This window comes from Pseudomonas sp. TMB3-21 (assembly GCF_054898145.1).
In genome coordinates this window covers 5540045-5597715 of record NZ_CM142718.1, presented here as the reverse complement: position 1 = coordinate 5597715, position 57671 = coordinate 5540045, and the positions used below count along the sequence as shown (strand labels likewise).

Annotated in this window: 56 protein-coding genes (2 of these 56 running past the window's edge); 39 read left to right on the top strand and 17 right to left on the bottom strand. The window is 58.8% G+C overall.

What is annotated here, in order from left to right; all coding sequences use genetic code 11:
• The 4 genes from recQ to ACYZTS_RS25640 form a co-directional block, all read left to right on the top strand.
• Window positions 1-316 carry the 3' end of a DNA helicase RecQ gene (gene recQ, locus ACYZTS_RS25655; RefSeq protein WP_461992987.1) on the top strand. It extends 1811 nt beyond the left edge of the window, so 316 of the gene's 2127 nt are visible here — the last part of the coding sequence; its start codon lies off the left edge, out of view; it ends in the stop codon at window positions 314-316.
• Between the two features lie 129 nt (window positions 317-445).
• A complete protein-coding gene (locus tag ACYZTS_RS25650; protein WP_028621791.1) occupies window positions 446-880 on the top strand; it encodes a MarR family transcriptional regulator in 435 nt (144 codons plus the stop codon).
• Window positions 881-1006: 126 nt separating this feature from the next.
• Complete coding sequence (locus ACYZTS_RS25645; protein WP_461992985.1) at window positions 1007-2824, top strand: FimV/HubP family polar landmark protein; 1818 nt, start codon at window positions 1007-1009, stop codon at window positions 2822-2824.
• Window positions 2825-2863: 39 nt separating this feature from the next.
• Complete coding sequence (locus ACYZTS_RS25640; RefSeq protein ID WP_461992983.1) at window positions 2864-3151, top strand: Rdx family protein; 288 nt, start codon at window positions 2864-2866, stop codon at window positions 3149-3151.
• A gap of 8 nt (window positions 3152-3159) precedes the next feature.
• On the opposite strand, the gene ACYZTS_RS25635 is transcribed toward ACYZTS_RS25640, so the two are convergent.
• Window positions 3160-4038: a DMT family transporter gene (locus ACYZTS_RS25635; RefSeq protein ID WP_461992982.1), complete on the bottom strand. Its 879-nt coding sequence runs from the start codon at window positions 4036-4038 to the stop codon at window positions 3160-3162.
• 149 nt (window positions 4039-4187) lie between these two features.
• Entirely contained in the window at window positions 4188-4952 is a 765-nt protein-coding gene (locus ACYZTS_RS25630; protein ID WP_461992980.1) for a helix-turn-helix transcriptional regulator, read from the bottom strand.
• Window positions 4953-5090: 138 nt separating this feature from the next.
• Between ACYZTS_RS25630 and ACYZTS_RS25625 the strand changes: the two genes are divergently transcribed.
• Window positions 5091-5906, top strand: coding sequence for a UDP-2,3-diacylglucosamine diphosphatase (locus tag ACYZTS_RS25625; protein ID WP_028621796.1), 816 nt, complete (start codon window positions 5091-5093; stop codon window positions 5904-5906).
• A 136-nt stretch (window positions 5907-6042) separates the two neighbouring features.
• On the opposite strand, the gene ACYZTS_RS25620 is transcribed toward ACYZTS_RS25625, so the two are convergent.
• The gene (locus ACYZTS_RS25620) at window positions 6043-6633 is read right to left on the bottom strand and encodes an HD domain-containing protein (protein ID WP_028621797.1); all 591 of its coding nucleotides are present in this window, start codon (window positions 6631-6633) and stop codon (window positions 6043-6045) included.
• Window positions 6634-6658: 25 nt separating this feature from the next.
• A complete protein-coding gene (locus ACYZTS_RS25615; RefSeq protein ID WP_028621798.1) occupies window positions 6659-6970 on the bottom strand; it encodes an Mpo1-like protein in 312 nt (103 codons plus the stop codon).
• A 161-nt stretch (window positions 6971-7131) separates the two neighbouring features.
• On the opposite strand from ACYZTS_RS25615, the gene ACYZTS_RS25610 reads away from it, so the two are divergent.
• Window positions 7132-8193 (top strand): AraC family transcriptional regulator, encoded by a 1062-nt coding sequence (locus tag ACYZTS_RS25610; RefSeq protein WP_461992977.1) that lies wholly within the window; start codon window positions 7132-7134, stop codon window positions 8191-8193.
• Here ACYZTS_RS25610 and ACYZTS_RS25605 read toward each other — a convergent pair.
• The gene (locus ACYZTS_RS25605) at window positions 8150-9604 is read right to left on the bottom strand and encodes a TrkH family potassium uptake protein (protein WP_461992975.1); all 1455 of its coding nucleotides are present in this window, start codon (window positions 9602-9604) and stop codon (window positions 8150-8152) included. The two genes, ACYZTS_RS25610 and ACYZTS_RS25605, sit on opposite strands and share 44 nt — an antisense overlap.
• A 122-nt stretch (window positions 9605-9726) precedes the next feature.
• Between ACYZTS_RS25605 and ACYZTS_RS25600 the strand changes: the two genes are divergently transcribed.
• Window positions 9727-10293 carry a nitroreductase family protein gene (locus ACYZTS_RS25600; protein WP_461992973.1) on the top strand — a complete coding sequence of 189 codons (567 nt, stop codon included), beginning with the start codon at window positions 9727-9729 and terminating at the stop codon, window positions 10291-10293.
• An 80-nt stretch (window positions 10294-10373) separates the two neighbouring features.
• Here the strand turns inward: ACYZTS_RS25600 and ACYZTS_RS25595 are convergent, their stop codons facing one another.
• The 6 genes from ACYZTS_RS25595 to ACYZTS_RS25570 form a co-directional block, all read right to left on the bottom strand.
• Window positions 10374-11717: a sensor histidine kinase gene (locus tag ACYZTS_RS25595; RefSeq protein WP_461992971.1), complete on the bottom strand. Its 1344-nt coding sequence runs from the start codon at window positions 11715-11717 to the stop codon at window positions 10374-10376.
• 173 nt (window positions 11718-11890) lie between these two features.
• Window positions 11891-12328 (bottom strand): Spy/CpxP family protein refolding chaperone, encoded by a 438-nt coding sequence (locus ACYZTS_RS25590; RefSeq protein WP_461992969.1) that lies wholly within the window; start codon window positions 12326-12328, stop codon window positions 11891-11893.
• 295 nt (window positions 12329-12623) lie between these two features.
• Window positions 12624-13301: a response regulator transcription factor gene (locus ACYZTS_RS25585; RefSeq protein WP_028621804.1), complete on the bottom strand. Its 678-nt coding sequence runs from the start codon at window positions 13299-13301 to the stop codon at window positions 12624-12626.
• 7 nt (window positions 13302-13308) lie between these two features.
• Window positions 13309-13722 (bottom strand): translation initiation factor 2, encoded by a 414-nt coding sequence (locus tag ACYZTS_RS25580; RefSeq protein ID WP_461992967.1) that lies wholly within the window; start codon window positions 13720-13722, stop codon window positions 13309-13311.
• A 108-nt stretch (window positions 13723-13830) separates the two neighbouring features.
• Window positions 13831-14130 carry a YciI family protein gene (locus ACYZTS_RS25575; protein ID WP_008156126.1) on the bottom strand — a complete coding sequence of 100 codons (300 nt, stop codon included), beginning with the start codon at window positions 14128-14130 and terminating at the stop codon, window positions 13831-13833.
• A 1-nt stretch (window position 14131) separates the two neighbouring features.
• Window positions 14132-14728, bottom strand: coding sequence for a septation protein A (locus tag ACYZTS_RS25570; protein WP_028621806.1), 597 nt, complete (start codon window positions 14726-14728; stop codon window positions 14132-14134).
• 87 nt (window positions 14729-14815) lie between these two features.
• Here ACYZTS_RS25570 and ACYZTS_RS25565 point away from each other — a divergent pair, with 87 nt between their 5' ends.
• From ACYZTS_RS25565 to arfB, 10 genes are all read left to right on the top strand, one after another.
• The gene (locus tag ACYZTS_RS25565; RefSeq protein ID WP_028621807.1) at window positions 14816-15679 is read left to right on the top strand and encodes a PHP domain-containing protein; all 864 of its coding nucleotides are present in this window, start codon (window positions 14816-14818) and stop codon (window positions 15677-15679) included.
• Window positions 15680-15692: 13 nt separating this feature from the next.
• Complete coding sequence (locus ACYZTS_RS25560) at window positions 15693-16322, top strand: L-threonylcarbamoyladenylate synthase (RefSeq protein WP_028621808.1); 630 nt, start codon at window positions 15693-15695, stop codon at window positions 16320-16322.
• Between the two features lie 60 nt (window positions 16323-16382).
• The gene (locus tag ACYZTS_RS25555; RefSeq protein WP_177326953.1) at window positions 16383-17141 is read left to right on the top strand and encodes a segregation and condensation protein A; all 759 of its coding nucleotides are present in this window, start codon (window positions 16383-16385) and stop codon (window positions 17139-17141) included.
• 11 nt (window positions 17142-17152) lie between these two features.
• On the top strand, window positions 17153-18145 hold the full coding sequence (scpB, locus tag ACYZTS_RS25550; protein WP_461992963.1) for an SMC-Scp complex subunit ScpB: 993 nt from the start codon (window positions 17153-17155) through the stop codon (window positions 18143-18145).
• A gap of 144 nt (window positions 18146-18289) precedes the next feature.
• Window positions 18290-18481, top strand: a complete 192-nt coding sequence (locus tag ACYZTS_RS25545) for a DUF1289 domain-containing protein (RefSeq protein ID WP_461992961.1) — start codon at window positions 18290-18292, stop codon at window positions 18479-18481.
• Between the two features lie 169 nt (window positions 18482-18650).
• A complete protein-coding gene (gene rluB, locus ACYZTS_RS25540) occupies window positions 18651-19916 on the top strand; it encodes a 23S rRNA pseudouridine(2605) synthase RluB (protein WP_028621812.1) in 1266 nt (421 codons plus the stop codon).
• A gap of 938 nt (window positions 19917-20854) precedes the next feature.
• The gene (locus tag ACYZTS_RS25535) at window positions 20855-22267 is read left to right on the top strand and encodes an amino acid permease (protein WP_461992959.1); all 1413 of its coding nucleotides are present in this window, start codon (window positions 20855-20857) and stop codon (window positions 22265-22267) included.
• Window positions 22268-22490: 223 nt separating this feature from the next.
• Window positions 22491-22991 carry an Hcp family type VI secretion system effector gene (locus tag ACYZTS_RS25530; protein WP_461992957.1) on the top strand — a complete coding sequence of 167 codons (501 nt, stop codon included), beginning with the start codon at window positions 22491-22493 and terminating at the stop codon, window positions 22989-22991.
• Window positions 22984-23487 carry a DUF4225 domain-containing protein gene (locus tag ACYZTS_RS25525; RefSeq protein WP_461992955.1) on the top strand — a complete coding sequence of 168 codons (504 nt, stop codon included), beginning with the start codon at window positions 22984-22986 and terminating at the stop codon, window positions 23485-23487. Before ACYZTS_RS25530 ends, ACYZTS_RS25525 begins: the two co-directional genes overlap by 8 nt.
• Before the next feature lie 622 nt (window positions 23488-24109).
• Window positions 24110-24523 (top strand): alternative ribosome rescue aminoacyl-tRNA hydrolase ArfB, encoded by a 414-nt coding sequence (gene arfB, locus ACYZTS_RS25520; RefSeq protein ID WP_461992953.1) that lies wholly within the window; start codon window positions 24110-24112, stop codon window positions 24521-24523.
• Here the strand turns inward: arfB and ACYZTS_RS25515 are convergent.
• The 6 genes from ACYZTS_RS25515 to phhA all read right to left on the bottom strand — a co-directional run bounded on the left by ACYZTS_RS25515 (window position 24520) and on the right by phhA (window position 28912).
• On the bottom strand, window positions 24520-25734 hold the full coding sequence (locus ACYZTS_RS25515) for an MFS transporter (RefSeq protein WP_461992951.1): 1215 nt from the start codon (window positions 25732-25734) through the stop codon (window positions 24520-24522). The two genes, arfB and ACYZTS_RS25515, sit on opposite strands and share 4 nt — an antisense overlap.
• 104 nt (window positions 25735-25838) lie before the next feature.
• On the bottom strand, window positions 25839-26036 hold the full coding sequence (locus ACYZTS_RS25510; protein WP_461992950.1) for a hypothetical protein: 198 nt from the start codon (window positions 26034-26036) through the stop codon (window positions 25839-25841).
• Between the two features lie 74 nt (window positions 26037-26110).
• Entirely contained in the window at window positions 26111-26242 is a 132-nt protein-coding gene (locus ACYZTS_RS25505; protein WP_461992948.1) for a hypothetical protein, read from the bottom strand.
• A 258-nt stretch (window positions 26243-26500) separates the two neighbouring features.
• Window positions 26501-27694, bottom strand: coding sequence for an amino acid aminotransferase (locus tag ACYZTS_RS25500; RefSeq protein WP_461992946.1), 1194 nt, complete (start codon window positions 27692-27694; stop codon window positions 26501-26503).
• Window positions 27694-28050, bottom strand: coding sequence for a 4a-hydroxytetrahydrobiopterin dehydratase (locus tag ACYZTS_RS25495; protein WP_461992944.1), 357 nt, complete (start codon window positions 28048-28050; stop codon window positions 27694-27696). Before ACYZTS_RS25495 ends, ACYZTS_RS25500 begins: the two co-directional genes overlap by 1 nt.
• Before the next feature lie 70 nt (window positions 28051-28120).
• Window positions 28121-28912 (bottom strand): phenylalanine 4-monooxygenase, encoded by a 792-nt coding sequence (gene phhA / locus ACYZTS_RS25490; protein WP_461992942.1) that lies wholly within the window; start codon window positions 28910-28912, stop codon window positions 28121-28123.
• Between the two features lie 375 nt (window positions 28913-29287).
• Between phhA and ACYZTS_RS25485 the strand changes: the two genes are divergently transcribed.
• From ACYZTS_RS25485 to fliS, 22 genes are all read left to right on the top strand, one after another.
• Window positions 29288-30847, top strand: a complete 1560-nt coding sequence (locus ACYZTS_RS25485) for a sigma-54-dependent transcriptional regulator (protein WP_461992940.1) — start codon at window positions 29288-29290, stop codon at window positions 30845-30847.
• Between the two features lie 367 nt (window positions 30848-31214).
• Window positions 31215-31952, top strand: coding sequence for a flagellar basal body rod protein FlgF (locus tag ACYZTS_RS25480; protein ID WP_028621829.1), 738 nt, complete (start codon window positions 31215-31217; stop codon window positions 31950-31952).
• Window positions 31953-32000: 48 nt separating this feature from the next.
• Window positions 32001-32786, top strand: coding sequence for a flagellar basal-body rod protein FlgG (flgG, locus tag ACYZTS_RS25475; protein WP_028621830.1), 786 nt, complete (start codon window positions 32001-32003; stop codon window positions 32784-32786).
• Window positions 32787-32836: 50 nt separating this feature from the next.
• Window positions 32837-33532, top strand: a complete 696-nt coding sequence (gene flgH / locus ACYZTS_RS25470) for a flagellar basal body L-ring protein FlgH (RefSeq protein WP_028621831.1) — start codon at window positions 32837-32839, stop codon at window positions 33530-33532.
• Between the two features lie 42 nt (window positions 33533-33574).
• Window positions 33575-34648: a flagellar basal body P-ring protein FlgI gene (locus ACYZTS_RS25465; RefSeq protein WP_461996548.1), complete on the top strand. Its 1074-nt coding sequence runs from the start codon at window positions 33575-33577 to the stop codon at window positions 34646-34648.
• An 11-nt stretch (window positions 34649-34659) separates the two neighbouring features.
• Entirely contained in the window at window positions 34660-35949 is a 1290-nt protein-coding gene (gene flgJ / locus ACYZTS_RS25460) for a flagellar assembly peptidoglycan hydrolase FlgJ (RefSeq protein ID WP_461992937.1), read from the top strand.
• Window positions 35950-35972: 23 nt separating this feature from the next.
• The gene (flgK, locus tag ACYZTS_RS25455) at window positions 35973-38033 is read left to right on the top strand and encodes a flagellar hook-associated protein FlgK (protein ID WP_461992935.1); all 2061 of its coding nucleotides are present in this window, start codon (window positions 35973-35975) and stop codon (window positions 38031-38033) included.
• Window positions 38034-38046: 13 nt separating this feature from the next.
• Window positions 38047-39612 carry a flagellar hook-associated protein 3 gene (locus tag ACYZTS_RS25450; RefSeq protein ID WP_461992933.1) on the top strand — a complete coding sequence of 522 codons (1566 nt, stop codon included), beginning with the start codon at window positions 38047-38049 and terminating at the stop codon, window positions 39610-39612.
• Window positions 39613-39708: 96 nt separating this feature from the next.
• The gene (locus ACYZTS_RS25445; RefSeq protein WP_461992931.1) at window positions 39709-43281 is read left to right on the top strand and encodes a glycosyltransferase; all 3573 of its coding nucleotides are present in this window, start codon (window positions 39709-39711) and stop codon (window positions 43279-43281) included.
• Between the two features lie 227 nt (window positions 43282-43508).
• Window positions 43509-44282 (top strand): glucose-1-phosphate cytidylyltransferase, encoded by a 774-nt coding sequence (rfbF, locus tag ACYZTS_RS25440; RefSeq protein WP_461992929.1) that lies wholly within the window; start codon window positions 43509-43511, stop codon window positions 44280-44282.
• Complete coding sequence (gene rfbG / locus ACYZTS_RS25435) at window positions 44264-45346, top strand: CDP-glucose 4,6-dehydratase (protein WP_461992927.1); 1083 nt, start codon at window positions 44264-44266, stop codon at window positions 45344-45346. Before rfbF ends, rfbG begins: the two co-directional genes overlap by 19 nt.
• Window positions 45343-45903, top strand: coding sequence for a dTDP-4-dehydrorhamnose 3,5-epimerase family protein (locus tag ACYZTS_RS25430; protein WP_461992925.1), 561 nt, complete (start codon window positions 45343-45345; stop codon window positions 45901-45903). The genes rfbG and ACYZTS_RS25430 overlap by 4 nt, the downstream gene beginning before the upstream one ends.
• Window positions 45900-47126, top strand: a complete 1227-nt coding sequence (locus tag ACYZTS_RS25425; RefSeq protein ID WP_461992923.1) for a methyltransferase domain-containing protein — start codon at window positions 45900-45902, stop codon at window positions 47124-47126. The genes ACYZTS_RS25430 and ACYZTS_RS25425 overlap by 4 nt, the downstream gene beginning before the upstream one ends.
• Window positions 47123-47980, top strand: a complete 858-nt coding sequence (locus tag ACYZTS_RS25420) for an NAD-dependent epimerase/dehydratase family protein (protein WP_461992921.1) — start codon at window positions 47123-47125, stop codon at window positions 47978-47980. Before ACYZTS_RS25425 ends, ACYZTS_RS25420 begins: the two co-directional genes overlap by 4 nt.
• Window positions 47970-49040 (top strand): class I SAM-dependent methyltransferase, encoded by a 1071-nt coding sequence (locus tag ACYZTS_RS25415; RefSeq protein ID WP_461992919.1) that lies wholly within the window; start codon window positions 47970-47972, stop codon window positions 49038-49040. Before ACYZTS_RS25420 ends, ACYZTS_RS25415 begins: the two co-directional genes overlap by 11 nt.
• A 17-nt stretch (window positions 49041-49057) precedes the next feature.
• The gene (locus ACYZTS_RS25410; protein WP_461992917.1) at window positions 49058-49795 is read left to right on the top strand and encodes a cephalosporin hydroxylase family protein; all 738 of its coding nucleotides are present in this window, start codon (window positions 49058-49060) and stop codon (window positions 49793-49795) included.
• Between the two features lie 50 nt (window positions 49796-49845).
• Complete coding sequence (locus ACYZTS_RS25405) at window positions 49846-52779, top strand: TIGR00180 family glycosyltransferase (RefSeq protein WP_461992915.1); 2934 nt, start codon at window positions 49846-49848, stop codon at window positions 52777-52779.
• A 380-nt stretch (window positions 52780-53159) separates the two neighbouring features.
• Window positions 53160-54086: a ketoacyl-ACP synthase III gene (locus ACYZTS_RS25400; RefSeq protein WP_461996546.1), complete on the top strand. Its 927-nt coding sequence runs from the start codon at window positions 53160-53162 to the stop codon at window positions 54084-54086.
• Between the two features lie 302 nt (window positions 54087-54388).
• Window positions 54389-55240, top strand: coding sequence for a flagellin domain-containing protein (locus ACYZTS_RS25395; protein WP_461992913.1), 852 nt, complete (start codon window positions 54389-54391; stop codon window positions 55238-55240).
• Window positions 55241-55314: 74 nt separating this feature from the next.
• Complete coding sequence (locus ACYZTS_RS25390; RefSeq protein ID WP_461992911.1) at window positions 55315-55680, top strand: flagellar protein FlaG; 366 nt, start codon at window positions 55315-55317, stop codon at window positions 55678-55680.
• Window positions 55681-55762: 82 nt separating this feature from the next.
• Complete coding sequence (gene fliD, locus ACYZTS_RS25385) at window positions 55763-57190, top strand: flagellar filament capping protein FliD (protein ID WP_461992909.1); 1428 nt, start codon at window positions 55763-55765, stop codon at window positions 57188-57190.
• A gap of 131 nt (window positions 57191-57321) precedes the next feature.
• A protein-coding gene (gene fliS, locus ACYZTS_RS25380) for a flagellar export chaperone FliS (protein WP_461992907.1) crosses the window boundary here: on the top strand, window positions 57322-57671 show its 5' portion. It continues 46 nt past the right edge of the window; only the first 350 of its 396 coding nucleotides appear in the window; it begins with the start codon at window positions 57322-57324; the stop codon falls past the right edge of the window.

Genomic DNA, 57671 nt, shown 5'->3' with positions numbered 1-57671 from the left:
GGTGGCCGACGTGCGCCACGAGCTGATAACCCTTGCCCGCGCCGGTATGACGCCATTGCAGATTGCCGGTCAGTTGCAGTGCTCAGAGAAAAACGTCTACACCATGCTTGCCGAAGCCATTGGCAAACAGCAGCTGTCACTGGATCAGGCGCTGGATCTGCCCGAAGATTTGATGGGTGAAGTTCAGGACGCGTTCCTCGACGGTGAAGGCGAATTGCCGCCCGTGGCAGAGATCGCTGCATTGTTCGCCGGGCGCGTGCCGGAAGGCGTTCTCTATTGCGTCCGCGCTGCGCTGCAATCTGAATTTGAGATGTGAATCAGTTATTTGCGCGCGGTGCGAGTGATGTAACGATTCAGTACGGTGCGAGCCTTGCCTCAAGCCAAAGGTCATGCTTAGCTGACTAATAATTAGTTTTTTCTATTTCAGTCTGATCATGAGTGTTTTATGCCGCTGACCGATCAACACCGTTTTGGCATGCAACTGGCCCATATGTCGCGCGGATGGCGCGCCGAACTCGACCGCCGGCTGGCCGGTCTTGGTCTTTCTCAGGCGCGCTGGCTGGTGCTGTTGCATCTGGCACGATTCGACGATGCACCGACCCAGCGTGAGTTAGCGCAAAGCGTTGGCGTGGAAGGGCCGACACTGGCCCGGTTGCTCGACAGCCTCGAAGGCCAGGGGCTGGTGCAGCGTCAATCGGTGGTAGAAGATCGCCGGGCCAAGAAAATCGTACTTTGTGCACCGGCCCGTCCATTGATTGAACAAATTGAAACCATTGCCACGCAACTCCGACATGAATTGTTTGAAGGCGTCGATGAGGCGGATTTGAAAGTGTGCATGCGGGTTCATGGGCTGATTCTGGCCAATCTCGAAAAGTCTTGAGGCAGAACATCGCAGCGGTCTTTTGAGATACGCCATTCAGCAGGCTATAAAGAACTTTCAAGTGGAACGTATTTGTACCGATGTGCGAGCGCCTACAGCTCGGTCGCGGTTATTTAAGGGATGCTCATGCTCGAAAGTTGGCACGTAGTAATGCGGTGTTGCAGCCAATGGTTGCTGGCAGGTGGGCTCGTCACTTATTCGGTCGCGGCATCCGCATTGGGTCTTGGTGAGCTCACCATACATTCGGCATTGAATCAGCCGCTGCGCGCTGACATTGCTCTAGTGGATGCCGCAGGCCTGGAGGAGGGCGATCTGTCAGTCAGCCTGGCCACCGCGGAGGAGTTCGGGCGCGCCGGGGTCGAGCGAGTATTTTTTCTTAATGACCTGAAATTCACGCCGATTTTGCGCGGCAATCGCGCCGTGATCAGAGTCAGCTCCGGCAAACCGGTCAACGAACCTTTTCTGAATTTTCTCGTGCAACTCAATCAGCCCAATGGTCGGCTGCTACGGGAATACACGGTGTTGATTGATCCGCCGGGTGCTCCCGGTATCGTCGCTGTTGCCGACGAGCCGGAGGCCAGTGCGCCGAACTCGCCCTTCCCGAAAGTCACGCCTGCCGCTGTGCCACCTGCATCGGCAAAAAAACCTGCTGCGAAACCTGGCGCACAACAACCTGCGCCGCCGGTGATCGACCCTGTCGCCGAGCAGTTGGCCGCCAGCGTCCTGCAGAACCAGCAGCTGCAAAAAAATCTCGACGAGCTGAATGCGAAGCTTCTGGCACAGGATGAGCAGATTGCCGGCCAGAAAAAGCAGGTCGTCGAGTTGCAAACCCGACTGGCCGAAGTACAACAGGCGCCGCCAGTCGCGGTGCCGGCCGCGCCCGTTTCGTCCGCTCCAGACCCGGTTGTCGTTGAAGAATCAGAGCCTGCAGACTGGCCCATGATCATCGGCTTGCTGGCACTGGCGGGATTGCTGTTGCTAGGTTTTTTGATTCGCCGCCGCAGGCAACAGGCTCAGGCGTCGCCACTACAGGGCGCAGTCCTGGCAGAGCAACTTGAACCGGTCCTTGACCGGGAGGAAGAGCCCGCCGCACAGGCTTCCGCACTCAAGCACGCCCCTCTGCATCACGAAGAAACGCCTTCTGGCGATGTGCTGGAAGGCGTCGGCATCTACATCGCCTATGGCCGGTTCTCCGAAGCATCGGCGTTGCTGCGAGAAGCGCTGGTCAAGGAGCCACAACGCACGGACCTGGCGTTACGGTTGCTCGAGGTATTGGGCAAACAGGGCGATGTGCCGGCCTACGATGCTCAGGAACAAAGCCTGATCGATAGCGGTTTTGACCCACATCAACTTCAGGAGATTCGCGAGCGCTACCCTAAAATGACCAGCGCGCCGACTCCTGTAACACCGGCGGCGCCGATTATCGCCCCGACCATCGCGCCCATCGTCGCGCCGGTGCAAACCGCCGACGCACCGCCAGACGAATTTGAGTTGAATCTTGACGACCTGTCCATGGATTCAAACTGGGATTTGATCAGTCCATTCGATGAAACTGCGTCTGCCAGTCAACCCGCCAGGCCGGACGAGTCGGTTTTCTCTTCAAACCTGCAAGTGATGCCCGTTGAGTTCGACATGTCTGACGAACCAACGCTGGATGAGACGGAACTGGAGTGGGTGGCCGAGCCGGATTCAAAGTCTCTGGATGACGCTTTTCTGGATGAATTCAGCGACCCGCTGCAGTCATTCGAGCTGGAACCTCTAAGCACCGAATCGATCGAGCTGGAACCCGCCGTACCTGCTCATGCCGACAAGCTTGAGCAAGCCCAGACCTGTATTGATGACGGCGATCTCGACAGTGCGATCGAGTTGCTCAACGAGTTGCTCGAGGACGGCGATGAACCTCTCAAGCAAACAGCCCGGACGCTGTTGGCCGGCATCCGGTGACCCTTTATCATGCCTGCGTCCACAGTCCAGGAGCCCGGCATGGCCGCGCATAAACCGGAAATCGTCATCACCTACTGCACGCAATGCCAATGGCTGTTGCGAGCGGCGTGGCTGGCTCAGGAACTGCTCAGCACGTTCGGCGATGACCTCGGCAAAGTGTCGCTCGTGCCCGGCACCGGCGGGGTGTTCCATATCTTCTGTGACGACGTGCAGATCTGGGAGCGTAAGGCCGAAGGCGGCTTCCCCGAGGCCAAGGCGCTCAAGCAGCGGGTCCGCGATCAGATCGATCCGGACCGCGACCTCGGGCATAACGACCGCAGTCAGTGAGAGGCCGCCTAAGCCGTAACAGTTTTCCTGCTGGCGCTGCCCGATAGCCGGCTCGACACCACGATCGCAACGATGATCAGCGCACCGCCGATCAACATGCGCACTGTTGGGGTCTCATTGAACAGCAGCCACGCCAGAGTGATGCCATAAACCGGCTCCATGGCGAACACCACGGCGGCGGTTCGCGCTTTGATCACGGCCAGGCTGGCGACGAACAGACTGTGCGCAACCCCGGTGCAGAAAACGCCGAGCAGGCCGATCCATAGCCAGTCGATGGGGCGCACTTGCGCCAATTGCGGCGCCGCCACCGGCAGCAGGCACAGTGCAACCACCACGTTCTGGCACAACGCAGCCTGCACCGGCGGAATTCGCCCGGAGCTGACGCGATTGGTCAGCGACAGCAACGCAAACAGCAGACCCGAACCCACCGCCCAGAGCAGCCCGGTGGTTGCGTCGCTGGCGAAATTGAAATCCGGAGTAACCAGCACCAGGCCAATGCTGACGAGCACCACCAGCAGAATCTCATTGGCGCGAATCCGCTCACGGAAGATCAGCCCTTCGAGTATCACGGTAAACGCCGGGAAACTTGCAAACCCCAGGGTCGCAATCGCTACGCCCGCGACTTTAACTGCTATGAAAAAACTTACCCAGTGTCCGGCCAGCAGTACACCGCTGAGCAGCAGTCGACGCCAATCCACAGCTTCAAGTTTGCGCCAAGGCGTCTGACTGGCGAATCTGGCGAAAACCGCCAGCGCCAAAACGGCGAACGCCGCACGGCCGAACACGATGACAGCGGGGGACGCGGCAGCCAGTTTGCCGAACACGCCGGTCAGGCCAAACATTAATGCGCCAATATGCAGGGCGCCGAGAGCGGTACGGGGAGTCATTGCGATCCTTAACAGTGTGCAGACAAAGCGTAGGAGCTGGCGCAGCCTGCGATCTTTTGATGTTGATGTTCAACAGAAGAATCAAAAGATCGCAGGCTTTGCCAGCGCCTACATTTAATCGCGTGCGCCTCGACAAGTCTGTCGGGCTACTACTGTCTTTTGTCGCCAGCCTCGCGTCGCAACTTCCCGGGCGGAACACCAAATTCACGCAATACCGCTGCAGCAAAGGCGCTTTGCGAGCTGTAACCCACCCGACTGGCGATCTCGCCAATAGGCAGCGCCGAGTCGCGCAAGAGGTTCACGGCGATGTGCAGACGGCGGCTGCGAATGTAGTTCATCGGCGTCTGCCCGCATTCCGCAACAAAACGCGCGTGCAGACGCGCACTCGACAACCCGGCGATACGCGCCAGGTCGGCGACCTGCAGCGGATATGCCGCATGTTGATCAATGTGCCTGTTCAGCGCGGCATAGGGCAAACGGCGGCCACCCACGGTTTCGGGCCGGGCGTTGTTCAGGCTGGCCAGCAGCAACACCGCGCCTTGTTGCGCGATCAGCGGATCGCTGACCTGACTGCCCGCCAACCAGTGGACCAGCTGGCTTTGCCCAGCGTCCAGCGACAGCCGCCCGGCGTTGTCGAGCAAGCGGCGGCTGGCGTCGGCGTGATCGCCCAGAGACTGTGAAAGCCACTGGTCGCCGGGCACGTCCAGCACCAGGCAACGACTGCCATTACTGCTGCCACAGGCGTGATGGAAACCGGACGGCACCACCACAAAACTTTGTTGCACCACCTGACTGCCGCGGCCGTCGACTTCGAAATCCAGTGCGCCTGAAAGCCCGAACACCAACTGCGCATGGTCATGGCTGTGGACGATCAGGTCGTGTGTGTAATGGCGGAGCGTGAGGATCGGTCTCATCGCAGGTCTCTCAATAACAGTCGCCGCCAGTCTACACCGAGGGCACACGTGGACGCTGTCACACGCCTGACTTATGCCTGTCATGGGTGATTAATCACAGCGGCGCAAGCTTGCCCAAACCATCGTAGAGGTTCGCCCATGACCAGCGCCGAGCTCGCCAACCCCAGTCGTAAGCAACGAGTGCGTACCCTGTGGATTTCCGATGTGCACCTGGGCACGCGCGATTGCCAGGCCGAACACTTGTCGGCCTTCCTCAAGGGCCACCACGCCGACACGATCTACCTGGTCGGCGACATCATCGATGGCTGGAAACTGCGCGGCGGCATGTACTGGCCGCAGGCACACACTAACGTGATCCGTCGTCTGTTAACCATGAGCAAGCGCGGCACCAAAGTGATTTATGTCACCGGCAATCACGATGAGTTTCTGCGGCGTTATTCAAAACTGGTCCTGGGCAACATCCAGTTGGTTGACGAAGCCATACACGTGACCGCCGACGGCCGCCACCTGTTGGTGATTCACGGCGATCAATTCGATGTCATCACACGCTATCACCGCTGGTTGGCATTCCTGGGTGATTCGGCTTACGAGTTCACCTTGACGCTCAACCGCTGGCTCAATCATTGGCGCGCCCGCTACGGTTATGGCTATTGGTCGCTGTCGGCGTACCTCAAGCACAAAGTGAAAACCGCGGTCAGTTTCATCAGCGATTTCGAAGAAGCCATCGCCCATGAATGCGTCAAGCGTGAATTGCACGGCGTGGTGTGCGGGCACATTCACCACGCCGAAATTCGCAAGGTCGGAGGGGTGGACTACCTTAATTGCGGGGATTGGGTGGAGTCGTGCACGGCACTGATCGAGCATTGGGACGGATCCATCGAGCTGTATCGCCTGGCGGACGCGCAGGCCCGGGAGGCTGGGCTGCGGGCGATCAAGGTTGCTGAGCCGGCTTGAAAAAAATTGGCTGCCCCATCTGGCCCCATCTGGCCCCATCGCGAGCAGGCTCGCTCCTGCATTTCAGCTGCGTATACGGTTCAAATGTGGGAGCGAGCCTGCTCGCGATGGGGCCGCTGTAAACACATCAAAGGTATCAGGCAGTCGAACGCTCCTCCATCGCCGCCTTGTAAATCGAGTTCTTCGGCTGCGCAAACAACCGCGCCAGCATCGGTTCAAAGAAGCTCAGCGGCAGCGTCTCATAAGCAGGATCAAACGCTGCCGCATCGTATTTGGCGCAGAATTCGATGGTCGCCTGATACTGCGGATGCCCGCTGAATTGCTCGCGCAAATGCCGATCCATGCCCAGGTGGTGGAAGAAATAGTAGCCTTGGAAAATCCCGTGCTTCTCGACCATCCACAGATTCTCGGCACTGACAAACGGCTTGAGGATCGCTGCCGCAATGTCCGGGTGATTGTAGGAACCGAGCGTGTCGCCGATGTCATGCAGCAGCGCGCAGACGACGTATTCCTCATCGCGACCGTCGCGCCAGGCGCGGCTGGCGGTTTGCAGGGAATGGGTCAGGCGATCCACCGGGAAGCCGCCAAAGTCGCCCTCGAGCAATTTCAGGTGCGCCACGATCCGGGTCGGCAATTGGCGGGCATAGGCGCTGAAATCCGCGGCGATGATCGCCCAGTCTTCCTGGGTGCCGTCCTGCATGTGGGTGAAACGAGCGTTGGCATTCATCGGCTGTCCTCTTTGATGCTGTGCGCTAGAACGGCACGCGCCGCAGAAGCATGTCGCGGTACATGGCGAAATCGCCAAGCAGGCTGTAAAGCGGGTGCTGAAAGGTCGCAGGACGATTTTTTTCGAAAAAGAAATGCCCGATCCAGGCAAAGCTGTAACCGGCCAGCGGCAACGCCAATAGCATCAACCAGGCGCCTTTGCTGATCGTGATGGCGAGAATCAAAATCACCAGCGTGGTGCCGATGAAGTGCAGTCGTCGGCAAGTACTGTCACTGTGCTCACTGAGGTAATAAGGGTAGAACTCAGCGAAGCTGTTGAAACGTTTGATGTTTTCCACGACTGCGATCTCTGTGGTGTTGGCTCTGGCTGCAAGTTGTTCTGCGGGTACCTTATTTGAGTCTAGAGTCATCATTGGCATCAGCCAGTGACAATGGGCGCCACTTTAGTATCCTTCGCAAATTCTCCGCGATATGCGGCTCACCCTTGCAAGTAACCGCCATGAGTGAACGAACGACTTCTTCGAGTTGGGCGATGGGAATTGTCAAAGCACTGGAGATGGACGGCCTGGATTGCCGGGTTCTGTTCAAGCAACTGGGGCTCGACTTCGCGGCGCTGAATGATCCGGATGCGCGCTTCCCGCAAGATTCCATGACACGGCTGTGGCAGCGTGCGGTAGAGCTGTCCGGCAACCCCGCGATCGGCCTGAACATGGGCAAAGTGGCGCGTCCGGCGTCGTTTCACGTGGCTGGCTATGCGTTGATGTCCAGTCAGACACTGGCTGAAGGTTTTCAACGTCTGGTGCGTTATCAGCGCATCATTGCCGAAAGCGCCGACCTGAGTTTCCGCCTGCTCGACGAAGGCTACGGACTGATTCTGACGGTGCATGGCGATCATTTGCCACCAACCCGGCAAAGCGCCGAGGCGTCACTGGCCTGCGCGCTGGCGCTGTGTGGCTGGTTGACCGGGCGGACCCTGCAGCCGCGCAAGGTTCTGCTGCAAGGCGACCAACCCGTCAACCTCGAACCGTATAATCAAACTTTCCACGCCCCCATGGTCTTCAACGCGCCGTATGACGCGCTGATTTTCGAGCGCGCCGACATGGAAGCGCCGCTGCCCACGGCAAACGAGGCCATGGCGCTGCTGCATGATCGATTTGCCGGTGAGTACCTGGCGCGCTTTTCCGAGAGTCGCGTGACGCACAAGGCGCGGCAGGTGTTATGCCGCCTGTTGCCTCAGGGCGAACCCAAGCGCGATACGGTGGCCCAGACGCTGCACCTGTCGCAACGGACGTTGCAGCGGCGTTTGCAGGAGGAGGGTACGAGTTTTCAGACGTTGCTGGATGACACCCGGCGCGAACTGGCCGAGCAGTATCTGGCGCAACCGAGGATGACTCTGCTGGAAATTGCCTACTTGCTGGGGTTCGCCGACCCGAGCAATTTCTTCCGCGCCTTCCGCCGCTGGTTCGACGCCACGCCCGGCGAATACCGGACGCGACTGGCGCAGATGGAGAAACCGGTCAGTGACGCCAAAACGCGGGAATACACAGCACAAACACGGTGATGATTTCCAGTCGACCCAACAGCATGCCGAACGAGAGGATCCACTTGGCGGCATCCGGCAAGGTGGCGAAGTTACCAGCGGGGCCGATGACTTCGCCCAGCCCCGGACCTACACCGGAAACGGTACTGGCCGCGCCGGTAAGGGCCGTCATCCAGTCGACACCCAGCAGTGACAGCAACAGCGCGATCACGCAGATGGTGATCGCGAAGAAAAACGAGAAGGTCAGAATCGAGCGCACGATCTCTTCGTCGAGGCGGTGGCCGTTGTACTTCTGCTTGATCACCGCGCGTGGGTGAATCAGCTGGTTAAGGTTGGCCTTGAGCAGGATGTAGGCAACCTGGAAGCGGAAAATCTTGATCCCGCCGGACGTCGACCCCGAGCAGCCGCCAATGAAGCCCAGATAAAAGAACAGCATCAGCGAAAAATTGCCCCACAGGCTGTAGTCCCCGAGCGCAAAACCAGTGGTCGTGACAATCGAGGTGACGTTCAGCGCCACATGGCGCAAAGCGTCCAGCCAATGCAACTGAGTCGTCCACCAATACCAGGTGCTGAGCACCAGCCACGTCAGCAGCAACAGCCCCAGCAAACCCTGCACCTGCTGATCCTTGATCAATGCCCGGCGATTGCCGCGCAAGGTAGCGACGTACAAAGTGAACGGCAGGCTACCGAGGATCATGACGACCACAGCCACCCAGTGCACTGCCGGTTGCGCCCAGTTGGCCAGGGACTTGTCGGAGGTGGAGAAACCGCCGGTGGAAATCGCCGACATCGCGTGGTTGATCGCATCGAACAGGCTCATGCCCGCCCACCAGAACGCCAGGCTGCCGAGAATGGTGATGCCGACGTAGGCCGCCACGATCAATCGCGCCACCATGTGCGAACGGGGCATGACTTTTTCGGAGCGGTCCGACGACTCGGTCTGAAAAAGGCGCATGCCACCAATGCGCAGCAACGGCAAGATCGCAACCGCCATGCCGATGAAGCCGATGCCGCCGATCCAGTGCAGCATCGAACGCCACATCAGGATGCCGGGTGACATCTTGTCCAGATTGTTGAGCACCGTCGAACCCGTGGCGGTAATCCCGGACATGCTTTCAAAGAATGAGTCGGTGTAACTGATGTGCTGCGTCAGCAGAAACGGTAGCGCGGCGAAAATGCATACCACCAGCCAGCTGCTGACGGTCAGCAGGTACATGTCGCGCGGGCGCAGGTGGACGTGCTCGGGACGCCCGGGAATCACCAGTGCCAGGCCGGCGACGAAGGTGATCATGCTCGCCCACAGGAACGAGGGCAGATCGCCGGTGCGCTCGAAAATCACCAGAGTGGCCATGGGCACGACCATGGCGATCGCCAGGGTGATCAGGAAGATGCCGATGATGAAACCAATTGTCCGTAAGGTCGGCAACGCCATGAAGTCCGCTCGGGCTGTGATTGAGGAAGGGCGCCATTCTACCCGTGGGGCGGGGCATGTAAACCGGCATGCTGGCGATGGATACCGCTAGAATAGCCGGACATTTTTTCTGGAGGTGGCCGATGCAGGCTCTCGACGCTTTGCTCAACCGTGTTTCCGTTCCCCGACTGCTCGACCCGCCGCCCACCGCAGCGCAGCGCGAAGTGCTGTTCGGCGCCGCGATGCGTGCGCCGGACCATGGCCATTTGCAGCCGTGGCGCTTCCTGACAGTCGAAGGATCAGCGCGCGAGCAGATGGGCGAGTTGCTGGCTGAAGCCGCGAAGCTGCACGATGGCGATGTGTCCGAGGCCGCAGTGGACAAGGCGCGCAATGGCCCGCTGCGTGCGCCGTTGGTGGTGGTGGTGATCGCTCGCTTGCAGGCTCACGTCAAATACCCCAAGTCCGAGCAGTTGCTGGCGGCGGGCTGTGCAGCGCACGGGATTTTGCTGGCGGCTTACGCGCAAGGGATTGGTGCTGTGTGGCGCACCGGGGAGCTGGCCTATTCGCCGCACGTGGCCAAAGGCCTGGGCCTGGCCGCAGGGGAGGAGGTGATCGGGTTTCTTTATCTGGGCACGCCGCAGAAAGAGCCGCGGGTGGCGGAGAAGGTTGATCTGAGCGAGTTCGTCAGCGCCTGGGTCGCAAAGGCCTGACGACAGCGATCTAATGTAGGAGCGGGCTTGCGGGGTTGACTGATACGACGCCTTCGCGAGCAAGCCCGCTCCCACAGGGATTACGGTTGAACAACAACCCCCGGCACCAACGGTAATTCCAGACTGGCCACAAACCCGCCCTCCGGGTGATTGGCCAGCACCAGACTGCCGCCATGTCGCTCCGCCGCGCGCCGTGCGATTGCCAATCCCAGGCCGTGCCCCGCGGCCGTCTGCCCCGGCGCGCGGTAGAACGGCTCGCCCAATTGACTCAAGTGTTCTGCCTCAACCCCCGGCCCGTGATCGCGAACGCTGATGACAATCCGCTCACCCTGCCGCAGTGCCAGCATCTCGATGGGTAATCCACCGGGCTGATTGAAGCGCTGGGCATTGCGCAGCAGATTGTCCACGGCGCGCTCGATCATGGTCGGCCAGCCCTTGAGGCTCAATTGCGGCTCGGCTTGCAGATGAACGCTTTGCTCGGGCGATCCCAGTTCAGCATCTTTTTGCAACGTACTTAGCAGCGCGTTCAAGTCGACATCCTCGGCACTGGCGTTGTCGGCATCCACCCGTGCCAACACCAGAATCTCGCTGATCAGCGCTTCAAGACGGTCACACTCACGGGTCAGGCGCGGCCATAGTTTTTCCCTTTCTTCCGGATTGGCGCGCTCCGCCAGCGCCAAGGCGATGCGCAATCGGGCGAGGGGCGAACGCAATTCGTGAGATACATCACGCAACAGCTGTCGCTGGCTGCCGATCAGGCTTTGCAGGCGAGCGCCCATGCGGTTGAAATCGTTGGCCAGTACGCCAAATTCATCGCGCCGGTTGGCCAGTTTCACCAGGCTATTCTGCTGATAAGTGGTCTGCCCCAGATCATGCACGGCACCGCGCAGGCGACTCAGCGGCCGGGTGATCGACAAGGTGACGAATAGACTGAACAAGGTCAGCACCACCAGCGCAATCCCCAGGGCACTCAGGGGCCAGAGCAGACTTTCGCGGTGCCACGAATCCAGTTCCGGATGCGGGATGCGGTAGATCAGCAGGTAGGTGTCGCCGGTTTTTGCGCTGGTGTATTCGTCCGTCAAACGCCGCCACGGCAGGCGGCGATCATCGTTGTTCTGGCGGGCTTCAAAGGCGGCGGCGCGACGTGGAAAAGTGCCGCGCACCACCGGGTCACCGCTTTCGTTGAGCACCTGAACGTCAATGTGGTACTGACGTTTGCGCTGTTTGAGAATGTCCTGCGCCGCCTCTTCACCCTGAGCTTCGAAAGTTTGCGTCCACTGTTCGGCCAGCGTGTTGAGCCCCGGATGGCGGCTGAGAATCCACGCATCCTGGTTGAGCATGTGCCCCAACAGAATGGAAAGACCCGCTACCAGGGCAATGGCCAACCAGAAGCTGGCCAGAATTCGCCAGAACAATGAGCGCACAGAAAATCCTCAAACAAATGTCGGTCAATGTGGGAGCGAGCCTGCTCGCGATAGCGGTGTGCCAGTCAACATTGCGTGATCTGATACACCGCTATCGCGAGCAGGCTCGCTCCCACATGGAACCGCATGGAAACAGGCCCGACGGGGTCAGCCGTCGGACCTGGGTCAGCGCATTATTGCGCTTTTTGCGGTTGTTGCGCTTTCCAGGCTTTGAACTCTGCCCATTCGGCGCGACGTTCAGCTTTCTTCTTCTGCATGTCATCGAATTGCTTCTGTTGATCCGGTTTCAGCAGGGCGCGTACGTCAGATTCAGCTTTTTTGCGGTTGGCAGCCATTTCGTCTTTCATGGCTTTCTGGTCGGCTGGCGACAGCTTCTCCAGGTATTTGTCGACCACTTGCTTACGGTCGTGCATTTGCTCGCCCATGATCTTGCGAATCTGCTCGCGCTGTTCGCGGCTCAGGTCCAGTTGGCTGTACGGGCCCTTGCCGTGCATGCCGTGCATCTGACCACCGTGACGCGGGCCGTCCATCGGGCCGCCACCTTCAGGCATGGCCATGGCAACGGTTGGCAGAGCGGCAGCGAACATCAGAGCGATAAGAGTCTTGCGCATGGTGTATCTCCTTGTCTCGTTTCCGGTACGTTCCGGATGAGTTCAGATTACGCAGATCAAGGTCAGCGGCGGTCAGGGAAGCGTAAAGCTTCGGTAAAGAGGATTTTGTACCCGCCTGACAACCCGACAGTCACCCAGGCCCCTGTAGCAGCTGTCGAGCCTGCGAGGCTGCGTCCGGCGGCGCAGCTGTCGCAAAACCTGAAAACGCGGTGTAACTGAAAAAATCACATCGAGGACTGACGACGGCTATGCCGCCGGACGCAGGCTCGGCAGCTGTTACAAAGTTGCGGTGCTTTTACAGGCTGTAGTAATAACCGCGGCTGCGCAGCGCCACGATGCGGGGGCGGCCGTCGGGGTGCGGGCCGATTTTTTTGCGCAGGTTGCTGACGTGCATGTCCAGGCTGCGGTCATACAGGGTCAGCTTGCGGCCGAGGGCGATTTGAGCCAGTTCCTGCTTGTCCAGTGGCTCGCCGGGTTGTTTGAGCAGGGCTTCGAGCAGGCGACTTTCGGAGACAGTGAGGGTGAATTCCTGATCATCGATGCTGACCACCCCGCGCATCGGGCTGAAACACAGGTCGCCCAGTTCGAGCTGGCTGGACACGGCCGCCGGATGGCTACGGCGCAGCACCGCGCGCAAGCGGGCGGTCAGTTCCCGTGGGTCACAGGGTTTGGCCAGGTAATCATCGGCGCCCAGCTCCAGGCCGAGGATACGGTCCAGCGGTTCGCCGCGAGCCGAGAGCATCAGCACCGGCAAGTCCGGGTGATCGCTGCGCAATTGCTTGAGCAATTCCAGGCCACTGCCGTCCGGCAGCATCACGTCCAGCACCACTGCTGCCGGCGACGTTTCGGCCAGCGCACGACGGGCACTCTGGCCGTCGTGACAGGCACGCACCTGAAAGCCTTCCTGGCTCAGCCAGCTGACCAGCAGCTCACACAGCTCCTGATCATCATCAATTAATAACAGCTCGCTCATGACTCACTCAATTTAGCCATTGTCGACGTTTTCTATACGCACCGCTGGCGAAGATACCGCAGAGCAGAGCCAATAGCGCTACTCCTGCGCCGACCACGAACCATTGCTGTTGATCCGTCAGAAAGCGCCGCAACGGGCTGCCTGACTCGTTTTCCTTGAGCTGCTGCTTCAGGCGCTGATTGTCCTGACGCAACCGGCTCAGTTGCACGCTTTCACGTTCGGCATGGGTGCTTTGCAGTTGCTTGCTCAGTTCTTCCCTTTGCTGCTCGCTCACTTTCAAGCGCTGCTGCAATTCGGCGATCTGACTACCAGCGCTCAACGACAGCGGAGTCGCCTGACTGCCCTCGGCAGATTCTTCCCCGTGGGCGGGTGCCCCGATCGCTAACGTCACCAACATCAGATACAACGGACCTTTGCGCATAGGAGCTCCTGATTCCAATTATTATTGGGCAGGCTATCGGCAGGTAAACGGGAATAATGAGCGATTGATAGCGCGATGAACCGGGAAGGTTCATCGCGACACATGAGACTAGGGCAGGACTTGCTTGAACGGCTTGACCGACACATTGGCGTAGACGCCGGCCGCGATGTACGGATCGGCGTCGGCCCAGGCCTGTGCGGCGCTCAGGGAATCGAATTCGGCAACGATCAGGCTGCCGGTGAAACCCGCAGCGCCGGGATCATTGCTGTCCACCGCCGGGTGCGGGCCGGCCAGTACGATGCGGCCTTCGCCTTTGAGCACTTGCAGGCGCTCAAGGTGGGCAGGCCGTGCGGCCAGGCGGGCTTCCAGGGAATTGGCGACGTCTGTGGCAATGATTGCGTAAAGCATGTCAGTCCTCGGTTTTGGGCGTTGTGGTATCAGCGTCGTGCATATGACGGGACAGGTAGATGCCCTGTGCGATCAGGAACAGCAACGTCAGGCCCAGGCTGCCGAAGACTTTGAAGTCGACCCAGTATTCCTGGAACGTGAACGCGACGAACAGGTTGGCGGCACCGCAAAACAGGAAAAACGCGATCCAGGCAATGTTCAGGCGGGTCCAGACCGGGTCTGGCAACGTCAGCGCATGGCCCATGATGCGTTTGATCAGCAACTGTTCACCGATGAAGTGACTGCCAAGGAATGCCAGGGCAAACAGCCAGTTGACCACCGGCGCTTTCCATTTCAGGAAAGTCTCGCTGTGGAACGCCAGGGTCAGGCTGCCGAAGACCAGACAGGCAATCAGCGTCAGCCATTGGCTCTTTTCCAGCTTGCGCTGCTTGAAGTAGAGCGCGCCGTAGACGACCAGGGAACTGATGATCAGCATCGCCGTGGCGCTGTAAATTCCGCCGACAGTCACCTGATGGCCGGCAATGTCGACAACCCGTGGGTCAATTTTGAAAACGATGAAAAAAAGCAGGAGCGGGATGAAATCGATGAATTGTTTCACAGTGGCAGCCAGAAGCAGGATGTGGCGGCATAATAACAAACATATGGGCGCGCGATAGCGCCAGCTGATTTGAGGTTACACATCCCTGTGAATGTTGATTTGCACTGCCACAGCACAGCCTCCGATGGCGCCCTCGCGCCTGCGGTCCTGGTTGCGCGAGCGTTCGAGAAAGGCGTGCGAGTCCTTGCCTTGACCGATCACGACACCCTCGAAGGCCTCGAAGAGGCGCGTAGCGCAGCGACGGCGCTGGGGATGCAACTGGTCAACGGTGTCGAATTGTCCTGCACGTGGGGCGGTGCGACCATTCATGTACTGGGTTACGGTTTCGATGTGACGGCGCCGTCGCTGGTCGAGGCCATTGCCCGACTGCACGATGGCCGCTGGCTGCGGTCCGAGGAAATAAGCCGCAAACTGGCGTTGAAAGGCATGCCCGGTGCGCTCGAAGGCGCTCGGGCGATCCAGCAGGAACTCGGCGACAGTGGCAACGCGCCGGCCCGTCCGCATTTCGCCGACTGGATGGTCCGTGAAGGTTTCGTCAAGGATCGCGCCGAAGCGTTTCGCAAATGGCTGGGGGCCGGCAAGCTGGGCGACGTCAAGCAACACTGGCCGACCCTTGAAGAAACCGTCGAAACCCTGCGTGCGGCGAACGCCTGGGTCAGCCTGGCGCATCCCTGGCATTACGATTTCACGCGCAGTAAACGCCGGCGCCTGATTGCCGACTATATTCAAGCAGGGGGCCACGCCATCGAAGTGGTCAACGGTCATCAGCCCGCCGAACAAGTGGGCAGCCTGGCCATTCTCGCCCGTGAGTTCGGTCTGCTGGTCAGCGCCGGCAGTGATTTTCATGGCCCTGGAGGCTGGTCCGAGATCGGTGAATATCGCCCGCTCCCGGAGGACCTGCCGCCGCTGTGGTGTCGGTTCAAACATGACCCAATTATTGCCGCCGTCTGAACAGGTAGAGAACGTGAGTCAATTTTTCCAGATTCATCCGGAAAACCCGCAAGCGCGCCTGATCAAACAGGCTGTTGAAATCATCCGCAGCGGCGGGGTGGTGATTTATCCCACTGACTCGTCCTACGCTATTGGTTGCCAGATCGGCGACAAGAATGCCGTGGAACGCGTGCGCCGCTTGCGTCAACTGGATGACAAGCACAACTTCGCACTGATCTGCAGCGACCTGTCGCAACTGGGCATCTTTGCCAAGATCGACACTGGCACCTTTCGCATTCTCAAGGCGCACCTGCCTGGGCCTTACACTTTCATTCTCAACGCCACCCGCGAAGTGCCAAGACTGTTGCTGCATCCGAAAAAACGCACCATCGGCCTGCGCGTGCCGAGCCATCCGATTGCTCTGGCGCTGCTTGCAGAGCTGGGCGAACCGTTGATGAGCGTGACGCTGATCATGCCTGGCGACACGGATCCGCTGACCGACCCCTACGAAATGCGGCAATTGCTCGAGCATCAGGTTGACCTGATCATCGACGGCGGCTACGGCGGGATCAAGGCGTCGACGGTGATCAGCCTCGCCGACGGTGAACCGGAAGTGATCCGCGTCGGTTGCGGCGACCCTGCGCCGTTCATGGCCGAGGCCTAGATGTCTGCAGTGGAACCCGTCGACAGCCAGGCCGGCGCCCAGCAGGAACTGCCGTTCGCCATGGTTTATGGCCAGGCCGTCCTGGAAATGCCGCTGGACCTGTACATTCCGCCCGACGCGCTCGAAGTGTTTCTCGAAGCCTTCGAAGGCCCGCTCGATCTGCTGCTGTACCTGATCCGCAAACAGAACATCAACATCCTCGACATCCCGGTGGCGGAAATCACCCGCCAATACATGGGTTACGTCGAGTTGATGCAGTCGGTGCGCCTGGAGCTGGCGGCCGAATATCTGGTGATGGCGGCGATGCTGGCCGAGATCAAATCGCGGATGCTGCTGCCGCGCGCCGAAACCATCGAAGATGAAGAAGACGATCCGCGTGCCGAGCTGATCCGGCGTCTGCAGGAGTACGAACGCTTCAAGGCCGCCGCCGAGGGCATTGATGGCCTCAGCCGGGTCGGCCGCGATGTCGTGGTGCCCAAGCTCGACGCCCCGGAAGCGCGGGCGCGCAAGCTTTTGCCGGACGTCAGCCTGGAAGAGCTGCTGATGTCCATGGCCGAAGTCCTGCGCCGCGGTGATATGTTCGAAAGCCACCAGGTCAGCCGCGAGGCGCTGTCCACGCGCGAACGCATGAGCGATGTGCTGGAGAGGCTCAAGGGCGGCGGATTTGTGCCGTTCGTCGAGCTGTTTACCGCGCAAGAAGGGCGCTTGGGCGTTGTCGTGACCTTTATGGCAGTCCTCGAACTGGTCAAGGAATCCTTGGTCGAGCTGGTGCAGAATGAGCCCTTCGCGGCGATCCATGTCCGAGCCCGAGCCGAATAACGAGTCGAATCATGAACCTGACTGAACCCCGCGAGCTGGCGCCACTGCTTGAAGCTTTTCTGTTGGCCTCGGGAAAACCGCAATCGCTTGAGCGCCTGTTCGAACTGTTCGAGGAGGGTGAGCGCCCGGAGCCGCCGGTTTTCAAAAAAGCGCTGACGCTGTTGGCCAAATCCTGCGACGGTCGCGCCTTTGAGCTGAAGGAAGTCGCCTCGGGGTATCGCCTGCAGATCCGCGAAAAATTTTCACCCTGGGTCGGCCGTCTGTGGGAAGAACGCCCGCAGCGCTATTCCCGCGCCATGCTCGAAACCATGGCGTTGATCGCCTATCGCCAGCCGATCACCCGGGGCGAAATCGAAGACGTGCGTGGTGTGGCGGTCAACAGCCACATCGTCAAAACGCTCATGGAGCGCGAGTGGATTCGCATCGTCGGTTACCGCGATGTGCCCGGCAAACCGGCGATGTTCGCGACGACCAAGGTGTTTCTCGATCACTTCAACCTGAAAAATCTCGACGACCTGCCGCCACTGGCCGACCTGCGCGAGCTGGAACCCGATCCGGTACTGGACTTCGACGATGCGCCGGTGCCGGCAAGCCTGCAGGAGTTGGCCGACGCCAGTGCCGAGCCGGAAGAGCCGAAGGAAGAAACCAGTTTCCACACGTTGTTGCTTGAGCTGGACACGATGGAGGAGGGGATCAAGACGGACTTTGATGATTTGTTGCGTGATGGCGTGGAAACTTCAACCGAAGCGATCGTGGATCAGCCTGAGACCGAGCCAGCCCCGGAGCCTGAAATTGAAGTTGAACTTCAGCTCAAGCCAGACGCCCCAGTCGAAGCAGCGCTTGAAGATGACGTGCTGGGTGTTGTCGAAGCCCGCGAGAAACTTCTGGCCGCCATTGCCGCGCTTCAACCGTCTGCACCCGAGCCGGAGTTGACCGACGAGGAAGCCGAGGCCCGGGCTCTAGCTGAAGCCATCGAAGCCGAACGCCGCGAATTCGACGACTGAACCGGTTATCGAGAACGACAGATATCCCTGTGGGAGCGGGCTTGCTCGCGAAAGCGGTGGGTCAGGTTACGCAGATGTCGACAGACCCCCCGCATTTGCGAGCAAGCCCGCTCCCACATGTTTTTTGCGCATACGGAGAATTGGATGAGCTCAACCAAAGACCCCTGCATCAGCGTCTGCAAATTCACCGAGGAGCAAATCTGCATCGGGTGCGGACGCAGCAAGCGCGAGATCAAGGCCTGGAAGAAGCTCGACAAGTCCGACAAACGCACTGTGCTCGCAGAGGCGGCCATGCGCTTGATCAAACTCGGCGCCACCGGTCGGCGGAAAAAATAACCTGGCGCCCATCAGCTAGTCTCTGATGCGCAAACGCGTGCATGAGCGTATGATTCGCGACCCTTCGGCGATCGCTTCGCCCAGGTTCTGCAAAAAGTACCCAGATTTACATCGCTTCAGGACGCTCAATTCAGCGCCGCCTGAACAGACCACACCGGGAGGTGCCCAGATGAGTATCAAAGACCAGAAAGACGGCTCTAAAGACGATCAGGAAATCGGCCCAGCAGGCGAAAAACTGCAGAAAGTCCTCGCCCGCATCGGCGTCGGCTCCCGCCGTGACGTAGAAGCCTGGATCAGCCACGGCCGCATCAAGGTCAATGGCAAAGACGCCACCCTCGGTCTGCGCGTCGACCTGCATGACGCCATCACCATTGATGGCAAGGTGATCAAGCGCGAAGAAGCCGCCGAGTCGGTTCGCCGCGTGATCATGTACAACAAACCTGACGGTGAAATCTGCACCCGTGACGACCCTGAAGGGCGTCCGACCGTGTTTGACAAGATGCCCAAGCCGAAAGAAGGCCGCTGGATCAACATCGGTCGTCTGGATATCAACACCACCGGTCTGCTGATGTTCACCACTGATGGTGAGCTGGCCAACCGTCTGATGCACCCTTCCTACGAGATGGACCGTGAATACGCGGTACGTGTGCGCGGCGAAGTCGATGACGAAATGATCGAGCGTCTGAAGGCAGGCGTTGTCCTTGAAGACGGCCCGGCCAAATTCACCGACATCAAGCAGGCGCCGGGCGGCGAAGGCTTCAACCACTGGTACCACTGCGTGGTGATGGAAGGTCGCAACCGCGAAGTCCGTCGTCTGTGGGAATCCCAGGGCCTGGTGGTCAGCCGTCTGAAGCGTGTGCGTTTCGGTCCGGTGTTCCTGAACTCCGATCTGCCGATGGGTCGCTGGCGCGAAATGAGCCAGTACGAAGTCGACATTCTGAGCGCTGAAGTCGGCCTCACGCCTGTGGCCATGCCGCAGATGAACGCCAAGAGCAAAGACAAGCTCGACCGTATGCAGCGCAAGTCGTCGCGGCCAATGGGCAAGACCGAACGCGTTCGCACATTGCGGCCAGCTGCGGGTACTCCGGCTGCCGGCCGTGAGTCCCGCGAGCCGCAGATCGAAGGCGAGCGTCCATCGCGCAAGCCAGTCGCGCCTCGTGCTGACGGTGAGCGTGGCCCACGTACTCCGCGGCCGGCCAACGGTCGCGGTGCACCAAGTGGTGGTCGCAGTGATCGCGGCGCGCCAGCAGGCCGTGGTGATTCCGCTCGTGGTACGCCGGTGGCTGACCGTCCTGCCGACACCAAGCGCCCGGCCAAGCCAGCGCCGAAACGTCCGGGGATCAAACTGGTCGACGACAAGCCATCGGGCAAACGCCGCGGTGCACCCGCCGGTTCGGGTCAGCGCCCGGGCTTTGGTCGTCGCAAGCCTGAGTGATCGGGTGAGCGATAAATGAAAAACGCCAGCCTTCGGGCTGGCGTTTTTGTTTGCGTATGCGTTTGGTTGGCGGATGAATCCAAGGGCCTCATCGCGGGCAAGCCCGGCTCCCACAGGTTTCGCATAAGCACACATCTCCCGCGCATCCCAGAAATCCTGTGGGAGCGTGCGGTGCGGCGATCCGACTTGTCCGCGAAAGGCGTCGCCGCGGATCTTGTGGGAGCGTGGCTTGCCCGCGAAGGCGTAATTAGCACCACCGCAGATCACCTCGACACCCTATCTCACCTGGCAAATATTCTTTACGCAATGTCAGAAAATCCTGACGGGATTTCCCCTTAGATACTCGACATTCACGCTTAAGCGAGAGATGTAAGGAAATCCTGCCGGGAACCCGCCGATTAGCATCCAAGTAACGCTCTGGCGCGCTTGTTTCACAGACGCTGTGAGGGTGAGATGCGCTCCATACCTGCCGTGCAGGTGCATAACAACAAGGAGGCGCAATGAACGCCGTATTCCCTATCCATTTCCTCCCGTGGGACCGTTTTTTCAGCGTCCCCGCCCACGACCCGCAAAGGTCTGACTCAGTATTTGCAGCCGCCCGAGACCCTCAGGGCGGACACAGGCAATCCCGGCATCCGACCCACTGATCCAGCGGTGTCTGGCAGCAGGGGGTTAGCGGTGTACAATGCGCCGCGTTTTACCTGTGACCTCCTGCGCAAATGCGCAACTTTCGAGGCTATCCGCCTTGTTCACTCCGCCACGCCACAAGCGTTTCGGGTTCGATTTCGTCACAGATAAAAACAAACAGGTGGCGCATGACCGTTGTAAATACGCTGAACTCCTGGTGCCTGCGCTGGGGTTTGATCGGCGCTGCTTGAAATCGCAACCGAGCAGCAACGTCTAGTGAACATCATCAAACCTTGCGTGAGACCCTTTTCATGAGTGGACAAAACTCGCATTCAGGCGAGCTGAAACGCGGCCTGAAGAATCGTCATATTCAACTGATCGCCCTCGGTGGCGCGATCGGTACCGGCCTGTTTCTCGGCTCGGCCGGCGTGCTGAAATCCGCCGGCCCGTCGATGATCCTCGGCTACGCCATCTGCGGCTTCATCGCGTTCATGATTATGCGCCAGCTTGGCGAAATGATCGTTGAAGAGCCAGTCGCCGGTTCCTTCAGCCACTTTGCGCACAAGTACTGGGGCGGATTCGCCGGGTTCCTGTCGGGCTGGAACTGCTGGATTCTGTACATTCTGGTAGGCATGTCAGAGCTGACCGCGGTCGGCAAATACATTCACTACTGGGCGCCGGACATCCCGACCTGGGTGTCGGCCGCCGGGTTCTTCGTGCTGATCAACCTGATCAATCTGGCCAACGTCAAAGTCTTCGGTGAGGCCGAGTTCTGGTTCGCGATCATCAAGGTGGTGGCGATCGTTGGCATGATTGCCCTCGGCAGCTATTTGCTGGTCAGCGGCAACGGCGGCCCGCAAGCCTCGGTGAGCAACCTGTGGTCGCACGGCGGTTTCTTCCCGAACGGGGTCAGCGGACTGGTGATGGCCATGGCGATCATCATGTTCTCCTTCGGCGGTCTGGAAATGCTCGGTTTCACTGCAGCGGAAGCGGACAAACCGAGGACCGTGATCCCGAAAGCCATCAACCAGGTGATCTACCGGATCCTGATTTTCTACATCGGCGCGCTGGTCATCTTGCTGTCACTGACGCCTTGGGACAGCCTGCTCGCGACCTTGAATGCCTCTGGTGATTCCTACAGCGGCAGCCCGTTCGTGCAGGTGTTCTCGATGCTCGGCAGCAACACCGCTGCGCACATCCTCAACTTCGTGGTGCTTACCGCGGCATTGTCGGTGTACAACAGCGGCACTTACTGCAACAGCCGCATGCTGTTGGGCATGGCCGAGCAAGGCGATGCGCCGAAAGCACTGGCAAAAATCGACAAGCGCGGTGTACCGGTTCGTTCACTGCTGGTTTCGGCGGCGGTAACGCTTATCGCGGTATTGCTGAACTACTTGATCCCGCAAAGCGCGCTTGAGTTACTGATGTCGCTGGTAGTCGCCACCTTGGTGATCAACTGGGCGATGATCAGCTACTCGCATTTCAAGTTCCGTCAGCACATGAACAAGACCAATCAGACGCCGTTGTTCAAAGCGTTTTGGTATCCGTATGGTAACTACGTCTGCCTGGCGTTTGTGGTGTTCATTCTTGGTGTAATGTTGCTGATTCCAGGGATCCAGATCTCGGTGTACGCGATCCCGGTGTGGGTTGCATTCATATGGGTGTGCTACGGCATCAAGAACAAGCGCAGTGCGCAGCATGCGTTGCAGCCTGCGGTGAAATAACGCTGCGCTCAGGAACAAAAAACCCGGCCACGTGCCGGGTTTTTTTTTGGAATTATTTATATAGGGTTTGCACGTCTGTCTCTGCATCTTTGACGACGTTTCCTACAGCGATTTCGGAAACTTCGGTGAAAAAGTTAAAGGGTTCAAGTTTGGGAAGTTGCCTACAACTCGCGCCATTAGTTTTATTTTAGGCTTACGCTCCATAACACAGGGAGTGGAAATTATGGCAAGCCATAGCTATATGACGATTACCGGTAAGCATCAAGGGTTGATTTCTGCAGGCTGCTCGGGATTTGACTCTATAGGGAACAAGTGCCAGTCCACGCACACGGACGAGATCATGGTGCTGGCTTACTCGCACGATATGGTTGCCGGGCAGGAGGGTGGCCACCAGGCTGGTCGGGGCAAACACATGCCAATCATGATTACAAAAGCCATTGATAAGTCATCTCCGTTGTTAGCGAGTGCGCTGCATGCGGGTGAAGAGGTGGAGTGCGTCATCAATCTTTTCCGGACGGCCTCTGCAGGAGGGCAGGAGCGATACTTCTCAATTCATCTGGCAGGAGCGCGTATAGCGCATATCAGTCAGCAAGTTCCTCACGCTATTCGCATGAACGATGCGGAGCCGCAAGAGCATGTCTCGATCCGATATCGCGAAATCGCCTGGGCGCACGTGCCTGGCGCGACAAGTGCTCATTGCACGTGGGGTAATGAGGATGAATGAGGCGTCATGTGATATTCACGATGTGTCCAAAGCCGCTTCCGATCTGGTGGCCGCTGGGTGCACGATCGGGTTGAGGCATCTGGCAGATGGAACAGCACGGTTGCGATTCAGTGCGCTTGTTTCGGCGTACGCGGATGAGGTTATTCAGGCGGTTGACCAGGGATTCATCAGCGCATGGCAAGGGTTTCAGGAGCTAAGAGCCGAGCATGACGAATTATTGTCAAAGGCTGGCTTTTACCTTCAGAACGGTATTGGTGTTGCGGGTGGTGTGGTGCAGGTCGGGACGGGTGTTTCGATTATTGGCAGCTCGGGAGGGCTCGCTGTCGTTCCTGGAGGGCTGATGATCGGACATGGTGCGAATAATATTTATGAAGGCTTAGGGAATATTTACAATGGTGCGGGTGCACCGGGTGTTGTTGGACCTGTTAGGCAGCTTTACCAAACGGCCCTGAGGGATGAGACGCGCGGTGATGTTGCTTACTACTCTCTGGATTGATTTTAGCAAGCTACGGAATGTTTAGGCAGGTGAAAAAGCCCGATGTATTCGAATTATTTAGGCGTGATCCAGTTAATTATGAAGTGGCATATCGTCAGTCGGGCAAGCTGGCTTTGACGTTTGAAGCACTCGTTGATTTTTTCACATTGGATGCAATGGTTAAAAAAGGTATATATCCTCGGGAAAAATAGGAGTCGACTTGTTGAGTTTTTCACGTCTTTCCGCGCATTCTCGGAATATAAAAACGCAAGCCGAAAAAAACGAAAATTACGTATGCGGTTAAGTAAGCGCCGTCTAGGTATTTGTCGCTAATGTGGACGAAATTTGTTATGCCCCAGACAGCAAGCGCCGAGGGTAGGCCTGAGCAGCCTAAGACCATTAAAGTAACTGCGATGTGGTATCGGATGTTTTCAAGATTCATTTCTGATGTCTTCTATCAGCTGGCCCGGTAGATTAATATGGCCGTTCGGAGCCGAGCAACGCCCCTATTGAAAATCAGAAATCGCTGTAAGAGAAAATACCGAGAAAATTACCCTGATCGCGCCTGCACCACCTGATGGTCTGCAATTCAAAAACCATTATTCACGCTATCCTGCACGCTCTAAAACCCGGACGCTTTTCCATGCTGGTAATCTCCAACAACGTGCACCTCCCCGATGCCGAGATTGAGCTGACGGCCATTCGTGCTCAGGGCGCGGGTGGGCAGAACGTCAACAAGGTGTCCAGCGCGATGCACCTGCGCTTTGACATTCCGGCCTCGTCCTTGCCCGAGTTCTACAAGGAGCGGCTGCTGGCGCTACGCGACAGTCGCATCACCAGCGAAGGTGTGTTGATCATCAAGGCCCAGCAATACCGCACGCAGGAGGCCAATCGCGCCGATGCGCTGGAGCGGTTGACCGAGCTGATCCTGAGCGCGACCAAAGTCGAAAAGAAACGCCGTCCGACCAAACCGACCCTTGGCTCGAAGAAGCGTCGGCTGGAATCAAAGTCACAGCGCGGCAGCATCAAGGCCGGGCGCGGCAAGGTAGATTTCTAGCGGGCGTCGCGTTCTTCCCGGTGCTTTTCATTAAGGTGCTTCGGCGCTTGCCGGTACAGGTAAACGCTCAGAGCCAACCCGCTAAGCGCGGCAAGCGCTGCAAACAAAAAGATCGACGCAAAGCCAAAGCCTGCCGCAATCGCCCCGGCCAATGGGCCAGTAATGCCCAGCGACAAATCGATGAACAGCGAATACGCCCCGACGGCCGCGCCGCGACTGGACGCCGGTACCAGATTGACCGCCTCCACGCCCAGCGCCGGGAACACCAGCGAAAAGCCGAAACCGCTGAGTGCCGCACCGGCCAGTGCCCATTGCGCGTCGGGCGCCAACCACAGCAGCAACAAGCCCAGGGTTTCTACCGACAAACAGGCAATCGCCACACGAAAGCCGCCAAGACGGTTGATCAGGTTGCCGAACAGCAGGCGCGCGCCGATGAAACTGGCGCCGAACAGGCTCAGGCACAGTACCGCGTTGTCCCAGTTGAGCGTCGCGTAATACAAGGTGATAAACGTGGCGATGGTGCCGAAGCCGATCGAGCCCAGCGCCAGACCGCAACCGTGCGGCAGCACGCGCCCGAGCACATGCATGAACGGCAAGCGCTCGCCGACCACGATCGGCGCGGCGGTCTTGGGCCAGGCCAGCGCCAGGCCCAGCACGGCCAGCAAGACGATGCTCGCGCCCATGCTCCACAAACCCAATTGATCGACCAGAAACACCCCCAGTGGTGCGCCGACTGCCAATGCGCCGTAGCTGGCGATGCCGTTCCACGAGATGACTTTGGCGGTATTCGCTGCCCCCACGCGGCCGATGCCCCAGCCGATCGAACCGGAGCCAACCAGGCTTTCGGCACTGCCCAGCACCAGTCGGCCGATCAACAGGCTGATAAGGCTCAGCATCGGCAAGCTTTGCGTCCACGCCGAAATCAGCATGAACACGCCACTCAAACCGCACCCGGCGAGGCCGTACATCACCGCCAGTTTGCTGCCTTTGTTGTCGATGATTTTCCCCGCATACGGACGGCTGAGCAGGGTGGCGAGGTATTGCACGCTGATCACAAGGCCGGCAACAACGGCGCCGAAACCGAGGTCGGTGTGGACGTAGCCGGGCAGTACGGCGAGGGGAATGCCGATGTTCAGGTAGCCGATGAAGGTAAACAGGACGATGGAGACGACTTGCAGCGTGACCGCCAGGGGGCGCTGGTTTTCAGACATGAGGTAAAGGTCCACGGAGCAGCAGGATAGATAGGCTGCTTATGATAGCGGCGCGAACGGCCATGGGTCGTGGAAAAGTAAAACTATTTGCCGGACGGCCAATTTCAGGATTTGGCGGGGGCGACCAGATGCGTCGTGACCAGGGCGGCCAGGGCATTTTCTTCAGTGCCGAAACGGGCAAGCAAGGCGGCCTGTTTTTCCGGGGAGAGGCGGCTCCAGATCTCGATCATCTTCTCGGCAGTGCCGATCAGAATGCTGGCCTGCAGCTCTTCATCAACAGGCGGGATGATTTTGTCGGTCATGGCAGGGCTCGGGGTTCAGGCGGTGTGGAAAGCGCATGTTAGCGCTTTCCACACGGTCTGGCATTGCGGGTGTTTCAGTCTTCGCTGTCGGCCTGGCGGCGTTCAGTGGCTTGTGTCGGCTCGGGCTGTTGGTCGCCGGCTTGTTGCGTGGTTGTCTGCTCAGTTTCGTGCAGGCTTGGGAAGGGGAGATTAGGAATCTCGTGCATGGTTCGCGCTCCTCGCAAAGTCTGTTGATAGATCTGGTAGATCCGCGCTTTTACAAAGCCTGCGCAGGATACAGCAGGAGAAATGACAAATAGACTTTTATCTCGATTTTCTGCGACCAATGGCCGCACCTAGGAACTTTACGCAAAACCTGTAGTAGCTGCCGAGCCCGCGAGGCTGCGTCCGACTGCGCCACGCACCCGACGCAGCCTCGCAGGCTCGCAGGCTCGGCAGCTGCTACAGGGGAACCGGTAGGCTATTTATTTGCAGACTTTGGCGATGGCTTCCGCCAAAAGGTCCAGGCGCGTTGCATCAATCCCGGCGACGTTCGCCCGACCCGTGCCAACCATATAAACGCTGTGATGATCACGCAGGTTTTTCACCTGATCCGGCGTCAAACCGGTGTAGGAAAACATCCCGCGCTGTTCACCAATGTGGGCAAAGCGCTCACGCAAACCGTACGGTTCCAGCGCCTCCACCAGACCGCTGCGCAACTGGGCGATGCGCAAACGCATGGCTTCCACTTCGTCAGCCCAGAGGCTTTTCAGCTCCGGATCACCAAGAATCGTTGCGACAACAGCCGCGCCGTGATCCGGCGGCGTCGACCACAGGTTGCGGGCGATGTTGGCCAATTGACTGCGGATATCGATCAGCTTATCGGCGGTTTTCGCGCAAACAATCAATGCACCGGCGCGGTCGCGATACAAGCCAAAATTCTTCGAGCACGAACTGGTGATCAACACTTCCGGCAGTGCCGCTGCGAACAGCCGGGTAGACCAGGCATCCTGTTCCAGTCCGTCGCCAAAACCTTGATAAGCGAAATCAATCAGTGGCACCAGATCGCGGCTGCGCACCACATCAAGTACCTGCCGCCACTGGTCATGATTCAAATCGAAACCGGTCGGGTTGTGGCAGCAGGCATGCAGCAGCACCACATCGCCCTTCGGCGCTTCACGCAGTGCTGCGAGCATTGCCTCGACATCAAGACGATTATCGCTGCCAACATAAGGGTAGTGGCTGACCATGACCCCGGCGGTAGCGAAAATGGTTTCGTGAATCGGCCAGGTCGGGTTGCTCAACCACACACCACGACCCGGCAGGCATTGCGCAATGAAATCCGCACTCAGGCGCAGGGCGCCGGTACCGCCCGGGGTCTGCGTAGCACCGACGCGTTGCTCGGCGATCAGCGCCGAGTCGGCACCCAGCACCAGTTCATTGATGGCTTTGCCGAATGCTGGCTCGCCATGACCGCCGATGTAGGTCTTGGTGGTCTGACGATCCACCAGACGCTGCTCGGCCAGCTTCACCGCTTGCGGAATCGGTGTCAGGCCGAAGGAGTCTTTGTAGACCCCGACGCCGAGGTCGAATTTGCCCGGGTTCTGGTCCTGCGCGTAGGCCTCCATGAGGCCCAGAATAGGGTCGCCGGGAACTCGGCCAATGGCGTCGAAATGCATTATTTGCGGCCCTCGGCGACTTTCGCCACGTCGTCAGTGCGCGCGGCCATGATGAAGTCGTTGCGGTGCAGGCCCTTGATCGAGTGGCTCCACCAGGTCACGGTGACTTTGCCCCACTCGGTGAGCAGGCCTGGGTGGTGACCTTCGGCTTCGGAGATTTCGCCGACGGCGTTGGTGAACGCCAGCGCGTGCTTGAAATTCTTGAACAGGAAAACCTTCTCCAGCTGCATGACGCCATCGCGGACTTCGATATTCCAGTCCGGAATCTGCTTGATCAATACCGGCAGTTCTTCGTCGCTGACTTGCGGTGCATCGGCGCGGCAGGCTTCGCAGTGGGCTTGGTTCAATGTGGACATGGTCTGTTTCCCGATTCGATTCTTGTTAGACGTTACTATTTTTCGGCGCGTGCCGCGACTGCCGGGATATTCAGGCAGCCTTGGGTTTAGGCGGAAATTTGGGTGCGTGCAAGCCAAGCGTCATGCCTTCCTTGACCATGCCCATGATGTCTTCGTGGGCCAGATCAAACAGGCGCTTGAGATTCGGCAGGACAAAATACAGCGGCTGCAGAATATCGATGCGGTACGGCGTGCGCATGCACTCCAGCGGATCGAAGGTCTGATGCTCAGGTTCGTCCGACAGGCAGTAAACGGTCTCTTTCGGCGAGGAGAGGATGCCGCCGCCGTAGATGCGCTGGCCTTCAGGTGTGTCCACCAGGCCAAACTCGATGGTCATCCAGTACAGACGCGCGAGATAAACGCGTTCTTCCTTGGAAGCCTGTAGGCCAAGTTTGCCGTAGGTGTGGGTGAATTCGGCAAACCATGGGTTGGTCAGCAGCGGGCAGTGGCCGAAAATCTCGTGGAAAATGTCCGGCTCCTGCAGGTAATCAAGCTCTTCGCGGGTACGAATAAACGTCGCCACCGGGAACTGCTTGTTAGCGAGCAATTCGAAAAAAGTCTGGAAGGGGATCAGTGCCGGCACGCGAGCCACCTGCCAGCCGGTGGTTTCGCCGAGGACTTTGTTGATCTCGCCCAGTTGCGGAATACGGTCGTGGGGCAGGCCGAGTTTTTCAATGCCGTCCAGATATTCCTGGCACGCACGCCCTTCGATCACTTTCAACTGGCGCGTGATCAGCGTGTTCCACACCGCATGTTCTTCGGCGGGGTAGTCGATAAAACCTTGCGCATCGGGCTCGCGAGCCACGTATTGCGTCTGTTTCATGCTGCTCTCCTGCTAGGGGATATCGTTCTTGTTATGTCCTGCTTTGGACTTAGAAGTACCTCATCGGGTGCGGGGTTGCAGCACATGCAGCGTGCTGCGCGTAGGAGAAATCGCTGAATTCCGTAAAATATTCGTTACGATTCGAGTCTGATGGCGCAGTTGTTGAGATATTCAGGTTTGAAAAGGTCCGCGCGTGTCACATAATCTTGACAGAGAAATTCGGCCTTTCGCAAAAATACTGTGATAGCGGGCTTGCTCGCGAAAGCGGTCTGTCTGAACCATCAATTTTGAATGCGTCGCCGCTTTCGCGAGCAAGCCCGCTCCCACATGTTTTGCGTGTGGCAATACTTATTTCCCGCTTTTCAGGCGTTTTATATGCGTATCAAAGTTCATTGCCAGAACCGCATCGGCATCCTGCGCGACATTCTCAACCTGCTGGTCGAGTACGGCATCAACGTCGCTCGCGGTGAGGTGGGCGGTGAGCATGGCAATGCGATCTACCTGCATTGTCCCAACCTGATCAACATTCAGTTCCAGGCGCTGCGTCCGAAGTTCGAATCGATTGGTGGGGTATTTGGCGTCAAGCGGGTAGGGCTGATGCCCAGCGAACGTCGGCATATGGAGCTGAACGCCTTGCTCGGTGCTCTGGAGTTCCCGGTGTTGTCGATCGACATGGGCGGTTCCATCGTGGCGGCCAACCGCGCGGCGGCGCAATTGCTCGGCGTGCGTGTGGATGAGGTGCCGGGGATTCCGTTGTCGCGCTATGCCGAGGATTTTGACTTGCCGGAACTGGTGCGCGCCAACAAATCGCGGATCAATGGCATGCGGGTGAAGGTCAACGGTGACGTGTTTCTCGCTGATATCGCACCGCTGCAATCCGAGCATGACGACAGCGAAGCCATGGCCGGTGCGGTGCTGACCCTGCACCGCGCCGATCGGGTCGGGGAACGAATCTACAATGTGCGCAAGCAGGAGCTGCGGGGTTTCGACAGCATTTTTCAAAGCTCGAAGGTGATGGCGGCGGTGGTGCGCGAGGCCCGGCGCATGGCGCCACTGGATGCGCCGTTATTGATAGAAGGCGAAACCGGCACCGGCAAGGAACTGCTGGCGCGCGCCTGTCACTTGGCCAGTCCGCGCGGGCAGTCGCCACTGATGGCACTCAACTGCGCGGGGCTGCCGGAATCAATGGCCGAGACCGAGCTGTTCGGCTATGGCCCCGGCGCATTCGAAGGCGCCCGTGCCGAAGGCAAGCTCGGCCTGCTGGAACTGACGGCGGGCGGTACGCTGTTTCTCGACGGCGTCGGCGAAATGAGCCCACGCTTGCAGGTGAAATTGCTGCGATTTCTGCAGGATGGATGCTTTCGCCGTGTAGGCAGTGATGAAGAGGTCTATCTGGATGTACGAGTTATCTGCGCGACGCAGGTCGACCTGTCCGAACTGTGCGCCCGCGGAGAATTTCGTCAGGATTTGTATCACCGCCTCAATGTGCTGTCGTTGCACATCCCGCCGTTGCGCGAATGCCTCGATGGTCTGACGCCGTTGGTCGATCACTTCCTCGATCAGGCCAGTCGGCAGATCGGTTGCCCACTGCCGAAACTGGCGCCGGCGGCGATGGAGCGGCTCAGTCATTACCATTGGCCGGGCAACGTTCGGCAGCTGGAAAATGTGCTGTTCCAGGCGGTTTCCCTGTGCGACGGCGGTACGGTCAAGGCAGAACATATCCGACTGCCGGATTACGGCGTGCGTCAGCCGCTTGGCGATTTTTCGCTGGAGGGCGGGTTGGACGCGATAGTCGGGCGCTTTGAAAAAGCCGTGCTGGAGAGTTTGTATGCCGAGCATCCCAGTAGCCGGCAACTGGGCAAGCGCTTGGGCGTTTCGCATACGACTATTGCCAATAAATTGCGTGAGTATGCAGTGGGCAAGGACAACACCTGACCCTGCGGCGGTGGGGCTTTTGTGGCGAGGGGGCTTGCCCCCGTCGGCTTGCGAAGCAGCCCGATATGCAGCAAGCGAATACTGCCAAGTAACGCATCGGCCGGTTTTGCGGCCGCTTCTCGACCGAACGGGGGCAAGCCCCCTCGCCACAGGGATTCTGTGTTGGCTGCAAGCGGTCGGCGCTTGCCGTAAGCGGCATAACAGCGCCGGTTTTTCGTCTTCGGCACAATTATCAAAACTCCTCTGATCCCCTCAGGCCCAGCGTTTGCCGGGCCTCGCGCTGCCAGAAAAAAGTTGGTCTGCAAATTGCTTAAGGCTCAGCAGTACAGCAGTGGGCGGCAAACGTCCGGCATGCAGAGGAATGAGTGTGGACAAGTACCTTTATGTGGCAATGACCGGCGCCAGCCAGAATGCACTGGCGCAGAAGGCTCACGCGAACAACCTCGCGAACATCTCTACCAACGGTTTCCAGAAAGACCTGGAGCAGGCGCGTTCGATGCCGGTGTTTGGCGACAGCTTTCCGGCGCGTGCGTTTGCGCTGTCGGAACGGCCGGGCACTGACTTCTCTCCAGGTGCGCTGGTGCAAACCGGACGTGAACTCGATGTCGCCGTGCAGGGCAATGGCTGGCTCGCTGTGCAAAACCCGGATGGTGGCGAAAGCTACGTGCGCACCGGCAGCCTGAACATCGATGCGCTCGGCGTATTGCGCGCCGGCAACGGCATGCCGGTGATGGGCAACGGTGGGCCGATTTCCGTGCCGCCCGAGCAGCAGATCGAAATCGGTGAAGACGGTACCGTCAGCATCCGTGCGATGGGCGAAGGTCCGCGCGTGATGGCGGAAGTCGACCGGATCAAACTGGTCAATCCGGATTTCAAGAACATGACCAAGGGCCTCGATGGCTCGATCCACACCAAGGACGGCCAGCCGGCGCAAGCCGATGCCAACGTCAAACTGGTGTCCGGATTTCTCGAATCGAGCAACGTCAATGCCGTGGAAGAAATGACCTCGGTGCTGGCGCTGGCGAAGCAGTTCGAACTGCACATCAAGATGATGAATACCGCCAAAGAAGACGACCAGGCCATGGCTCGGGTCTTGCAACTCTAATAATCATCACAACGTCGCGCCGTTAAACAGGCGCACGAGGAGAATCGAATGCTTCCGGCTCTGTGGGTTGCCAAAACAGGTCTGTCCGCCCAGGACACTAACCTGACCACCATTTCCAACAACCTGGCCAACGTGTCGACCACGGGGTTCAAACGTGACCGCGCCGAGTTTCAGGACTTGCTGTACCAGATCAAACGCCAGCCAGGCGCTCAGTCGACCCAGGACAGCGAATTGCCGTCTGGTCTGCAAGTGGGTACCGGTGTGCGCATTGTCGGCACGCAGAAAAACTTCAACGCCGGTAGCCTGCAAACTACCGAGCAGCCGTTGGACATGGCCATCGACGGTCGCGGTTTCTTCCAGATTCTGCAGCCGGACGGCACCACGTCCTACACCCGTGACGGTACCTTCCACCTCGACTCGAACGGTCAGATCGTCAACTCCAGCGGCTTCGCGCTGGAACCGGCGATTGTCATTCCCAACGACGCGCAGACCTTCACCGTCGGCAAGGACGGCACCGTTTCGGTCACCGTCGCCGGCAACCCCGCTGCTCAGGTGATCGGCAACCTGCAAACCGCCGACTTCATCAACCCGGCCGGTCTGCAAGCCGTGGGCAACAACCTGTTCCTGGAAACCGCCGCCAGTGGCGCGCCGCAAGTCGGCACGCCGGGCCTCGCCGGTTTCGGTACCACGCTGCAGAACACCCTGGAAACGTCCAACGTCAGCACCGTTGAAGAGATGGTCAACATGATCACCACTCAGCGCGCCTACGAGATGAACTCCAAGGTGATCTCCACCGCCGACCAGATGCTCTCGTTCGTAACGCAGAATCTGTAATCAAGTCTTGGGCGGCCATGCGGTCGCCAGCAACACCGTGAGGTAGGGTCATGAATCGCTTTGTATCTGTTCTGGCACTGAGTGGGATCACCGCGCTGGCGGGCTGCGTCGCGCCGCCGCCCAAGCCGAATGACCCTTACTACGCCCCGGTGTTGCCGCGCACGCCGCTGCCGGCTGCGGCCAATAATGGCTCGATCTATCAGGCCGGTTTCGAACAGAACCTGTACAGCGACCGCAAGGCATTCCGGGTCGGTGACATCATCACCATCACCCTGAACGAGCGCACGCAGGCGAGCAAGAATGCCAACTCGCAAATCGATAAAAGCAGCGACACCAGTGTCGGCCTCACGTCGTTGTTCGGCTCCAGCCTCACCACCAATAACCCAATCGGTGGCGGCGACCTGAGCCTGAACGCTGGCTACGGCGCCGACCGCTCCAGCAACGGCGACAGCAAGTCCGGCCAGAGCAACAGCCTGACCGGTTCGATCACCGTGACTGTTGCCGATGTATTGCCCAACGGCATCATCGCCGTGCGCGGCGAGAAGTGGCTGACCCTCAACACCGGCGATGAGCTGGTGCGGATTGCCGGTCTGGTGCGTGCAGATGACATTGCTACCGACAACACCGTGTCGTCGACCCGCGTTGCCGATGCACGTATCACCTACTCGGGCACCGGTGCCTTTGCCGATGCGAGTCAGCCTGGCTGGTTCGACCGTTTCTTCCTCAGCCCGCTGTTCCCTTTCTAGGTGGCTACGTTGAATTTCAGAAGTCTCACCGTCGCTGCCCTGATGCTCTGCGCAGCCTTCAACGCTCAAGCCGAGCGGTTGAAGGACATCGCCAGTATTTCCGGCGTGCGGTCCAACCAATTGATCGGTTACGGCCTGGTGGTCGGGCTCAACGGTACGGGTGACCAGACGACGCAGACGCCATTCACGCTGCAGACGTTCAACAACATGCTCTCGCAGTTCGGCATCAAAGTGCCGGCGGGCTCGGGCAACGTGCAGTTGAAGAACGTCGCCGCCGTGTCGATCAGTGCCGATTTACCGGCGTTCGCCAAGCCAGGTCAGCAGGTCGATATCACTGTTGCGTCGATCGGTAACTCCAAGAGCCTGCGCGGCGGCACCTTGCTGCTGACGCCACTCAAGGGTATCGACGGCAACGTTTACGCGATTGCTCAAGGCAACCTGGTCGTTGGCGGGTTTGATGCCGAAGGCCGCGATGGTTCGAAGATCACTGTAAACGTGCCATCGGCCGGTCGCATTCCCGGCGGCGCTTCGGTGGAACGGGCAGTGCCGAGCGGTTTCAACCAGGGCAACAGCCTGACGCTGAACCTCAACCGCTCCGATTTCACCACTGCCAAACGCATCGTCGACAAGATCAACGAATTGCTCGGCCCAGGCGTGGCCCAGGCCATCGACGGCGGATCGATCCGTGTTAGCGCACCGCTTGATCCGAGCCAGCGTGTCGACTACCTGTCGATCCTCGAAAACCTTGAAGTCGACCCGGGTCAGGCGGTGGCGAAAGTCATTATCAACTCGCGCACCGGCACCATCGTGATCGGCCAGAACGTCAAGGTATCGCCGGCCGCCGTCACTCACGGCAGCCTCACCGTGACCATCACCGAAGACCCGATCGTCAGCCAGCCGGGGCCTCTGTCAAATGGCCAGACGGCGGTGGTGCCACGCTCGCGCGTCAACGCGGAACAGGAAGCCAAGCCGATGTTCAAGTTCGGCCCCGGCACCACCCTCGATGAAATCGTGCGAGCGGTGAACCAGGTCGGCGCAGCGCCAGGTGACTTGATGGCGATTCTCGAAGCGTTGAAACAGGCCGGTGCGTTGCAAGCCGACCTGATCGTGATCTGAGGACGACGACCATGGATATGCGCAAGGGTATGGGCGTCAGCGGCAACGATTCGGGTTCCTACTCGGACCTCAATCGCTTGAACCAGCTGAAGGTCGGCGACAAGAACAGCGACGGCAACATGCGCAAGGTGGCGCAGGAATTCGAGTCGCTGTTTATTGGCGAGATGCTCAAGTCCATGCGTTCGGCCACCGACACACTGGGCCAGGACAATCCGCTCAATACCGAGGCGGCCAAGCAGTACCAGGAAATGTACGACCAGCAGCTGGCCGTTTCGATGTCCCGCGAAGGCGGCGGCATTGGTCTGGCAGACGTGCTGATGCGTCAGATGTCGAAGAACAAACCGCTGGCACCGGGCGAAGCGGCAACGCTGTCCGCGGCCAAGCAGGAAGCGGCGAAAGCGGCAGCCCATACGCCGATCGCTGCCGGCACAGTCGCCACCGATGGCCCGTTGTCGCGCATCAATGGCCAGCGTCCGCTGTGGGCTTCGCGTGCCGTCAACGCACCGCAAGCGGCGGGCGAGGGCGGCCATCGCAATGACATGGAATTGATCAATCAGCGTCGTCTGGCCTTGCCGCCGAAACTGGCCGATCGCTTGCTCGCCGGTCTGGTGCCTTCGGCCACGGTGAACGCTGCGACCGTCGACAAGGTTGCGCTGCCGGAACGCACCGCAGCAGCGACCGGCACGGGCGCGTTGTACAACGGCGACTGGCTGGCGAACGCGCAAGCGGCAGCGAATCCCGGCCTGCAGATTCACGGGCGAGCTATTGCGCAAATTCCGCTGGCGCCGGCAAAGAAAGCGTTCACTTCCTCGGATGAATTCGTCAACACCATGCTGCCGATGGCCAAGGAAGCGGCCGAGCGCATTGGCGTCGATCCGCGTTATCTGGTGGCCCAGGCTGCGCTGGAAACCGGTTGGGGCAAATCGGTCATGCGCGCCCAGGATGGCAGCAGCAGCCACAACCTGTTCGGCATCAAGGCCAGCAGCAACTGGAAGGGTGATTCGGCGCGCGCCATCACCAGCGAATTCAGGAATGGCGCGATGGTCAAGGAGACGGCGCAGTTCCGTTCCTACGACTCTTACAAGGACAGTTTTCATGACCTGGTAACGCTGCTGCAAAGCAATGATCGCTATCAAGATGTGCTGAAGTCGGCCGATAACCCAGAACAGTTTGTACGCGAGTTGCAAAAGGCCGGTTACGCAACCGACCCAAACTACGCGAACAAGATTTCGCAGATAGCCAAGCAGATGACGAGTTACCAAAACTACGCTGCAGCGGGCGCTTCAACCACGCCTCTATAGGCACTAGGCATAAGGTCTGAACCATGAGTTTGCTCAATATCGGGATGTCGGGTCTGGCCGCTGGCCAATCCGCATTGATGACAACCGGCAATAACATTGCCAACGTCGACACCGCCGGGTACTCACGCCAGCAAACAGTGCAAGGCACCAAAGCCTCGCAGCAGTATGGCAACGTCTTCATCGGCAGCGGCACGACCCTGGCCGATGTGCGTCGGGTGTACAACAGCTACCTCGATGCGCAGCTGCAGACCACGACTTCGTTGAACAGCGATTCGGCTGCCTACCTGAACCAGGTCACGCCGCTGGACAAACTGCTGTCCGACAGCGGCACCGGCCTGAACGGCGCCCTGACCAAATTTTTTGCCTCGGTGCAGAACGTCAACGCCAAACCGGGTGACGACGCGTCCCGCCAGTTGCTGCTGAGCGACGCGCAGGCCTTGAGCAATCGCTTCAACTCGGTCTCTTCGCAGTTGAACGAGCAGAATGCCAACATCAACGGCAACCTGACGAGCATGGCCGATCAGGTCAACAAGCTCGCCACGACCATTGCGCAACTGAACCAGAAGATTTCCGAAGTCTCCGGGGCCGGCGGCACGCCGAACGATCTGCTCGATGCGCGTAATGAAACCGTACGCCAGCTGTCGACCTTCACCGGTGCGCAGGTCGTTGAGCGTGAAGGCAGCCTCGACATTTATCTGGGCAGCGGTCAGCCGCTGGTCATGGGCAACACCGTCAATAAACTGGAAACCGTGCCGAGCAAGGACGACCCGGGTCGCCTCGCGTTGCAGCTCAATCGCGGTGCCAGCAGCGTCGACATCACCTCGATCATGACTGGCGGCGAGATTGGCGGTCTGTTGCGTTATCGCAGCACCGTGCTCGACCCGGCCATGAACGAACTGGGTCGGGTGGCGCTGGTCGTCGCCGACCAGATGAACACGATCCAGGCCCAGGGCATCGACAAGAACGGTGACTTTGGTTCGACCCTGTTCAGCGGCATCAACAGCGCCGCACAGATGGCGCAGCGCAGCGTTGCCACCATCGGCAACAGCGTCGGTTCGGGCAATTTCGAGGTCAGCATCGAGGACACCGGCAAGCTGACCCTCAATGATTACAAGGTCACGTTTACCAGTGCAACCGACTACACCGTGCAGCGTCTGCCGGGCAACACGGCGGTAGGTTCTTACAGCACCGCGACCACGCCGGCACCGGTGATCGACGGGTTCTCCCTGAAGCTGGCCGGCGGTACCGCTGCGGCCGGTGACACGTTCAAGATCACCCCGACGCGCAACGCTGCGTCCACCATCAAGACCGAGATGACCGACTCCAAGCGTCTGGCCATCGCCGCCCCGCTGGGCGCCGCCATTGCGGCCGGCGGCAGCGGCACGTTGTCGATTCCGGCCAGTGGTCAGCCGACCCTGACCACCAAATTCGACATCGACGACGTGGCCATCACCACGGCGATGCAGACCGGCCTGAAAAACTCCACGCCGACCAAAATCGTCTTTGGCGATGTCTCCGCTGACGGCACCAGCCAGACTTACCAGTTTCTGGATGCCAAAGGCGGCGTCATCAGCAGCGGCAGCATCAAACCTGGCCAGAACAACACCCTGAGCCTGAATATTCCGCTCAAGGACGCCTCGGGTGCGCCAATGCCTGCGCCGCCGGCCGCGCAGTACACCGTGAGCTTCGACATGACCGTTGCCGGCTCTCCGGGCAAGGGCACCGCGATCAACGTTTCACTGAGCCAGCCGGGCACGCTGGACAACCGTAACGGCACTGCATTGGCCGGTCTGCAGACCGCGCAGACCGTAGACACAGGCTCCGCCAGCAAAGGTATTTCCCTGACCGATGCCTACGGCAAACTGGTCGAAGGTGTCGGTTCCAAAGCGGCGCAAGGCAAGCTCGATACGGCTGCGACCGGCGCAATCCTGGCCAACGCCAAGGGTGCACGCGATTCGGTATCGGGTGTCGACCTCGATGAGGAAACCGGCAACCTGGTCAAATACCAGCAGTACTACACGGCGTCGTCGCAGATCATCAAAGCCGCGCAAGCCATTTTCAGCACACTGATCAACAGTCTTTAAGGAGTCGTAGTCCATGCGCATTTCTACCGCCCAGTTTTACGAGTCCACGGCTGCGAACTATCAGAAGAATTTCGCCAACATCGTCAAGAGCAGTGAAGAGGCCAGCAGCCTGGTTCGTGTCAACACGGCGGCCGATGATCCGGTCGGCGCGTCTCGTCTGTTGCAGTTGGGGCAGCAGGCTTCGATGCTGGATCAGTACGAAACCAACGCTACCACGATCAAGGCAACCCTGGGCACCTCCGAATCGGTGATGACCAGCATCAACAACGTGCTGCAACGCGCCAAGGAATTGGCCGTGGGTGCGGGTAACGCCGGCTACACCGACGAAGACCGCCAGGCCAACGCGTTAGAGCTTGGGCAGATCGAAGAGCAGCTCCTGAGCCTGATGAACAGCAAGGACGAAAACGGTAAGTACATTTTTGCCGGCTCAAAGGGCGACACCGTGCCGTTCTCGCGCAACAGCGATGGCACCTATAGCTATAACGGCGATCAGGTGACTCTTGATCTGCCAATCGGCGATACGATGTCGATGGCCACCAACAGCACTGGTTGGGACGCGTTTCAACAGGCAATCAATACCAGCCGCAGCGAGGTCAGTCTTACGGCTCCTGCAGTGGATGATGGCCGTATCACCCTTTCCGATGGGCAGGTCTCTTCAAACGTTTCCTATAACAGCAAGTTCCGCAGCGGCGAGCCCTACACCGTAGACTTCGTCAGCGGCACCCAGCTCAAAATTACTGATTCGGCCGGTAATGATGTGACTGCAGAAGCCAGCCAGGGTGGTGCATTCGATCCTGCCAGCAAGGCGGGCCAAGCGGTCACCTTCCGCGGTGTCGAGCTCACGTTGAATATCAACCTGGCTGCCGGTGAGGCCCCGGGGACCGTGTTGCCAGGTCATACTTTTACCCTGGCGGCCAAGTCGGATTCGTTCACGTCCACCCGTGCGCCCGGTAACCCGTCAGCGACGCAGGTGACGGCGACCAGCATCACGAACCCGGCTGATTATCACGCGAGTTTCCCTAGCGGTTCCGCAATCCTGAAGTTCACCAGCGCCACCGATTTTGAACTGTACGCCGCTCCCCTGACTGCCGACAGCACACCTGTGTCGACCGGCACCCTGGGCGGCAACGTCGCCACTGCGTCGGGCGTGAGTTTTACCCTCAACGGAACGCCGGGCGCCGACGATCAGTTCAGCGTCGCGGTGAATACTCACGAGACCCAGAATATCCTCGACACCGTCAATCAGTTGAAAACCGCTTTGAGCACGCCAACCAACGGTGATCCGATCGCCGCGCAAAAGCTTCAGGCGTCATTGGCCGCAGGCATTGGCAACCTGGCCAGCGGTACCGATCAACTGTCCAGTGCTTTGAGTTCTGTGGGTGGTCGGGGTGCGGCGCTGGATACTCAGTTGGACACCAACCAGAGCCTCAAGCTGGCCAACACCCAGACTCAGTCGGGCATTCGTGATTCGGATCCGGCTGAAGTGCTGACCCGCCTCACCTTGCAGCAGACCATGTTGCAAGCCTCGCAATTGGCGTTCAGCAAAATTGCTCAGCTGGGTCTGTTCAACAAGATTTGAACCTGTATCTGCCGAGCTGTCAGCCGTCTTTTTTTAAGCGGTTCCGGGGCCTCCACCTGAACGGGTAGAGGCCCACCGCTCGAGAGTTTTTCTGCCGTGAATCAACGTCCTCTTGTCAGCATTGTCATCCCCGCTTTCAATCCACGCTTCTTCAGTCAGGCATTGGAAAGTGCGCTCGCGCAGACCTACGAACAGGTTGAAATTGTCGTGTGTGATGATTCGCACGGTGACGAAGTTCGCGCCATTGTCGAGACGTTCAAAGAGCCACATCACCCGGTTCGTTACCTGCGCAATCCGCAGCACCTGGGCTTGCAGCAGAATGTCTTGCGCTGTGTGGAACAAGCCCGCGGCGAATTCATCAAAGTGCTCTGTGACGACGATCGCCTGTTTGCACCCAGCGTGGCCTTGCAGGCACAAGTGCTGATCGACCATGCCGACGTCAGCGTGGTATTTGCTCTGCGGATGTTTGGCGATGCCGGTAACTTCATCCTGCCGCCACGAGTCGACAATTGCCGGTTTTCGCCGAACGACGCCCTGCTCAAGGGCGACGACATGTTGGCAATTTTCGAAGGCACGCCGAAAAATTTTCTCGGTAACTTCAGTTCTACAATGATGCGCCGGGACGACGTACTGATGTTGCTGCCGGCATTGATTCAAGAAGGTGCCGGCTTCGTCGCCATGCTGGATTTCGCTTTGTTTGTCTGCCTGATGCGTCGCGGGAACCTGGTGACGCTCAACACTGTCTTGAGCACCGAACGCCTGTATCCGCAACGTTTGAGCAGCACTCCGGAAATGCGCAAAGCAGCAACGGTGGAGTGGAGTTGGCTCTCGCAAATGCTTGCGGTGCGCAGTGGCGAATCGGCACCTGCATCCGGCTGGGTGCGCTATATCGACCTCGATAAAATCAATGGCCAACCCCATGCCTGGGAAGAGCTATGTGTCGTCCGCGTCCTCGGCAATCGCAACACGGTGGTGAGTGGACGCGTGGGGGCCGACAGCCACAGTTATGCCGATTTCTATCGCGAATGGCTGTCGATACGGTGTTTTTCAGAGGTTGAACAGCGCTGCATGCCGCAGCGTATCGCGAGTTGGCCTTACCGTCCGCAGATCGTGCCGATCATCATCGACAGTGCCTCTGACAGTGCCGCACTCAATGCGACACTGCAAAGCATCGCTGCCCAGCTGTACGCCCCTCAGGCCGTTCTGGTGTTATCCGAGGCTGCGTGTGCAGCGCACGAGCGCGTCGTGCAGTTGCCTTTTCAGTCAGACTGGGCGCAGCAGCTCAATGCGCTGGTCCCGCAACTGGAAGGTGCGCACTGGTTTTACCTGCTGCAGGCCGGTGACGTAGTGCGTGAATCGGCATTGCTTATTCTTGCCGAACGCATCGCTCATTCGACCGCTATCCGTTGCGTCTACAGCGACGAAGGTGCGTTGGTCGAGGGTGAATCGGTCGACCCGGTGTTCAAACCCGATTTCAACCTCGACCTCATGCGCGCCTACCCCTATGTCGGCCGCACCCTGGCCTTCGAGCGCCAACGGTTCATGGCGCTGGGCGGTTTCGATAGCGCACACGGTGAGCTGGCGCCGCATGACCTGATGTGGCGGATGGTCGAAGAGGCCGGGCCGCAAACCATCGAGCATATTGCCGAAATCCAGGTGGAGTCTCGCCTCGCCTTTGCAGACTGGTTGTCGCAGTCCGACTTGATTGAAAATAATGCCGGCATGGTGAGTGCGCACCTGGACCGCATTGGTGTGCCGCATACGATCCGGCAGGAGGCCTTGCCGCTGATCAATCGCATCGACTACCACCGTTTCACGCGTCCGTTGGTGTCGATCATCGTTCAGACCGGCGAGTCGCTGCATGCGTTGCAGCGTTGCATCGAAGGCTTGATCGAACGCACGGCATACTCTGAATACGAAATTCTGATTGTCGACAGTGGTACCAATAACCCGGCGATGCTCGACTGGCTGGACGCCATGACGCAGTTGGGGGCGAAAATGTTGCGCGTGTTGCGTTATGCCGGTCCTGCCAACGATGCCGCTATTCGTAACTTCGCGGCGAGCCTGGCCTTTGGCGAGTATGTGCTGCTGCTTAGCCCGCAGACCGTGATATGTGACGCAGACTGGCTCGATGAGCTGCTCAATCATGCCCAGCGGCCAGAAGTGGGCGTGGTCGGTGCGCGCATCCTCAGCCCTGAAGGCAAGATCGTCAGCGCCGGGTTGATTCTGGGACTCGCGGGGCCGGTGGGCTCACCGTTTTATGGCGAGGCTGCAGGCGCGCGTGGCTACATGCAGCGCCTGCACGTGACACAAAACTGGAGCGCCGTCAGTGGTCACTGCCTGATGGTGCGCAAGGACGTATTTGATGAGCTTGAACACTTCGATGAAGCGACATTCACCCAAGGCCTGAGTGACGTCGATTTAGGCTTGCGAGCCAGCGCGAACGGGTACCTGGTGGTCTGGACGCCTTACGCGAGTGTGGTATGGGTGGCTCAGGAGGTTGCGCCGATGGTGCCATCGGCACTGGCGCGGCAAGAGCGAGAGCATGAGCTTTTCTATCGCAAATGGTTGCCCCAAATCGCGAGGGATCCCGCATACAACCCGGCCCTGAGCCTCGGTGTTTCGAGCTTTAGCCTGGAGCCGTCGCTGCGCGATAACTGGAACCCTTTGCGTAATCGCGCAGTGCCGTTGATTTTGGGGTTGCCGGTCAACAGCAGTGCGGTCGGCCACTACCGGGTGACCGGACCGCTGGCCGAGCTTGAAGCGGCCGGCAGGGTAATCGCGCGAGTAGCCTATGAATCGCCGTCTACGATCGAGATCGAGCGTCTGTCTCCCGATACCATCATTTTGCAGGGCCGTTACAGCGAAGGTGCTGCCAGCGACATTCTGCGCATGAAAAAATACTCCAGCGCGCTGCGTGTATTCGAACTCGACGACTACATCGTCAGTGCTCCGAAGAAAAATACCCATGCCCGCAACAAACCTCTCAACATCGAGCAAATGCTGCGTGAAGGCATCAGCCTGTGTGATCGGGTGGTGGTCACGACCCAGCCATTGGCCGATGCGTTGTCGAGCATGCACAGCGAGATTCGCGTAGTCCCCAACATGCTTGCGCCGGACCCGTGGGCAACTCTGACCAGCCAGCGTCGCACTTCGCGTAAACCTCGAGTCGGTTGGGGGGGCGGCACGAGCCATACAGGCGACCTGGAAATCATCGCCGACGTCGTGCGCGAATTGGCCGATGAAGTGGAGTGGGTGTTTTTCGGCATGTGCCCTGAAGGGTTGCGTTCGTATGTCCACGAGTTTCACTCCACCATCAGTTTGCAGAGCTACCCGTTCAAACTGGCCAGCCTCAACCTCGACCTGGCACTGGCGCCGTTGGAATTTCACATCTTCAACGACTGTAAAAGCAACCTGCGCCTTCTGGAATATGGCGCTTGCGGATACCCGGTCATCTGCACCGACACCGAGGCCTATCGGGGCCACTTGCCCTGCACCCGTGTCTTGAGCAACAGCACGGACGAGTGGCTGCAAGCGATACGCATGCACCTGGCGGATCCGGACGCCAGTTATCGCATGGGCGACGAACTGCGTGATGCGGTTCAACGGGATTTCATGCTGCGCGGCGACAACCTGAACCACTGGTTATGGGGCTGGTTGCCCGACTGATGACCGTTCCCCAACATCGCTGAAGCCATACATCGTCCGGACGCGCATGCCTCCGGACTTTTTTTTGCTTGGCAATTGGCGTGCTTCCTGCAAGTCACCCGCATATCGCCATAAAACCTTCACTCAAAAGGTGTGGAGGGCCATGGCGCAGGAAAAATGATGTGGATCTGACGGTTGGCCAACCTTGCGGGAGGCTGCCGCATCGAGCGAAGAGCAAGAGGACAGCGATGAAGGCAGTAATTCTGGCAGGCGGCCTGGGTACGCGGATTAGTGAAGAGTCGCATCTCAAGCCCAAGCCGATGATCGAGATTGGCGGCAAGCCAATTCTTTGGCACATCATGAAGCAGTACTCCGCGCATGGCATTCATGATTTCGTGATTTGCCTGGGCTACAAGGGCTATGCGATCAAGGACTTCTTCGCCAACTATTTCCTGCATACCTCCGACGTCACGTTCGACATGTGCAATAACCGAATGGACGTGCACCAGAATTACAGTGAGCCGTGGCGCGTCACGCTGATCGATACCGGCGAAGAGACCATGACGGGCGGACGTCTGCGTCGCGCGGCGCGTTATCTGGAGGGCGAAAAAGCATTCTGTTTCACCTACGGCGATGGTGTCTCGGACCTCAATATCGGCGCTCTGGTGGACTTCCATCTGGCGCACGGCAAGCTCGCAACCGTGACAGCGGTACAACCGCCGGGACGTTATGGCGCGCTGGAGCGCGACGGCGACACGGTGTTGGGCTTCACCGAAAAACCACGCGGCGACGGTGGCTGGATCAACGGCGGTTTTTTTGTCCTGTCGCCCAAGGTTTTGCCGTACATCGCTGATGATCAAACCTCTTGGGAAGCCGAACCCCTCGCGGCGCTTGCGGGCGAAGCTCAACTGCAAGCGTTCCAGCACGACGGCTTCTGGCACCCGATGGACACCCTGCGAGACAAGAATCACCTGGAAGCCTTATGGCAGAGCGGGGAGGCCCCATGGAAGCAATGGGACTAAGCCCGGAATTCTGGAGCGGCAAACGGGTGTTGTTGACCGGTCACACCGGCTTCAAAGGCAGTTGGCTAACCCTCTGGCTGCAAAGCCTGGGGGCCGAGGTCAACGGGTTCTCGCTTGATCCATCGACCGAGCCAAGCCTGTTCGAACTCGCGCGTGTTCATGAAGGCATCAACGATCAGCGCGGCGACCTGCGTGACTTGGGTGCCTTGCTGGAATTGATCGCCGAGACCCAACCGGAAATCGTCCTGCACCTGGCGGCTCAACCGTTGGTGCGCGAAGGGTATCGCGATCCGCTGGGGACCTACTCCAGTAACGTCATGGGCACCTTGAATCTGCTTGAGGCCATCCGTCAGGTAGGCGGTGTGCGGGCCTGCGTGCTGGTCACCACTGACAAGGTTTACGCCAATCAGGAATGGTTGTGGCCGTACCGTGAAAACGAAGCGCTCGGTGGCCACGACCCTTACAGCAGCAGCAAAGCCTGTTGCGAGTTGTTGGCCCAGTCCTACGCGGCTTCGTTCTTCCCTGCTGAAAAATATGCCGATCATGGTTTGGCGCTGGCCACGGCGCGGGCGGGCAATGTTCTGGGCGGCGGTGATTTCGCCCCGGAGCGGTTGATTCCCGATGTGCTGCAAGCCTGGTCCGCGGACAAACCTGTCACCCTGCGCAACCCGCACGCAGTCCGTCCCTGGCAGCACGCGCTGGAGCCGCTGGCCGGTTACCTGCAGTTAGCCGCGGGCCTTTACGAGCAAGGCCCGGCGTTCGCCGGTGCGTGGAACTTCGGCCCGAGCGAAGCCGACATGTGCAGCGTCGGCGAAGTCGTCGAATTGCTCGCCAGCCGCTGGCCCCAGGCACGTGGATTGCGCATCGAGCCCAGTGATATGCATGAAGCCGGTCTGCTACGTCTGGACAGCAGCCGGGCTCGTCAACTGCTGGCCTGGCAACCGCGCTGGTCGTTGCAACAGTGCCTGACCCAGACACTCGACTGGCACTTGGCGTGGCAGAACGGCGATGACATGCGCGCCTTCACCCTGGGTCAGTTGAACCTGTATCGAGGCGCGTTGTGAGCGAATTTCTGCTGAACGCATTGCCGCTGAACGGCTTGTTCAGCGTGCAGCACAAACGCTTCGAAGATGATCGCGGGCACTTCGCCCGGCTGTTCTGTGAAGGTAGCCTGAAGGCGTTTGACCAAGCGTTTCATATTCGTCAGATCAACCATTCCTGCACCCGCGAACGGGGCAGTGTGCGCGGTTTGCATTACCAGGACGCGAACGCGCCGGAAGCTAAATTGATCACCTGCCTGCGCGGCGAAGTCTGGGATGTCGCCGTTGATTTGCGGCCCGACTCCAAGACTTTCCTGGACTGGCACGCCGAGTACCTGCGAGCCGGCGACGGGCGCAGCCTGCTTATCCCTGCCGGATTCGCCCATGGCTTTCAGACGCTGACCGATGACGCCGAGTTGCTCTATCTGCACAGCGCCGACTACGCGCCGGCGCACGAAAGTGGCCTGTCGGTGAACGATCCTCGGCTGGCGATTGCCTGGCCGTTGCCTGTCAATAATCTGTCAGCCAGGGACGCCAGCCATCCCTTGCTTGATGAACGTTTCCCTGGAGTACGTCTATGAATTGCCGTGGTTGCGGTACTCCTTTGGCCCTGCCGCTGATCGACCTCGGCACCTCTCCGCCGTCCAATGCTTACGTGCGCGCCGATCAACTCGACCAGGCCGAACAGTGGGTGCCACTCAAAGTCGCGGTGTGTCAGCAATGCTGGCTGGTGCAAACCGAGGATTACACCAGCGCCGACAGCCTGTTCGACGCCGAGTACGCTTATTTCAGTTCGTTTTCCAGTACCTGGCTGGCGCATGCCGATCGCTACGTTGCCGAAATGGTTGAGCGCCTGGGCCTGGACACCGACAGCCGCGTGGTGGAAATCGCCGCCAATGACGGATACCTGTTGCAATACGTGGCGGGGCGCGGCATTCCGTGTCTGGGTGTCGAGCCGACCCACAGCACCGCGCAAGCGGCACGGGAAAAGGGCCTGGACATCCGCGAGTTGTTCTTCGGCCGAGAAACCGCTTTGCAGTTGAAAGCCGAGGGCTGGTCCGCAGACCTGATGGCCGCCAACAATGTGTTGGCGCACGTCCCGGACATCAATGATTTCCTCGGTGGTTTCGCGACACTACTCAAGCCCGCCGGCGTGGCGACGTTCGAGTTCCCGCAGCTGCTGACACTGATGGCCGGGCAGCAATTCGACACGCTGTATCACGAACACTATTCCTACCTGTCATTGACCGCTGTGCAGACGTTGTGTGAACGCAACGGCCTGCATGTGTTCGACGTCAGTCGGCTGTCGACCCATGGCGGTTCGCTTCGGGTATTCGTGCAACGGGCCGACGGGCTACGTCGCGACGTGCAACCCGCCGTGGCGGCGCAGTTGCACGCCGAACTCGCTGCCGGGGTGAAAACCCCGGCTTACTACGCGACTCTGGCCCCCGCCGCCGAGGCCATCAAGCACCAACTGCTGCGTTTTCTGCTGCAGGCAAAAGCCGAGGGCAAACGCGTAGTCGGTTACGGCGCCGCCGCCAAGGGCAACACGCTGCTCAACTACGCCGGGGTCAAGCCAGACCTGCTGGCGTGGGTAGCAGATGCCAATCCGCACAAGCAAGGTAAATACCTGCCGGGTAGTCGCATTCCGATTGTTTCGCCGGCGCAGATCGATGTGGAGAAGCCCGATTACATTCTGGTTCTGCCCTGGAACCTGTTGAACGAAGTCAGTCAACAACTGGCCCACGCCCGCGAATGGGATGCTCGTTTTGTGATCGCCGTACCTGAGTTGACCATTCTGTGAAGGTCCTGGTCACCGGAGCAACCGGGTTTGTCGGTCGCCATCTGGTCACTGCTTTGCTTGCCCGTGGATGCGCGGTCCGCGCTGTGGCACGCAACGCCGAGACCGCTGCGAACCTGCCGTGGATCGACGCGGTAGAGTTCGTTGCCGCCGATATTCATGCCGCTGACCTCGATATGCTTGCATTGACCGCCGGCGTTGACGCTTTGGCGCATTTGGCCTGGCCGGGTTTGCCGAACTATCAGGCACTGTTTCATTTCGAGCACAACCTGATGGCCGATTACCGGTTCATCAAGGGAGCGGTCGAGGCCGGCGTCTCGCAAGTGCTGGTGACCGGGACGTGTTTCGAATACGGGCTGCAGAGCGGGCCGCTCAGCGAGCGGACCCCGCCGCAGCCGGACAATCCATACGGGTTAGCCAAAAACACCTTGCGTTTGTTCCTGGAAAATCTGCAGCGGGTTCAACCTTTCAATCTGCAATGGGCACGTCTGTTTTACCTGCACGGCGAAGGGCAAAACCCGAACAGTTTGCTAGCGGCGCTGGACCGCGCAATCGATAACGGTGACGACAGTTTCGACATGTCGGCCGGGGAACAATTGCGTGATTACCTGACCATCGAGACAGCCGCTGGCTACCTCTCGACGATCCTGCAACAGCGTGACTTCAACGGCGTAATCAATTGCTCCAGCGGCCAGCCGATTTCGGTCCGAGCGCTGGTCGAGGAACGAGTGCGTCAGCGGCGTGCGGCGATCCGTTTGAATCTTGGTCACTACCCGTACCCGACGCACGAGCCGATGGCGTTCTGGGGTGTAGCGGACCGTTTGCAACAGTTACTGGGAGCAGATCATGAGGCATGAGTTGTATCGGGCCGCCGGCCTGCCGGTGTTGCAGAACCGCACCTTTGCCGACCCGGCGTCCGCCAGAGCCTCGGCGTGTGCCGACCTGGTACTGGTCCAGGATGAGAAGAGCGGGTTGATCTTCAATCAGGCCTTCGATGCGAACACACTCAGCTACGACGCCGACTACCAGAACGAGCAGGCACATTCGGGACAGTTCCAGAAACACCTGAGTGATGTCGAAGGCATCATTGCCCGCCATTTCAGGGGGCGGGAGCTGATCGAAGTCGGTTGCGGCAAAGGCTACTTCCTCGAGCTGCTCAAAGGGGCGGGCTACACCATAACCGGCATCGACCCGGCGTACGAAGGCAGTAACGACGACGTCATCAAGGCACCGTTTACCCGCGGCCTTGGCCTGTCAGCCGACGCCATCGTGCTGCGTCACGTGCTGGAACACATTCAGAACCCGGTGGGATTTCTCGCCGAAATGGCCGATGCCAATCAGGGCGGGCAGATATACATCGAAGTGCCGTGCTTCGACTGGATTCTGGAGCACCGTGCCTGGTTCGACCTGTTCTACGAACACGTCAATTATTTCCGCCTCGATGATCTGCGCCGGATGTTCGGCACGGTCCACGAGGCCGGTCACCTGTTCGGCGGCCAATACCTGTACATCGTTGCAGACCTGGCAACCTTGCGCCTCACGCCTGAACAACCGGTGCCACGCCTCGACCTGCCTTCAGACTTCACCCGCAGCCTGGACCGGGCAGTGCAGATTATTCAAGCCGCACCCGAAAAAGGATCGGCGATCTGGGGCGCCTCCTCCAAAGGCGTGATTTATTCGCTGTTCCTGCAGCGAGCGGGTGTAGCGGTGGACCGCGTGGTGGATATCAATCCGGCCAAACAAGGACGCTATTTGCCCATCAGCGGTGCGCGGGTGTCCTCGCCCGCGGAGGCGATGGACGCCTTGCCCAAAGCCGCCAATCTGTTTGTGATGAACTCCAATTACCTCGAAGAAATCAAGCGGATGACCGGTGGACGTTATGTCTATCACGCCGTCGACAGCGCTTCGTTCCAGTGACTATTGAGATGAAAAAAATGACCGACAACACCATCAATAAAGCCTTCGAAGCCGAATGCCAGGCAGAAATCGCTCGTCAGGGCGACGACCAGAAATTGGCCGGCCTGGCCCGGGATTTCTTCAACGAATCGGCTCGGCACAAGTACAGCTACCACTTCTCCTGGATGGGGCGCCCGATCATTCAACTGCCCCAGGACATGATGGCGATGCAGGAAATCATCTGGCAGGTCAAACCCGATCTGGTCATTGAATGCGGTATCGCTCACGGCGGCTCGATCATCTACTACGCATCATTGCTGGAGCTGCAAGGTCACGGTGAAGTGCTGGGCATCGATCTGGACATTCGTGCGCACAACCGCGACGCCATCGAAAGTCATCCGATGAGCAAGCGCATCAAGATGATCGAAGGGTCGAGCATAGACCCGCAGATCGCGGCACAAGTGCGTGCTGCGGCAGAAGGCAAGAAAGTCATTCTGGTGCTGGATTCCAACCACACCCACGATCACGTGCTCGAAGAGCTGCGCCTTTATGCACCGCTGGTGTCGGTGGATAGCTACTGCGTGGTCATGGACACCGTGGTGGAAGACATGCCGGCCGACTTCTTTCCTGACCGTCCCTGGGGCCCGGGCGACAATCCGAAAACCGCAGTCTGGAAATACCTTGAGGAAAACCAGGACTTTGAAATTGATCGGCAACTGCAAAACAAGCTGCTGATCACCGTGGCGCCGGACGGTTACCTGCGTCGCGTTCGTTAATCAAAAACAGTTTCAGGTTCTTGGCGATTGGCCGGTTGTGGGGATTGAAGATGCAAGTTCAAAACAGTGCTCGAAACGACGTTGCTCCGCTGAGCGAACGGCTCACGGTGGTGGTGATTTCCCATAACCGCAATGCCTTTCTACGGCGTACCTTGCAGTATTACAGCGCCTATCCCTGCACGATTCTGGTCCTGGATTCTTCCTCTCAGGGCGATGAACAGCTGGCCCGGGAGTTCCCGTCTGTGGACTACCGCCATTTGCCGCAATACACCTACAAAGGGTTGCAGGAAAAGCTGACCTACGGCGTCAGCCAGGTCACTACGCCGTTCATGGTGTTCGCTGCCGATGACGATTTTCTGCTGCACCGTGCTCTGACCGAATCCGTAGAGTTTCTGGAAGCCAATCCTGACTATGGCGTTTGCCATGGCTACGGGTTCATGTACCTGGCCCGGGCGACGGAGGTGAATTATTACCGCCGCGATCGCAAGGTACATGAGGACTACAACTCGGAGTTGGCTGAAGACCGAGTCGTGCGCTTCATGGATAATTTCCTGCCGCCTTTCTATGCGGTCACGCGTACTGATTTGCTGCAAGCCTGGTACAGCCTGTTGCCCCAGGGCACTGGTTTCGAATGGCAGGAAATCGGCCATACGTTCTACCTGCTGGCGTGCGCCAAAGCGCGGATTCTGCCTATTCCGTTTGCGGTACGGGAGATCAATTACGGTGCCTCGGAGCACAACACCAACGTCTTGACAGTCCTGACCTTCAAGGATGCCAAAAGCGTTGCCGACCGCGAGCAGTTTGCCGAGTTTTTGGCCTCGATTCCGACGCCAATCAGGGAAATGGGCGCGGCCCGTGCCAAGCAGGTTGCTCTGGACAGTTTTTCCGCCATGGCCGATTGCCTGCTGGAAGGACGCTCACTCAAAGGTACCCAGATCATTCGTTCCGCGTGGACTCAGGCAGGAGAAGAGCCGAAACGGACATTCGGTCCCGAGCAGTTTGTCGAGATGCCGTTCTACAACAAGCCGATATTCGACCTGCTGACCGAGTTTGAATTTCTGTTGCATGCCATGCCGGCTGGCCGGATTCAACTTCAGGAGCTCGAAGGGATTCTGCTCAAGCAACACGAGCTGATGCGCATCCACCCCAATGACAATGACCGAACCGTGCGCAGCCGATTGTGGGAAGCGTTAAGCCTGAACGTGTTCAACCGGGAGGTGGTCAAGCGGCTGGCGCTGTCGCTTGAAACCAGCGAAGAACCGCAGGAAGGTATCAAGCTGAAGGCTTGGGCGGAGCGTCTGGACGCTTTGCCCGGTCAGCAAAACCGCCGACTGTTCGAAAACATGCCATCGGGTCGTTTGCTGAATTGGCTGCAAGCACGCAATCCGGACGCTCAGCAACTGACTTCGATTGCCGCGCATTTGGCCAAACACCATGGCGGTCCGCAATTCTGCATCCTGCTGTTGGATCTGGATGGCGACATGTTCAAGTTGCAATCTACGTTTGACAGCCTGGTGGGAGGTCACTGCAAGGCGTTCAGCCTGGTGGTGTTGACTACCGGTGATTTGCCCGCAACCACGACCGCGCGCGACACCGTGCATTTCGTCAAAGTCACGGCCAACAACTATGTCGAGCACATTAATCAGGGCGTTGCCCAGTCTGCAGCTGACTGGGTGCTGCTGGTCGAGGCGGGTGACCAATTCACCGAAAGCGGTTTGCTCCGCGCCAGCCTGGAGCTGTGTGGCGCCGAAGGCGTGCGTGCGGTAGCCATGGATGAAGTTCAGCGTCAGGCCAACGGTGCGCTGACCCAAGTATTCCGCCCTGGGGTCAACCTGGATTTGCTGCAAAGCGTGCCTTCATTGATGGCCAGGCATTGGTTGATCCAGCGCGATGTCTGGAAACAGGCCGGTGGCCTTTCGAGCGACCATCTGAAGGCACTGGAGTTTGACCTGTTGCTGCGTCTGATTGATCAAGGTGGGATGGCAGGGCTGGCACACCTGGCCGAACCTTTGCTTATCTGCAACGCGCCGGAGACCGAGGAAAACGCCCAGGAACGTCAAGTGTTGGCCCGCTCCCTGTCAGCGCGGGGCTACCGCGCTCAAGTCAGCTCGGCGCTGCCGCTGACTTACCAGATCGACTATCAACACGCCGCACGACCGCTGGTGTCGATCATCATCCAGAGTGATGACAACCTTGAATGCGTGCAACGTACGCTGGTCAGTGTTTTGCAACGCACCCGTTACCAGCGTCACGAAATACTGATTGCCGATAATCACAGCCAATCCCAAGAGTTGTCCGACTGGTTGAACAGCCTGGAAGCGAAGGGCGACCGGATTCGTGTACTGCGCAGCGCCCAGCGTGTCAGCCCATCGACGTTGGCCAATGCGGCCTGTACCGAGGCGAAAGGCGAGTATTTGCTGCTGTTGTCCGCAGGGGCGCAGGTAATCAACGCCAACTGGCTGGAAAGCCTGATCAATCAGGCGCAGCGGCCCGAAGTTGGCGTTGTCGGTGCCAAGCTCATGGATGTTCGTGGCGTAACCACTCAGGCCGGCCTTGTTCTTGGTGCGAATGGCGACATTGGTTCGGCGTTGGTCGGGCAGCGCAAGGACGAATTGGGCTACCTCAATGGTCATCAGGTTGAGCAGAACTATTCAGCTGTTTCAGGTACATGCCTGATGATTCGCAAGGACCTGTATGAAACAGTCGGTGGTCTGGATGAAGAGCATTTTGCCGAGGCCTTCGCGGATGTCGATTTGTGCTTGAAGGTCGCCGATGCTGGCTATCTCACCGTCTGGACGCCACAAGCCCAGTTGCTGCATTCGGGTGAGCTGCCTGAGGCTCCTGGGGTGCGTGCTGCGCTGCAGGACAAGTGGCGTGCCCGCTTCGAGCACGATGTGACGTCCAACCCGAACCTGATCCTGACCGGCAAAGGCTTCGCCCTCAGTGAACCGATCAGCCTGAACTGGGCGCAGTTACTCGCCTGAGTCTGTGCGGTGAAGGGGGAGGGCGAAGCGTTCATTGAGCCTGTGCGCGGTGCGCGTTGACTGAAGTCGCGCGCGCTGCAGCTTGCTTCCAGGCCCTGGTGCCCATCCGGCGATCAAGCCTGGAAGGCGGCCTGGCGGGTCAGCGATCAAGTATCGCTTGCACGCTGATTCGGCAAAATAGCGTGACCTGCGAGTCATAACGCGCATCTTCACTGTATTGTATTGATCGGGAAGGTGGTGCCTGGCCTGTTTCTGGCCCAGTGATAACCCTTTTTCTTCCCGTTGTCGGCTCGAATGAGGCGACATTTTTCTTTGTTTGTCGGCGCCCCTCGATTCCTTGCGAGCGGTGGTATCAGGCTGTTTTTTATTGGGAAGCCGTAATGATTGGCATAAAAAGCATTGCGAGCTACGTACCTGTAGCCGGCGTGGACAATTACGCACAAGGTGCAAAATTCGAGAAGGATGAAGACTTCATCCTGGGCAAGATCGGTTCGGCTTTCCTGCCGCGCAAAGACGCTGATCAGGAAACTTCGGACTTGTGCGTAGAGGCAGTCAATGCACTATTCGCCAATAACCCGGACTTGAAGCGCGATTCCATTGATGTACTGATCGTTGTCACCCAGAACGGCGACGAGGAAGGACTGCCTCACACTGCGGCCATCGTTCAGGACAAGCTGGGCTTGTCGACCAACGTAGCTGCATTCGATATTTCCCTGGGCTGCTCTGGCTATGTCTATGGCATTTATGCGATCAAAGGATTCATGGAAGCCGCTGGGCTGAAGAACGGCTTGTTGGTCACGGCCGACCCTTACTCCAAGATCGTAGACCCGGAAGACCGCAATACCACAATGCTCTTTGGTGATGCCGCAACTGCAACGTGGATGGGTGAAGACGCACCGTGGCAATTGGGTAAAGCCAAGTTCGGCACCGATGGTTCTGGCGCGCCCCATCTTAAGGTCACCGATGGCGTGTTCTATATGAACGGTCGTCAAGTCTTTAACTTCGCACTGCTGAAGGTGCCAGCGCACTTGCATGAGTTGCTCGCTGACTCCGACCTTTGCGCTGCCGACATTGATGCTTTCTGCATTCACCAGGGCAGCGCCGCGATTGTCGACGCCGTGGCGCGTCGCTTTGAGGGGGAGCCGGAGAAATTCTTGAAGGATATGGTCGAGACCGGCAACACGGTGTCTTCGAGCATCCCCTTGTTATTGGAAAAGCACGTATTGGACTCTGACTGGAAGCGCATTGCGATCAGCGGATTTGGCGTGGGTTTATCCTGGGGCTCGGCGATTATTTATCGTCCTTGACCTCACGCTGAATAGAGAAACGCTCCCGCTAAGGAGCGTTTTTTTTTTGCCCCTCAACAGGCAGGTGTAAGCCTGTCCACAGGGTTCAGAGGTGAAGCCAATTACATGACGTCATTTATTTTGCCTGCCATCTGGTCTGGCGGCCTTGATTTACGGGGGGTGGCAGTGTGATGGCAATATTTTTTCAAAAACCCCTAAAGCAAGTTGCATTTACGACGATAACTATTACGTAGGTTCTCTAGGCCACACCCGGCGGTTGCCAGGGCCGGAAGCCGCAGTATCCAACCAACGAGGAATTCGTCATGGCTTTAACAGTAAACACTAACGTTACATCGTTGAACGTTCAGAAAAACCTGAACCGTGCTTCCGACGCTCTGTCGACTTCGATGACTCGTCTGTCTTCCGGCCTGAAAATCAACAGCGCTAAAGATGATGCCGCTGGCCTGCAAATCGCCACCCGTATGACCTCGCAGATTCGTGGTCAGACCATGGCAATCAAAAACGCCAACGACGGTATCTCGATCGCTCAGACCGCTGAAGGCGCGATGCAGGAATCGACCAACATTCTGCAGCGTATGCGTGAATTGGCCGTACAAGCACGAAACGACTCCAACAGCACAGACGACCGTGCTGCTCTGAACAAAGAATTCGCGACCATGTCGGACGAACTGACTCGTATCGCCAATTCGACCAACCTGAACGGCAAGAACCTGATCGACGGCTCCGCTGGCACCATGACCTTCCAGGTCGGTTCCAACACTGGCGCTGACAACCAGATCACCCTGACTCTGGACAGCGGTTTCGACGCAGCCACTCTGAGCGTTGACTCTGGCGCCATCGCCATCACCGGTACTGACAGCGCCACTGCAGAAGCCAGCTCTGCTGCTGCAATCGACGCGATCGACGCGGCACTGAAAACCATCAACACCGCTCGTGCCGACCTCGGTGCTGCACAAAACCGTCTGACCAGCACCATCTCCAACCTGCAGAACATCAACGAAAACGCCAGTGCTGCACTGGGTCGCGTACAAGATACCGACTTCGCTTCCGAGACTGCACAGCTGACCAAGCAACAAACTCTGCAACAAGCTTCTACCGCAGTTCTGGCTCAGGCCAACCAACTGCCATCCGCTGTACTGAAACTGCTTCAGTAATAGCTGGTGAGTTTTGGGCGGGGGAGTGCGTTTATCGCACTCTCTCGCTTTTTTGATTTAGCGAGGTGATGGACATGGATATGAGCGTGAAGCTGAACTTGTCTTATCCTGCGGCCAAGCCGGTAGTGCCCGTTGCTGAGGCAACCGCAGAAAAGCCTCGAGCTGATGCTGCGCCAGTGGCATTGGTCAAGGATGAGCCCAAAGATGCAATCAGTGAGCGGGATAAACTGAAAATGGCCGTTCAAGAAATTGAAAAGTTCGTGCAGTCGGTCAAGCGTAACCTGGAGTTCTCTATCGACGAGCCTTCAGGCAAAGTCGTTGTCAAAGTTATTGCCAGTGATTCCGGTGAGGTGGTCCGTCAGATCCCCAACGCAGAAGTCCTGAAACTGGCCACTAGCTTGAATGACGCGAGCAGTCTGCTGTTCAGCGCGAGAGTCTGACGGCTGGCATGAAACTTGTTGCTATGTTCTTTTGAGCGTTGTAGTGGTCAAAAGACCGGCGAGACACTGAAGGGAGATTCACATGGCAAGTCCAATTCTACCGGGCCTGGGCTTAGGCTCCGGCCTCGATACCGGTGCAATCGTCAAGGCATTGGTCGATTCCGATAAAGCAGCCAAGCAAGGTCAGATTGATCGGGGCGCAAAAACCAACACCTCATCCATTTCCGGTGTTGGCAGTCTCAAGTCATTGCTCGCCACGTTCCAGGCATCCCTGAGGACGCTGGGCAATACTATCGAGCCGCAGTTCACTGGTTTCTCCGCCAGCTCTTCCGATCCCAAAGTCCTGACGACCACCGCTAACAACTCGGCGGTTAATGGCATTTACAAAGTCAATGTCTCGCAGCTCGCGACAGGCTCAAAAGTTGCCACTGCTGCCTTCGATGGCGGTTCCACGGCTTCCGTCAATGGCGGAGCTGCCGGCTCGTTGACCATCTCCCAAGGCGTGCCGGGGGGAACAGCGAAAACCTACGACCTCGATATACCTGCCGGCTCTACCCTCGAGTCCGTTGCCAAAGCGCTCAATGACAAATTTCAATTCAGTGGCCTGAGCGCCAACATCATTACCGACAACTTTGGCTCGCGACTGGTCGTCAGCTCGGCGAACACTGGCGCGGGAACTGATATCTCGCTCAGCGGTGTGGGTCTCGATGTTGACGGTTCCCAGGTCATCCCTGCAGTGTCTACCAAGACCTCTGCGGGGTCGGTTGGCGCACTCGCGAAGGACGCTTTGTTCACGGTTGATGGTCTCTCGGTCAGCAGTCCGACCAACAAACTGGAGAAGACTGTTTCCGGCCTGTCGATGACGCTGCTTGGCACAGGCCCATCGCAAGTTCTGGTGACCACCAACACCGATGGTTTGAAGGCCTCGATTCAGAAGTTCGTCGATGCCTATAACGCAGTGGCCAATGCCGTTACGGCACTGACCAAGCCCTCGCTCGATGACGATGGCAAGCCGACCATCCCCGCAGCATTGACCGGCGACGCGATGCCACGCTCGATACTTGCAGCCATGCGCGGGCCATTATCGGAAACGGGCACCGGCGACAAGCTAACGGTATTGTCGCAGCTGGGTATTACCACGGATCAGAAAACCGGAGCGTTGAATTTCGACAGCACCAAGTTCAGTGCTGCGATGAATGACAAGAAGCTCGGCGGGGAAGTGCAAACGCTGTTTTCCGGTGAGACTGGTCTTCTGGCTCGCATGAGCAAGGTGTTGACACCTTATACCGAGACCGGCGGAATTCTTGATGCACGCAACACTGCGCTCACCAAAACCAAGACGAAACTGGCCAACGACCAGTTGGCACTGGATCGTCGAATTGAAAGCCTCACCGCTGTACTGACGAAAAAGTACAACGACATGGACACGCTTGTCGGTAAGCTCAAGGCCACTGCGAATAACATCACGTCGATGTTCGAAGCCATGGCTGCACAGCAGAAGAACAGCTGACAACATGGAAGCGCCAAAAGCCCGGCAGCGTCATTTGACTCTCCGGGCTTTTGTGTTTTGGCGACTAAAGTTTTTTGACGCACCGTCGATATATTGTTTATACGAACCACAGATTTCATATGAGGTAGAACATGAACCCGATGTTAGCCCTTCGCCAATACCAGAAGATTGGCGCGCAAGCGCAGACTTCCGAAGCCAGCCCCCATCGTCTCGTGCAGATGCTGATGGAAGGTGGCCTTGATCGTATTGCCCAGGCCAAAGGCGCGATGGAGCGCAAAGACATTCCTAACAGGGGTGTGTTGATCGGAAAGGCCATCGGCATCGTCGGTGGTTTGCGTGAAGGTCTTGATCTCGAAAACCAGGCGGAGTCTGTAGGTGAGCTGGATAAGCTGTACACCTACATGATGAAGCGTCTGGCCGAAGCCAACATCAAGGCCGATCCAAAGATACTCGACGAAGTCGCCGATCTGCTACGTACCGT

Coding starts and splice junctions, on each gene's coding strand:
- ACYZTS_RS25650 (WP_028621791.1), top strand. CDS start 446: ATGCCGCTGACCGATCAACACCGTTTTGGCATGCAACTGGCCCATATG.
- ACYZTS_RS25645 (WP_461992985.1), top strand. CDS start 1,007: ATGCTCGAAAGTTGGCACGTAGTAATGCGGTGTTGCAGCCAATGGTTG.
- ACYZTS_RS25640 (WP_461992983.1), top strand. CDS start 2,864: ATGGCCGCGCATAAACCGGAAATCGTCATCACCTACTGCACGCAATGC.
- ACYZTS_RS25635 (WP_461992982.1), bottom strand. CDS start 4,038: ATGACTCCCCGTACCGCTCTCGGCGCCCTGCATATTGGCGCATTAATG.
- ACYZTS_RS25630 (WP_461992980.1), bottom strand. CDS start 4,952: ATGAGACCGATCCTCACGCTCCGCCATTACACACACGACCTGATCGTC.
- ACYZTS_RS25625 (WP_028621796.1), top strand. CDS start 5,091: ATGACCAGCGCCGAGCTCGCCAACCCCAGTCGTAAGCAACGAGTGCGT.
- ACYZTS_RS25620 (WP_028621797.1), bottom strand. CDS start 6,633: ATGAATGCCAACGCTCGTTTCACCCACATGCAGGACGGCACCCAGGAA.
- ACYZTS_RS25610 (WP_461992977.1), top strand. CDS start 7,132: ATGAGTGAACGAACGACTTCTTCGAGTTGGGCGATGGGAATTGTCAAA.
- ACYZTS_RS25605 (WP_461992975.1), bottom strand. CDS start 9,604: ATGGCGTTGCCGACCTTACGGACAATTGGTTTCATCATCGGCATCTTC.
- ACYZTS_RS25600 (WP_461992973.1), top strand. CDS start 9,727: ATGCAGGCTCTCGACGCTTTGCTCAACCGTGTTTCCGTTCCCCGACTG.
- ACYZTS_RS25590 (WP_461992969.1), bottom strand. CDS start 12,328: ATGCGCAAGACTCTTATCGCTCTGATGTTCGCTGCCGCTCTGCCAACC.
- ACYZTS_RS25585 (WP_028621804.1), bottom strand. CDS start 13,301: ATGAGCGAGCTGTTATTAATTGATGATGATCAGGAGCTGTGTGAGCTG.
- ACYZTS_RS25580 (WP_461992967.1), bottom strand. CDS start 13,722: ATGCGCAAAGGTCCGTTGTATCTGATGTTGGTGACGTTAGCGATCGGG.
- ACYZTS_RS25575 (WP_008156126.1), bottom strand. CDS start 14,130: ATGCTTTACGCAATCATTGCCACAGACGTCGCCAATTCCCTGGAAGCC.
- ACYZTS_RS25555 (WP_177326953.1), top strand. CDS start 16,383: ATGGTTTATGGCCAGGCCGTCCTGGAAATGCCGCTGGACCTGTACATT.
- scpB (WP_461992963.1), top strand. CDS start 17,153: ATGAACCTGACTGAACCCCGCGAGCTGGCGCCACTGCTTGAAGCTTTT.
- ACYZTS_RS25545 (WP_461992961.1), top strand. CDS start 18,290: ATGAGCTCAACCAAAGACCCCTGCATCAGCGTCTGCAAATTCACCGAG.
- rluB (WP_028621812.1), top strand. CDS start 18,651: ATGAGTATCAAAGACCAGAAAGACGGCTCTAAAGACGATCAGGAAATC.
- ACYZTS_RS25535 (WP_461992959.1), top strand. CDS start 20,855: ATGAGTGGACAAAACTCGCATTCAGGCGAGCTGAAACGCGGCCTGAAG.
- ACYZTS_RS25530 (WP_461992957.1), top strand. CDS start 22,491: ATGGCAAGCCATAGCTATATGACGATTACCGGTAAGCATCAAGGGTTG.
- ACYZTS_RS25525 (WP_461992955.1), top strand. CDS start 22,984: ATGAATGAGGCGTCATGTGATATTCACGATGTGTCCAAAGCCGCTTCC.
- arfB (WP_461992953.1), top strand. CDS start 24,110: ATGCTGGTAATCTCCAACAACGTGCACCTCCCCGATGCCGAGATTGAG.
- ACYZTS_RS25515 (WP_461992951.1), bottom strand. CDS start 25,734: ATGTCTGAAAACCAGCGCCCCCTGGCGGTCACGCTGCAAGTCGTCTCC.
- ACYZTS_RS25510 (WP_461992950.1), bottom strand. CDS start 26,036: ATGACCGACAAAATCATCCCGCCTGTTGATGAAGAGCTGCAGGCCAGC.
- ACYZTS_RS25505 (WP_461992948.1), bottom strand. CDS start 26,242: ATGCACGAGATTCCTAATCTCCCCTTCCCAAGCCTGCACGAAACTGAG.
- ACYZTS_RS25500 (WP_461992946.1), bottom strand. CDS start 27,694: ATGCATTTCGACGCCATTGGCCGAGTTCCCGGCGACCCTATTCTGGGC.
- ACYZTS_RS25495 (WP_461992944.1), bottom strand. CDS start 28,050: ATGTCCACATTGAACCAAGCCCACTGCGAAGCCTGCCGCGCCGATGCA.
- phhA (WP_461992942.1), bottom strand. CDS start 28,912: ATGAAACAGACGCAATACGTGGCTCGCGAGCCCGATGCGCAAGGTTTT.
- ACYZTS_RS25485 (WP_461992940.1), top strand. CDS start 29,288: ATGCGTATCAAAGTTCATTGCCAGAACCGCATCGGCATCCTGCGCGAC.
- flgG (WP_028621830.1), top strand. CDS start 32,001: ATGCTTCCGGCTCTGTGGGTTGCCAAAACAGGTCTGTCCGCCCAGGAC.
- flgH (WP_028621831.1), top strand. CDS start 32,837: ATGAATCGCTTTGTATCTGTTCTGGCACTGAGTGGGATCACCGCGCTG.
- ACYZTS_RS25465 (WP_461996548.1), top strand. CDS start 33,575: ATGCTCTGCGCAGCCTTCAACGCTCAAGCCGAGCGGTTGAAGGACATC.
- flgJ (WP_461992937.1), top strand. CDS start 34,660: ATGGATATGCGCAAGGGTATGGGCGTCAGCGGCAACGATTCGGGTTCC.
- flgK (WP_461992935.1), top strand. CDS start 35,973: ATGAGTTTGCTCAATATCGGGATGTCGGGTCTGGCCGCTGGCCAATCC.
- ACYZTS_RS25450 (WP_461992933.1), top strand. CDS start 38,047: ATGCGCATTTCTACCGCCCAGTTTTACGAGTCCACGGCTGCGAACTAT.
- rfbF (WP_461992929.1), top strand. CDS start 43,509: ATGAAGGCAGTAATTCTGGCAGGCGGCCTGGGTACGCGGATTAGTGAA.
- rfbG (WP_461992927.1), top strand. CDS start 44,264: ATGGAAGCAATGGGACTAAGCCCGGAATTCTGGAGCGGCAAACGGGTG.
- ACYZTS_RS25425 (WP_461992923.1), top strand. CDS start 45,900: ATGAATTGCCGTGGTTGCGGTACTCCTTTGGCCCTGCCGCTGATCGAC.
- ACYZTS_RS25415 (WP_461992919.1), top strand. CDS start 47,970: ATGAGGCATGAGTTGTATCGGGCCGCCGGCCTGCCGGTGTTGCAGAAC.
- ACYZTS_RS25410 (WP_461992917.1), top strand. CDS start 49,058: ATGACCGACAACACCATCAATAAAGCCTTCGAAGCCGAATGCCAGGCA.
- ACYZTS_RS25405 (WP_461992915.1), top strand. CDS start 49,846: ATGCAAGTTCAAAACAGTGCTCGAAACGACGTTGCTCCGCTGAGCGAA.
- ACYZTS_RS25400 (WP_461996546.1), top strand. CDS start 53,160: ATGATTGGCATAAAAAGCATTGCGAGCTACGTACCTGTAGCCGGCGTG.
- ACYZTS_RS25395 (WP_461992913.1), top strand. CDS start 54,389: ATGGCTTTAACAGTAAACACTAACGTTACATCGTTGAACGTTCAGAAA.
- ACYZTS_RS25390 (WP_461992911.1), top strand. CDS start 55,315: ATGGATATGAGCGTGAAGCTGAACTTGTCTTATCCTGCGGCCAAGCCG.
- fliD (WP_461992909.1), top strand. CDS start 55,763: ATGGCAAGTCCAATTCTACCGGGCCTGGGCTTAGGCTCCGGCCTCGAT.